This is a genomic window from Gordonibacter sp. An230 (assembly GCF_002159915.1).
In the GTDB taxonomy this organism is placed as follows: domain Bacteria; phylum Actinomycetota; class Coriobacteriia; order Coriobacteriales; family Eggerthellaceae; genus Rubneribacter.
In genome coordinates this window covers 57,672-115,342 of sequence record NZ_NFJP01000012.1, presented here as the reverse complement: position 1 = coordinate 115,342, position 57,671 = coordinate 57,672, and the positions used below count along the sequence as shown (strand labels likewise).

Genomic DNA, 57,671 nt, shown 5'->3' with positions numbered 1-57,671 from the left:
TTCGGCCCCCATCTCGAAGGGCAGCACGCCTTCGGAACGGACATGGGCCGCACATCGCGAGCCCCCTCCCGTCGCAGCCACGCCCCTACCGTCCGAACAGCGATGACGCACATCGCAAGCCCGCCCCCCTCAAACCTTCCAAAAGCGATACGCAGCTCCGGAAAGCCTCGCACGGCACCGCGACGGATGCTCACCCATAGAACTTTGCATCGGGAGCAGGCGGCTCGAGGGCGCGCTTGAACGCAGTCGCAGCAGCACGCGAGAGCACGCGCTTCACCAGCGCTTCGTCAAAACCTTCGCCCACAAGCGCCTCCACGCCCAAACCTCGTTCGACGTGCGCATGCAGAAGCGCATCGAGCGTGGCGTAATCGACGCCGAGGCTCCTCTCGTCCTCTTGGCCGGGAGCAAGCTCTGCACTCGGAGGTTTCGCGAACACGCGCTCGGGTATGGGCGGCACCGCGTTCAAAGACCCGGAAGGCAACGCGCACGATACGACGCCCCCCGCCTCTCCAAGGGCATCGCCTTCCCGTCCTCCCGAAGCGGCTTCAAGCGCAGCGGCCCGCGTTTCCCTTTCAGATCCGCGGGGCACGTCCGCATCCGAAGGGCGCCTCGAGACGTACTCTCGCATTCCTTCCTCGCCGTTGCGCCAGCGAGCCACCGCGTACACGTCGGTCTTGTACAGCCCGCCGATGGGGGCGAACGCTCCGGCCGTATCGCCGTACAGCGTGCTATAGCCCGTGTACGCTTCGCTCTTGTTGCCGGTGTTCACGAGCATCCAGCCGTGCGCATTCGAAAGCGCCATGAGGCACACCATACGGCAGCGCGCCTGGGTGTTCTCGGCAGCAAGCCCCGCGAGCGCGCCTCCGCATGCAAAAGCAAGCGTCCGCGCGAACGCCTCGTACGGCTCAACGATGGAGACAGTGCTCACGTCGATGCGCAGATTGCGCGCGAGCGCCTCGGCATCCTCCACAGAATGGGCGCTGGAGTAAGGCCCCGGCAGCAACACGCCGTGCACGTGATCGGCCCCGAGCGCATCGACGCACATAACGGCCACCACGCTCGAGTCCATGCCGCCCGACAACCCGACGACCGCATCGGAGAATCCCGCATCCGCCATGAACGAGCGCAATCCCTCCACACACGCCCGGTACTGGTCTTTCGCTTCCATAGCTTCCTCCCACAGATCGTCCATGCCACACGCGAGGCGTCGCGGCGCCCTGCGGCAAGCAAGAACGGCCGCCGATCCTCGCCTCCCTTGCCCCGCGATCGGCCGGCGAATCGAAACCGCCTTGCTGCAAAACGGTCGCCGTCCTCGCAGACCGACCGATCGCAGCCGCCCAAACGTGCGAGCGAAACCATCAGCCCGACGCATCGCAAGCCACGGCACGCCGCGCGCGATCAGCGTCGAGCGCATCCGCGCACGTCACCGCCGCGATGCCGAAGCCCACGCGGCCCGACAGCCCGATGCCCGCGTCGGAAAACCCAGAGCTTTCGCGAAGCCCCGCGGCGCCTCGACGCAGGAGCGGCACCGCGCGCCCGCGCCCTTGCGCCAGCCTTCCGACCGCGCCTGTCGTTGCAGCCGGTATGGGCGCCGATCGCTTCAGCCCGGTTGCAGGCGCTCCTTCGTTACTGGATCTCCCGGATGCGGTCGGCCAGCCATTCGGCCCAGGCCTCCACGCCCTCGCCCTTCGTGGCGGCGATGGGGAAGATGGGGGCCTGCGGATTCAGCTGGCGCACAGCGTCCTCGAACGCCTCGCGGTCGAAGTTGAACACGGGCAGGGTGTCCACCTTGTTCAGCACCACGGCCTCGGCCACCTGGAACACGCCGGGGTACTTGAGGGGCTTGTCATCGCCCTCGGGCACGGACAGGATCATGACCTTGGCGTTCTCTCCTAGGTCGAAATCCGTGGGGCACACGAGGTTGCCCACGTTCTCCACGATGATGAGGTCCAGGCGCGCGAGGTCCAGCACGTCCACGGCGCGCTTGAGCATGGCGCTCTCCAGGTGGCATGCGCCGCCCGTGTTGATCTGCACGGCGGGGATGCCCTGGGCCTTGATGCGCTCGGCGTCCACGTTGCTGGCGATGTCGCCCTCGATGACGGCGATGTTGAACTCGTCGCGCAGCGCGTCGATGGTGGCCAGAATGGTGGACGTCTTGCCCGAGCCGGGGCTGGCCAAGAGGTCGAGCACGAACACCTTGTTCTCGGCGAACCGCGCGCGCAGCTCGGAGGCTATCGCGTCGTTCTTCTGAAGGATGGGTTGCTTCAGATCTATCTTCATCGCTGCTCCTTTACGTTTCTCAGCGTTGCTTGGACCGTTTGCCCGCAGCAGGCGCGAAGTCGCGCGAGCGTCCGAGCGTCTTCAGGCATTGGAGGCATCCGCTTCATCGGGAATGTCCACCTCGATGCTGTCGATGTGAAGCTCCCGACCCGCGATAAGCTCGGTGGCGAAGCTGCCGCAGCGCGGGCACAGCATATGGAAGCGGTCGTGCTCGTACTCCTCGCCGCACTCAAGGCACCGGCTTCTCGGCTTGATCATGGCAATCTCAAGCTCGGCTTCCGCGCACAGCGCGTACTCCCGCTGCTCGACCAGCGCCTCGAACGCGAACACGAGCGCGTCCTCGATAGCCTCGGTCATCTCGCCCACCGCCAGGCTCACCTTGAGCACGCGCGTCGCGCCTGCCCGCTCGGCCGAAGCGGTCACCGCGTCCATCACGCCGGTCATGATTCCCAGCTCGTGCATGGCGCTCCTTCTTCGTGATCGTGCTTGCATGTCCGCGTTCATGGTAGCCCAAGCGCGGCCCCCGTGCGCACGGCGTTGCGCGAACGGCACGCGAACGCCGCGATATGCGCGCCCAACATGCGCGCGGCGGCCCGTCGCACCGCGACGGGCCGCCTCTCGTTTGAAACGGGGTCGATGGCGAGCGAGGCAAGACGCAAAGCGATTCGCTCTGCCTCTTCGCCTCTCCCGCTTACTGCCCCTCGGCCTCCTCGGCGTCGAGCTTCTCGTTTTGCTGCTTGATGCGCTTGGCCAAGATGACGCGCGACAGCAGCAAGCTGACCTCGTACATGGCCACCATCGCGGCAAACAGCAGCAGCATGGTCACCGGCGAGGCATCCGGCGTCACCATGGCCGAGATGACCATGAGCACCACATAGACGGTGCGCCACGCGCTGCGCAGCTTCCGGTACGGGATGATCTCCCACACCACCAGGAAGAACACGATGATAGGCAGCTCGAAGGCGAACCCGAACCCGATCTCGAACTTGATGATGGTGTCGATGTACGCGCTGGCCTGCGCCACCACGACAGCGAAACCTTCGGCCTGGCCCGTCAGAAACTGGAACGCCGGATCGAGGATGACGAAGTAGCAAAACACCGCACCGAATATGAACAGCGCCACCGCAGCCGCGAAGGTGGGGACGAACCATTTGCGCTCGCTCGGCTTGAGGGCGGGCAGGAAGAACGCGAGGATCTGCCACAGGATGACGGGCGAGCACACCACCGCCGATACCCACAGCGCCACCTTGAAGCGTATGGCGAACGCCTCGAAGGGGCTGAGCACCGTGAGCGACTCCATACCCCCTTGCGGCAGGTAGGGCTCGATGGGTATCGTCAGAATGTGGATGATGGTGGGCGTGGCCCAGTAGAACACCATGACGGAAACGAACAAGCAGACGACGATGCGCACAAGACGCATGCGCAGCTCGCCGAGGTGGTCGAACAGGGGCATACGTGCCGGTCCGATGGGCATGGCTTACTTCTCCCCCTTCTCGGTCGTGGATGCCGCTTCAGCCTTGGCGGCCGCTTCGGCGGCCTTCTTGCGATTGGCGGCACGTGTTGCGGCAGCTTTCTTCGCCGCCGCCGAACGCGCGGCAGCCTTCTCCGCATCGGTTTTGGCGGCGGGTTTGCGCGCCGTCGACTTGGCGGTCGCAGATTTTGCGGCCGACGAAGAGGACGCCGCGGACTTGGCGGCAGCGGATCTGGGCGCCGCAGATTTGGAGGCCGTCCTGGTGGCCGAGCCCGTCGCCCGAGCGGCAGTCGAGGCCTTCGCAGCCGCAGGCCTCGACGCTGCGGGCTTCGCGGCCGCAGACCCGGAAGCGGAGGACGCGCCAGCGGCAGGCTTCGCGGCCGCGGACCGGGAGGAGCTCGCGGCTTTTCCTTGGGCGGCCGTCTGCGCTTTGGCAGATGCGGCAGGCTCTACAGGCGTCGAGGGCGAACCGCCGGACTTGGCGGCGGACGCAGAGGAATCCTCCGATCGAGACGTCGCCGACCCGGAGGCGACGGGCTTGGCGGCTGACTCGGACTTCGCCGCCGATGTCGTCACCTTGGGCTTCGTGCCGTACAGCTCGTCAGGCGAGGGCTTCGGCTTGGCAGCGGGTTTTGCCGCATCCTTGCCCGCGTCAGCTTCTTTCGAGGGCTTCGCAGCCGACCCATCGGACTTGACGGGCGTCTTCGCCGCCGCAGCCCCGGCGACCGCGCCCGTCGTCGCGGACGCTGCGGTTTCGGCTTTCTTGGCCTCGGCCGCCTTCTTCGCGGCACGCTCCTTGTCGTATCTCGCTTTGCGCTCGGAGAAGCTCTCGGTCTTTCCCTGCTTCTTCTCCCCCTCGGCAACCTTCGAAAGGGCTTCGAGCGGGTTCTTGAACGGCTCGTCGGAGCTCGGGTCGTAGACTTCCGTCTTGATGACCTTGTTCATCTCCTCTTGGGCGCTTCTGAACTTACTGATGGCCTTCCCCAGCGTCTTCGCCATGGCCGGCAGCTTGTCGGGCCCGAAGATGAGGAACCCGAACAGCAGGATGAGGAAAAGCTCGAATCCACCGATTCCAAACAAAGCAAACCCCTTTGCGCGGTTTCTCTACTCTCTGCCGCGTCCCATGCGCGGCAACGATTCATAGTAACACAAACCTGTCCGGCCTAGCTGCGTGAGAATCCTCTACAGAAAAAGCATGGCGAGAAGGCAACCGCACCCTCAATGCACGCAGGACCCCGCTCTTTCCGCGAGACGCACGAGCGTCTTCCCGGCTCGACGTTCGGCTTTCCGACGGCGCAAGCCCCTTCTCACGAGCATGAGCACGCAACTTCGCAGACACGCGCAAACAGCGGCCCTCCTGGGCTCTTCCTCGCATACCTATACGAACATCGCCCATGGAAGGCGCGAGCGCCTCCGCCGCGGCAACAGCCCCTTATCGCGAGCACGCGCGAAAGCGAACGCTGAAGACTGCGAACGCCCGCGATCTGGGCGTCATGGCCCCTTATCGCGCGCACGCGCGAAAGCGCACACGGTAATATCGTGCAACCTGCACACGGGCTTCGGCTCCTTATCGCGCACGCGAAAGCGCACCTCCCCCGACCCTCACTCCGGGCAAAGCGAACGGCTCCTTATCGCGCGCGAAAGCGCACATGACGGCGGGGTCGAACTCCTCGCGCACGCGGCCCGCTCCTTATCGCAAGCACGCGCGAAAGCGCGCCAGTCCGCGGGACGATGATGTTTCACGTGAAACATCGCTCTTTATAGCGCGTCGCACGCACGTGCGAAAGTGCACGAAGACGTGCAACACGCAGCGGCACAACCTCGATCGCGCATCGCGCGAAAGCGAATAGATGCCGCAAGAGGGCACGTGCAAGCCCCGGCCAATCGCGCGTCGCACGCACGCGCGAAAGCGCACGATTCTGCGCAACTACCTCACCGAGGCCGAGGGGCATCGCGCGTCGCGCGCACGCGCGAAAGCGCACTTGCCAGCGCTCGCGGCCCCGGCCCCTCCGCGTCGCTCCTTATCGCGCGCACGCGTGAAAACGCACGAATCATCGGCGGCACCCCTGTAGCGTGCTTGTGCGTGGCTCCTTGCCATGCGCGAAAGCACACCGTTTCGCCTATGCGCACATCGCGAAGCATCCGCTGCTCCTTATCATGCGCACGCGAGAAAGCGCATCGACGCGTTCCTGCTCGACACGCAGCGCTGCCTGGCCCCTTATCGCGCGTGCGCGCGAAAACGCATCCACTGCTGCCTCCCGTAGGAGTCTGGACCGTAGTACCTTATCGCGCAGGCGCACGCGAACGGTCTGCTGGTCACCCCCTATCGCGCGTGCGCGCGAAAGCGCATCACGCCCTACGACAAGACGGGAGTCAACCTGCTACCCCTTATCGCGCGCACGCGCGAAAGCGTATGGCCCGCGAATGTGCCGGTGGGGCACCCGGAACCGACCCCTCGCCGCGCACGCGCGAAAGCGCACGAGCATCGGTGCCGTCTCAAGCGGGTTGGGCGGCAGCTGGGCGCCCGGACCCGATCACGCGGCTCTACGCCGCTCCCCCGCCCAAAAAAGCAAGACCCACCGTAGGAATGCCGAGCGCCAGCACAAGGATGATGCAGACGACGACCGTGAACACCCTTTTGGTCCGCTCGGCCGCCTCCCGCCGTTCTTTCTCGCGTCGCTCGCGCTCCTGCGCAGCCTTGATGCGCTCGCTTCTCTGATTCGCCGTCAGCTTCTGTTTCGCACTCATCGTCTACATCCTCAACTTGCCGCGGATCTCGATAACACGGGCGATGTTCTTCGCAACCTCCACGCCCACGTTCCACTTGCTCTTCTCGTACAGGACGATGCCGTCCACCATGGTCATGAGCACGTCGGCTCCGCTGCACGTGTTCACCACCGCCGACACGGGGTCGGTGGTGGGCGTTTGGTGCGAACCTGATAGGTCCACAGCCACGATGTCGGCGCGTTTCCCGATGTCCAACGATCCTATCTTGTCGTCCAGTTTGAGCGCGCGGGCGCCGCCGATGGTGGCCATCTCCAACATGGTGGCCGAATCGAGGAAGTCGCCCACGTTCACCGCGCGCTGCACGAGCATGCCGATGCGCATCTCCATGAGCATGTCGGTGGAGTCGGTGGCGGCCGGCGAGTCGGTTCCGAGGCCCAAGCGCAATCCGGCGCGCAGGAATTCGTTGAGCGGAGCCACGCCCATGCCGAGCTGCGCGTTGCAACGCGGACACGAGGCCACCGCCACGTCGTACTCCTTGAGCTTCTGCACATCCTTGTCGTCCACATGCACGCAATGGATGGCCAGCACGTTGTCGGACTCGAACGCACCCCAGTTCAGCGCATAGCGCACGGGCGTCGTGCCGGTGGGCAGCCACGGCGGGATCTCCACGTAGCCGCGCTTCTGGTCCATGGTGTGAACGGAGAACGGCGAGGAGCCATATTTGATGAAGTTGTACTCCTCGCGATTGCCCGCCATGTGCATGGCGACGGGCACGCCCTCGCGTCGCGCGAACTCGGACACCTTCGAGAACACGGATGGGTGGCACACGTACATGGCCGCCGGCGCGATGCCGATGGTGATGCGGTCGCCGTCCACCTCCTCACGCCAGTGCATGATGTCGTTCTCGGCCACGCGCATGGCGTAGCCAACGCGGCGCTTGTCCATGGCGCCCACCTCGCGGTAGATGACGCTGCGCATGCCGAGCTTCTGCGTGGCGGTGCAGGCAGCACCGGTGGTGGTGATGTCGGCGACCGTGGTGATACCGCTCGAAAGCGCCTCGAGGCCGCCGAGGATGGCCGAATCGTACCAATCGCTCACGTCCATCTTCGCGCTCTTCTCGAGCATCGATGCGATCCATGTGGTGTAGGGCACGTCGTGCACGATTCCGCGCATGACGGAGTTCTCAAGATGGGTGTGCAGGTCGACGAGCCCCGGCATGAGAGCTGCCTGACCGTAATCGACGACATCCTCTTCGGGATAGCGCAGCTTGAGCATGTCGGACGTGCCGATATCGCGGATCACACCGTCGCGGACGAGCACGGCCCCGTCCTTGAACGGCTTCGATGTGATGGGAAGCATGTATTGCGCGCACAGTAGCATGGCCGTCCCGCCTTTTCTCCCGGACCTCGTGCATTTCGTATGGGCCGTATCATAGCATTCCCCGCCGCCTCTCCTCCAAAGACACAGAGGGGAATCGGTGGGGGCGGCGGGCGTGGGGCGCGGGACGCGAGGAATTCGGCCGGGACAACGCGGAAACGAGCGCTATGCTTCTGGCCTATGCAAGCACTTGACATGACATACATCTAGTATGCCTCACGACGCAACGCCCCGTCGCACCTTCACGCACCCGGCATGTTCTGTTGGATGGGTGCGAAGCGACCTACTTTCCAGACATCTGTCGCATCGGCTCTCTTTTGTAGCGCTCCACCAATTCGAGAAGACCGTCTTTCTTATTCACACCGACTTTTTCATAAATATGCCCGATGTGCGATTTGGCCGTCCCGTCAGAGATGACGAGTCGTTCGCAGATGATGCGCCTGGTATGACCCTGCGCCAAAAGAGAGAGGACTTCGCGTTCGCGATGCGTAAGCTGGAAGTCTTCTGCGATGCGATCGTAAATGTACGCCAACGTCTCTTCGGAGTCGGAAACCACCTCGTGCACGATCTTTTCGAAATCCCTTATGCTCAGCATCCTTTGAAGGCTGATCGAGAAGTAGGAGAGCGCGATAAGGGCAAGACCGTATTGGACGTAATCGGCAAGCGCTGCATTGTCCGCGAATATCGAATCGTAAAACAGCTGACCGAACGCTACGCCGATCAGCCAAAACAATATGACTACCGTCTTCTCGGCAAAGCTCAGAAAAGCCGCACCCACTCCAAGCCGCTCCTTCATCTCGGACAACTGCACGGAAGACATGACAATCCAAGAAAGCCAAACAACCTGACCAAGCAGCGCGAAAAGACTCTGCTTCGACATGAGGCACGGTGCCGCGATCACGCCAGCGATCACGAAAATCAAGACGGGAAGATAGCCCGTCAGCTTACCGGTCTTCCACTGAACAAGGAGGGCGATCAGAACGACGACCGCCAGCACGAGAGCAACTACCTGCGAAAAGTCCTCGTCGAAACTCTCAGTACGAACGCGTATATCCCCGATGGCGCTCAAAATACCCACTATCAGGCCGAACACGATGCGCGAGCCCACAAAAGAGACAGCCACCCTCTTCCTGTCTCCGGAAACCGCGCCAGAAACAAGCCGATCTTCTTCTTCATGCTTGAACAGGCCAAGCTGCAGAAACGCCGAGATAGGCAAAAGGACTTGATCCAACAATCTCTCTATTGGTTGAAAGCATACGGAGCAGAGAAGAAACACGAATGCTGCAACGAGCATCGTCAAAGTTACCGATATGAAGGCGTTGTATTTGTTCAAACGAGCAAACACGTATCCCCACGAAAGCATGAGAAGCGCGAAGCATGCGCTTCGGAGTATCCTGAGCACAGGGGAAACCCAGGTAGAGAACTCCGAATCGACGAATGCCGACGCCAACGAAACCAACAGCATGGTAACGCTTGCAAAAAACGCGGCCGAAACGAGAACGCGGCAAAACCGCATGGTTCCGAATCGGGTCGTGAGCAATGTTAGGCTGAGGCAGATGAGCAATATGAACGCAAGGTTGTCCATGCGCGCATTGCCAAGAAGGGAAGAGCCGGCAGCATCCACGCTTGCCGAACCGGTATGGTAGAAAACCTGAAGAAGAATGCTCGCCCAATACACCCCGGCGCCGATCGACGTTGCCGCTAGCTGTCGACTCCCCTGCACACGACTGTCTTTCATGCATCCCCCTCTCCCCAGAAAATCATAGCATACGAGACACATCACCCCCGCTGCACGGGCCATAGGACAATTTGTCCTATTTTTCCTCCACGCTCGTTTTTTCGGAAACTATCCCTTTTTGTCCGTTACCTGTTCCGACCGCGTCAAAGACAATCGGCCCATCCCTGCAAGGGAAGCGAATCGAACCGAACAAGGAGGAGGATCGCTATGGGCAATCAGATCAACGGGGTATCGAGAAGGCAATTCCTCATGGGAGCAGGGTTGGCAGCGGGAGCAGTCGGACTCACGGGTCTTGCCGGATGCGCGCCTTCGTCTTCAAAAAGCGAGACGACGACAAGCGACGCTGCCGACTGGGACACCTCGTACGACGTTGTGGTCGTGGGATTCGGTGATGCAGGTGCCGCAGCAGCTATCACTGCCGCGGACAACGGCGCCCGGGTGCTGCTCATCGACAAGGCTCCTGAGCACGAAGAAGGCGGCAACTCCCGCTACTGTGAGCAAGTCATGCTGACATGGGAGAACGAGGAAGACGGCTACCAGTTCCTCAAGGCCATGGCCGACGGCCATCGCGACGCCACCGAGGAGATTCTACGTTACATGGCCAAGGGCGGCAAGGAAAACAAGGCGTGGCTCGAATCTCTCGGAGCAACGGTTTCGACACCTGCGAAAACGTTCGACACGAAAGAGGAGGCAATCGAGATGTTCGGACCTGTGGTCTTCGCCGATGCTTCCTCCACGAACTGGCTCGCTCAGGACGACAGCGGCAAATGGGAATACAACGAATACGCCATCTGGCCCAACGGAGAGCGCAACAACCAACGCATCTGCCACTCCATGCAGGTCAATGCACCTGACAACAACGAAAAGAAGCTTTGGAAACTACTGCGAAAGCAGGTGGAGAACCGTCTCGACAGTATTACGGTATGGTTCAACGCCCCCGCGACGAAGCTCGTGCGCGACTCGGCCACGGGTGTCGTGACCGGTCTTGTCGTCAAGCACAATGGCAAGAACGTTAGCGTGCTTGCGCGTAACGGTATCGTGTTGTCATGCGGCAGCTACGAAGCGAACCTCAACATGCTGGAAACCTACGCGCACCGAGTTGGCTCCTATCCGGTCGGATCCATTCACAACACCGGAGACGGCATCACCATGACAACGGAGATCGGCGCGCAGCTGTGGCACATGTCGGCGCTTTCGGGACCCTATATCGAATCGAAGGTACCCAACATCGACCGGGTCTACTGGGGCTGCACTTCTTCCATCCGCTGGGGCTCCAACGGAAACAACATCTACGTCGACATCTTCGGCAAGCGCTTCATGGCTGAAAGCGGATACCAGCACCATGGACATTTGGCCATTGGAAACACGCCGCAGAACATCCAGCTGCCAAAGGATATGTGGGCTGTGATGGACGCGACCGGCGTCGTTCGATCGACCGATTACGGCATCACCGACGAATCGGTCTACCTCTCAGCCGACACCATTTCAGAGCTAGCCGAGAAAATAGGCGTCGACGCAGCAGCGCTCGAGCAAACCGTCTCCGATTACAATTCGTACTGCGACGCCGGACATGACATGGAATTCAATCGCGCACCGGAAACGCTTGCGCCCATCGAAACGCCGCCGTTTTACGCAGCGAAAGTGTTCGGTGGATTCGTGAACGCGCAGGGCGGAGCGAAGCGCGACGTCAATTGCCAAATTCTCGATGCGCGCGACAACCCAATCCCTCATCTGTATGGAGCGGGCGAATTCGGCTCGTTCTGGGCGGGCGCTTACATCGCCGGAGGCAATATCGCTGAATGCCTTTATAGCGGCAGGACGGCTGGCGCGAATGCCGCAGCCTCCAAGGATGACGGTCCCGAGATCTCAGTAGAAACGGCCGACATCCCTAGCGACATGGTAGCAGTGGACGATCCCACCGCAAACGTCACATGCGGCGAAAACGAATACGCAGGCGCAGCTGAAGGCATTCACGAGTACGTCGTGGTCAAAGTGAAAGTCGAAAGCGGCAAAATGACCAATATCGAAGTGGTCGAACAGCATGAAACGAGCACGGTCACCCGCGATCTCTGGGACACAATGCCACAGGCGATGATCGAAGCGAATTCGACCGATGTCGATACGGTTACCGGCGCAACCACGGCCAGCAACGCCCTGAAGAACGCCGTCCAGCAGGCGCTCGACAAGGCAAACGGCAAGTAAGGCCACACCTCGGGCGGAGACAAACCCTCCCTCCCCACCTCCGACTAATCGACGGTCGCCCGGGCAATGAATGCGCCCGGGCGACCTGCATTATGCCGCAAGGGCATCTATCATAGCATCCCCCCCCCCCGCTCTCCTCCAAAGTCACAGAGGCGAATCGGTGGGAACGCGGGCGAGCTGGCGCGGGGCGCGGGGCGCGGGGCGACGGGGCGCGGGGCTCGAACCTGTGAAAAAACGGGACGCGGGGAATTCGGCCGGGACAACGCGGAAACGAGCGCTATACTTCGGCCTATGCAAACACTCGACATGACATACATCCACGCGCCCGCGACCTACGACTTCCGCGAGCGCTCCATCATGTACGGGCCCGTGTCCGACATGGTGCCCTCCACGCCCATCTTCGAGATGTACCCGTTGGGGCTCACGACGCTCTGCGAGTACCTGGAGCGCCACGGGCTGCGCTCGCGCATCTACAACCTGGCGTCGATGATGCTGCACAAGAAGAACTTCGACGTGGAGAAGAACCTGGCGCGCCTGGACTCGCACATGTTCGGCATCGATCTGCACTGGATGCCGCACTGCCACGGCTCCATCGAGGTGGCGAAGATATTGAAGCGCCTGCACCCGGACGTGCCGGTGTCGTTCGGCGGGCTGTCGTCGTCGATCTTCCACGAGGACCTGATCAAGTACGACTGCATCGACTACGTGTTCCGCGGCGACTCCACCGAGGAGCCCATGCGCATGCTCATCGAGCGCGTGGCGCGGGCAGCCAAGACGCACACACCGGTGGGCGACCTGTCGGACATCCCGAACCTCACGTGGAAGGACGCCTCGGGGGCCATCCGCATCAACCCGCTGTCGTGGGTGCCCGACGACATGGACGCCATCTCGCTTGACTACGCCTACCCCATGAAGGGCGTGCTGCGCCATCACGACATGACCAGCTACCTGCCCATGAAGGGGTGGCTCTCGTACCCCGTGACGGCCAGCCTCACGTGCCGCGGCTGCGCGCGCAACTGCGCCACCTGCGGCGGCAGCGCCTACGCGTTCAAGAACCACTTCGGCCGCCGGCGCGTGGCCTGGCGCGACCCGAAGCTGCTCATCCGCGACATTGAGAACGTGCAGAACCACGTGTGGGGCCCCATCTTCGTGCTGAACGACTTCCTGCAGGCGGGCGAGGCGTACACGCACGAGTTCATCACCGGGCTCAAGGGCAAGGTGCACAACCCCATCGGCTTCGAGTTCTTCGGCCCGCCGCCGGGCGGCGACGAGTTCTACCAGCTGCTCGACGACAACCTGGGCAACTGGTCGGTGGAGATCTCGGCCGAGAGCCACGACGACGACGTGCGCAAGGCGTTCGGCAAGGGTCACTACACCATGGCCGAGCTGGAGGACACCATCGTCGACGCGCTGTCGCACCCCAACTGCGAGCGGTTCGACCTGTACTTCATGACGGGCATCCCCAAGCAGACCGCCGCCAGCGTGCGCGAGACCGGGGCCTACGTGCAGCATTTGTACGAGCGTGTGAATTACGACCCGCGGCTCGTGGTGCTGACCTCACCCATGGCGCCGTTTCTGGACGTGGGATCCATCGCGTTCGACAACCCGGAGAAGTACGGCTATCGCTTGCGCGCCCGCACGTTCGAGGAGCATCGCGAGCGCATGATCCTGCCCTCGTGGAAGCACATCATGAACTACGAGAGCACCTCCATGAGCGTGGACGAGATGGTGGACGCCACCTACGACGCGGCGCTCGACCTGAACCGCATCAAGGGCGAGCACGGCATCCTGGACGCCGGGATGGCCGCCGCCACCGACAAGCGCATCCGCGAGGCGCGCGAGCAGATGAACCGCCTGGACGACGTGCTGTACAACGGCACCGGCCGCATCGACGCGCGCCTGGGGGCCTTGAAGGCCGAGTTCGAGCGCCTGTCCGAGAACACGGTGGCCGAGAAGTCGGAGCTGAACTGGGCCTTCGACGTGAAACCAACGCACGCGTTGCACTTGGCGAAGCTCTGGCTCACGAACGAGCCGGCAAACGCGCTGGCGAAGCTGACCGGCAAATGGCGACCCGCAAAGAGCGACTTCGACTACCCGGACCAGACCACCGGCGAGCTCTCCCCCGCCTGGAACGCCGACGGCACGCCCAACTGCACATTCAAGGGCCTGGCCGTGGACGGCATGGGCGATGGCCGCGCGCTCGCCGACGAGGGCGGCGCGCAGGTAGCCGCGTTCGGCAGCGTGGTGGCGCCCGGGTTCTCCGAAGCGAACACGAACGACGCCTTCGACGCCGCGAACGCAAGCCTGGAGGCCGGGCGCGCCGGCACGGGCGTGGAGGCCGGGCGCTACGCCGCCATCCGCGCCGAGGCCGCGCGCACCGTGGAGCGCGACCCGCTGCTCGAGCAGATGATGGCCGAGGAACGCGAGCGCGAGGAGGCGCTGGCCCGCGGCGAGGTGGCCCGCACCGTGCCGCGCGACGCCGGCGGCCTGCAGGGAGCCGGCGGCGCGAAGGGCGCCCGCGAGGCCCGCAAGCTGGGAGAGCTGCGCGACCGCAAGGAAAAGTAGGAGAGCGCGGCTGCCTTCCCCCGGCGACCGCGCTTTTTTATATAACCGATAGCATCATGGACAAAACGGGGTGATTTGGGGGGGCCTCCACGTTCGCCCGATTCGTCACAGACTGTTGCGACCTGCGGTTTTATGCTTTCACGCAAGCAGCGCACTCCCGCAACCCGCGTCCCCCTTGCCATAGCCTTCGATTTTGTCCAGCCAGCTAGATTACCTCCCATCAATGCGCGCGCCTTTTCATCCTCGTCATTGACAAATAGGAAAAAAAGGAAAGAATAGGAAAAAAAGGAAAGCAATGAAGGAGCATTATGAGAGACAGCGTGTTCTCCCCAGCGTTCGGCAACCGGCCGAGCCGCCTTGTCGGCCGAGATGCCGTCGTGGCCGAAATGCTTGCGGGGCTCGAGGAGCCTCCGGGAAGCCGCAGCAGGGCGACCCTCCTCCTGGGCCAAAGAGGATCGGGCAAGACGGTGCTCCTTTGGGAGGTGGCGGACCGCGCACGTGAGCTCGGCTTCGTCGTAGCGAATCCGACCATCGCCACCGAGGGCATGCTCGAGCGCGTCATCGAGAAAATCCAGGATGACGGCGAGCGTTACGTGAAGGAGAAGACAGCACATCTCACCGGCGGAAGCGTCGGGGCACTGGGATTCTCGGCCGGCCTGCAATTCGATCGGAACGTCCGCACATCGAAGAGTTTCCCTTACCAGCTCTCGCATCTTTGCGAAGCCCTCGCACAACGGAACAGGGGCGTTCTCATCCTCGTGGACGAGATCCAAGGAAACGATCCGCAGGTGCGCCAGCTTGTCGCTGCCTATCAGGAGCTCGTCGGGGCGCGCGCGAACGTCGCGTTGATCATGGCGGGGCTGCCGGCTGCTGTCTCGGCGACGTTGAACGATCGTGTTCTCACCTTCCTTAACCGTGCAGGCAAGCTTTCGCTTGAGCCTCTTGCCCCAGTGGAGATCGACGCGTTCTTCGTCAAGGCTTTCAAGCAGCTGGGCTTGCACGTATCGCCCGATCACAGGCGCAGAGCAGTGGCGGCGACGTGCGGTTCTCCCTACCTGCTTCAACTTGTTGGGCACAACCTGGTGCTGTACGCTGCAGACGACGGAACCGTAGACGACGAATCCCTCGAGAACGCCTTGGCAAGCGCACAGGCCAGCTTCGAAAACGACGTGTGCGGCACAACGCTCGCCGCGCTTTCCGACAAGGACGCGTGCTTCCTGGTCGCCATGTCCCAAGACGAGAATGAAAGTCGCCTCGCAGACATCGCCGAGCGCATGGGCGTCACGCGCGACTACGCGCAAAAGTACCGCAAGCGCCTGATGAGCGCCGGCATCATAGAAGCCCCGCGGCGGGGATACGTGCGGTTCGCGGTGCCGTACCTGGCGAACCATCTGCGGAGAACCTGCGAGATAGCATCCGACTTCTAGGGCGTCGCGCTATACTGGGGCTTCGCCAATCGACCGACCACGTTTACCTGATGGAGCGCCACCTGTGAGCATCGACACCGCCACCGGCAAGGAAGCGCCCGCCGACCTCTCGTCCGCGCGCGTGAAGGAGATATTCTCGACCATCGCGAAGAAGTACGAGCGGTTCAACGCCGTGTCGAGCTTCGGCGCGTACAAGGCGTGGCTCGCCGGCATGATGCGCCAGGCCCCCATCGGCCCGGACGACGACGTGCTGGACATCGCGGGCGGCACGGGCGATGTGGCGTTCACCGTGGCGCGCGCGAAGCGGCCGGCCCACATCCAGTGCACCGACCTCGTGAACGAGATGCTCGACGTGGCGCGCATGCACTATGCCGACGGCAAGGCGAACGGCGTGCCGGTTGACTTCGAGGTGGTGGACGCGCAGGACATCCCCTACGCCGACGAGTCGTACGATGCGATCACCATGGCCTACGGCATCCGCAACATGCCCGAGCGCGACCGGGCGCTCGCCGAGATGCTCCGCGTGCTGAAGCCGGGCGGCTCGCTCGTGTGCCTGGAGTTCAGCACGCCGCCGAACCGCGTGTGGCGTGCGCTCTACCATTTCTACCTCAAGCACCTCATACCGTTCTGGGGTGGGCTCATCACGGGCGACCGCGAGGGTTTCGTGTACCTGGCGCGTTCGATCAAGGCGTTCCCCGACCAGCAGGGCTTGGCGGCCATGATGGAGAAGGCCGGGTTCGAGGATGTGACCTGGAAGAACCACACTGGCGGCATCGCTGCGGTGCACGTGGCGAGGAAACCGGAGTAACCGAGCGCGGCCAGTTGGCGAAGGAGCTGCAGCCGCGCGGGCAGCTGGTCGATACGCCCCTCTCCGCGCTCGAAAGTCGCCCTCTCGCCTTGCCTGGCGACGAACGTCGCCTACTCGAGCTTCGACCTTCCATCGCCTCCCGCAAAGCCAGCAACTCGCAGCCAAGCGCTTTCGGATCGTCGGCGCGCATTGCCGCTCGCCAAAGACAGCTCGCCCCTTCGCCCAACACGCCGCCCGCCACGAAATCTGCTCCGCAGCCATGCCCTCTCGCCTGAAGCGAAGCATCGCCCTCCCGTTGATGCCCTGCCATCCTTTGGCGAAGCCCAAAGCGCATCGATCTTCCAAGCCTTTGACCGGCATCGTTCGTGCGAAACGCGCTTCGAGCGACGATGGGCCGGGCGTCGAACCAGAGACCTGGTCCATGAACGAGCGTTCTTGAGCGAGTATCCCTTGGCCAACCATGGCACGATGCCCCTGCGCGTCGAATCCCCTTCCTCGTAGATACGTTCCCAGACGCGCTATGGCTTCGCTGGAACGAGCCGGCGGGAGCGCCGCGCATCCTGCGCGCTCCGAAGAGGCAAGGGGAGGGCGCTCCCCGTCGGCCGGACGCAGCGCTTGCAAGCTCCTCGAAACCAGAAGACGATCGAACGCGCCCGCGACAGGCGCGCCTTGCATGCCAGAAGGATGCGCGACGCGCATCGCGTACGGACGCGCCCTCGCCACCGCCATCGAAGGAGGCGAGATCATGGCACGGGCTCCGTCCCGATCCGTTCCCAGCCATCCCTCGACACGCCGATCAGCGAGCACCGCGCCCACGGCGCACGAGATGAGCCCGAAGAGAAGGCCGCACGCACCTGGGATGGAGCCTCCGCGCAAACCCGGGAGGGGCGGGATCGGCCCAAGCACGAGCAACCTTGGGGAGACGGCCATGCTCCCGGCAGAACATGCGCCCGGCCTTAACGAGGGCGCTCGGCATCGAGAGAACCATGCACGCCCCTCGCGATGGCTGTTCGGCATTCGGCGAGTTCGGCGACGCGTTGCAACAACCCCTTTCCACGGCACGTGGCTTCCCGAAGCTTATCAGCGCATGGGGGCGGAGCGGCGTCGGCTCGCCTTCGAACGCCGCTCCGCCCCCAATACAGCACCGCCCACGTTCGACGGGAGGCGGGACGTCGCACGGCATCCGCTTCTCGCGGTCGGCGAACGCTGCACAGCAGCTGACCGATTAGGTCAAAGACCCGTCGGCTCCTCCGAGCGGAGACACCGACGGGTCGGGATCATCCGACGATCTCGGCGACGGACTTGACATCCTCGATGCGGAGCAAACGCTGCGTCGCCCCTTTGGCGCCGAAAGGAGCCGGGCATTCGATGAGCACCCACACGTCGTCCGAATCGATGACGACGCCGCGCCCTTGCGAGGCGGGAGAACCCGCTTCGACGAAGACGCGCCCCGGCTCCCAAAGGGTGAACGAGCATGCCCGCAGGCGCAGTTCGCGCAGCTGGGAGGCAACGAGCTCGGCATTCTTCTTGCGCTCGCGAACGTAGTGATCGAGGAAGCTTTCCTCTGAAGCCCCCTTCCCCTTGGGCAGTCTGCTCAGCACGAACCCAAGCTGCACGATGATGACGATCAGCAGAAGCTCCATCACGCCTCCGCCCCCTTTGGAGTCGGCGCCGCCGCATCGTCATCGATCGGCCAGACGAGCACGCTGTCGACGAGGTTCACGTCGATGAGGCTGATCGCCGCCTCCTTCTTCGACCAGGGGTTGCCGGTGCCCAGATCGTGTCCGACCCGCATCCAGTCGTCGGTGACCCCCAACACGCGCGCCTTGTCGGGCAGGGAGGAGGACTTCATGATGTCCACCATGTCGGAGCGGCGGTAGCATATGCGGCAGCGTCGCCCTTCTAGCAGTTTAAGCACATGCAAGTCGCGCGGCTCCGCGTCGACAACGGAATCGGCAGTCATCACTGCCACGGCATCGGCCACCAGATCGTCCAAGCTCACGCCGTACAGCCGCGCAAGCTCGCCCGCCTTGTCGAGCGCCGGAGCGCCCTGACCGCATTCCCAATTGGACACCGTCTGCCGGGTTACGCCGAGCACCGACGCCACCTGCTGCTGGCTCATCCCCTGCTTCTTCCGCAGCTTCACCAACTTATCCCCCACCATGCGCTTCCTCCTGATCGCTTTTCCACCCTGGAGCGCTCGCGTCATCGAACAATTGCTTTTCTTCGACATTCGGGATAGACGGTGCCACCCCCTTCCCATTTTCGCCGATCAGAAGCTCGCGCTCAAGCTAATATCCCTGTCATTTCGTCAAATCCGCTTGGCGCGCCGGTCGGGGACGACGCGCAGCGAGCGCGATGCAACTCGCTGGAGCGGGCGCCGGCCACGCTCGGCACAGCGCAAGCATCGCTTTACCACAAGGGATCGCGACGAGAACAAAGGGCTTGCCGGGTTTGAGAGATCATACGAGAACAGCGTCCGTGCTGCAGCCTCATGCAAAGCACCCGTGATCGAAGACGCCGAGTCGCTCATCCTCCGCCTCGAAAGCGGACCTTCGACGACGCACCGCCGCCAGATTCAACACGCCATGGACGCGGCGCCGGGCATCGAAGACGCTTCGGATCGAACCGCCCTCACTCCACGCGCATCATGCGATAGCCCACGCCCACATGGGTTTGAATGTAGGCGGGCTTGGCGGGATCGGGCTCGATCTTCTTGCGCAGCGTGGCCATGAACACGCGCAGCGACGAGCGGTCGGAAGCGAGCGCGCTGCCCCACACCTCCTTGAGCAGATAGTTGTGCGTGAGCACCTTGCCGGTGTTGCGCGCGAGCAGGCACAGAAGCTTGTACTCCGACGGCGTGAGGTGCACCTCTTCGCCATCGCGCGTCACGCAGGCGGCTGAGTAGTCGATGCGCAGCGCTCCGTTCTCGTAGACGACCTCCTCGGGACCCCCTGCGAGCGCGCGCTCGCGGTCGAGGCGACGCAACGCCACGCGCACGCGCGCGAGCAGCTCCTCCACGGAGAACGGCTTCACCAGATAGTCGTCGGCCCCGGCATCGAGGGCCGCCACCTTGTCGGCGTCCTCGAGACGCGCGGACAGCACGATCACCGGAAGCGACGACCACTCCCGCAGCGTGCGAATAACGTCCACGCCGTTGCCGTCGGGCAGCCCCAAGTCGAGGATAGCCAGGTCGGGCGCTTGCGACGACAGCTCCAACAGCGCTTGCGAAGCCGTTTTCGCCTCGTGCACCGCGTACCCGTGCACGTTGAGCGTCGTTGTGACCAGGCGACGCACGGCAGCATCGTCCTCGACCACAAGTATCCGGTATCCATCAGCCACGCGCTTCCTCCGTCCTCCCTTCGTCTTGCCGACGCGCTTCGCTCACCAGCGCATTCGCGTCCACCGCCGGCAACGTGAAGGAGAACACGCACCCATGCGGAAGAGCGTTACGCACCTCAAGCTTTCCACCATGCACCTCCACGATGGAGCGGCACAGAGACAACCCCAAGCCCATGCCGCGCTTGAAGTCGCCGCTTTTCCCGCTCGGCTTGCCGGTGGAACCATTGTAGAACAGATCGAAGATGTGCTCGCGATCCTCATCGGAAATGCCGGGCCCTTCGTCGGCAACCGAGATGCGCACGCGCGCGCCGCCCTCGACCAGACGCTCCTCGCGCGCCGACACCGTGATGCGGCCTTCGGACGGCGTGTAGGACACGGCATTGTTCACCAAGTTGATGATCACCTGCACGATCAGGCGCGCGTCCATGACCGCCATCAACAGATCGTCCCCGATGTTCACGTCGATGCGGCGAGCCTCCGCCCTCCTGTCGACATGAAGAAGTGCCTCATGAACGACTTCACCCACCAACTCGGGCTGTTGGGCGATCTGCATGGTGCCGTTGTCTATGCGCGTGATGGACAGCAGGTTCTCCACCAACGTCACGAGCCAGCGCGCGTCGTCGTGGATGTCGCGGTACATGCCCTCCTTCTGCTCTTTCGTGAGGGCGCCGTCGTCATGCAAAAGGATGTCCGCGTCGCCTGAAATGCTCGTGAGCGGCGTGCGCAGGTCGTGCGAGATGGTGCGCAGCAAATTCGAGCGCAGCGTCTCCTTCTCGACGCGCATCTCCATGCTGCGCCGCTCGTTGGCGAAGGCGATCTGCTCGGCGGCCTGTCCGCATTCGTCCAGGATCATGAGCAGCAGGTTCTTCTCGAACGCGCCGAAATCGTCGTCGTTGCCGTCTATGGCGATGCCCGCCACCCCGAACACGGCGTCCTTCGAGCGGATGGGCAAATACAGGCAGCGGGCGTTGACGAGCGTGTCGGTGGTCGCGCCGGCGCGCTCGCTGTTCGAAGCCACCCACGCCGCCACGCCGGCCTCCTCGGGGGAGGTCAGCTTGTCCGACGACGAATCTCCGCCCGACGTGCCCGGGGCGTCGTGAACCTCGGGAGGGAGCAGATGCCCTTCGTCGTCGAGGCGGTACATGACCACCGGACGGTTCAGCAGCTTGATCACCTGCTCGGCGGTGGACCGAAAGCAGCTGGGAAGGTCGTTCGCCGCCTGCAGGCGGCGGCTAGACTCGAGCAGCACCTCCATGCGGTACGCCCGGCGCGCGGTGCTTTCCGCCTGGCGCTTCATGCGCACGGCAAATGTCGACGTCACCAACGTGCCCATGAGCAGAAACGCGAAGATGACCGGATAGTTCAGCCCGTAAGCGTTGAAGGTGAACCGCGGCACTGCGAAGAAGAAGTTGTACGCAAGCGTGCTGCCCAGCGCCACGACGACTGCATAGAGGAACCCGTCAGCCTTCGTGGCGATGAGCAGCGCCACGATGAGGTACAGCATGAGCGTGATCGAATCCGACAGACCGATGTCGCGAATGGCGAGGCCCACCGCCGACGAGAACGCCACCGACGCGAGCGCCTTCCACACGTCCCCCATGGTGGGGTGGAACCCCGTGGCCTCACGCAACCGGCCGTACTGCGCAGGCAGGTCCTTGATGGGCACAGCATCGATCACCGCGCCGTGCGCAAGCTTCATGAGGCGGCTCACCAGCCCCTCGCGACCCAGCGCGACCGTGCGCAAGCCCATGGCGTTTCCCACCACGATATGCGTGATGCCGGCCAATTCGGCGTACTGGGCGATCTGCTGGGCGATGTCGTCGCCGAAGAGCGTGACCACGTGCGCGCCCAGCTCCTCAGCCAAATCGACGTTGGCGCGCAGCCGTCCGCGCTGCTCGTTGTCCAAACGCTTGGATCGCGAGGAGTCCACCACAACCGCCGTGAGCGCCCCGTGGTACGACTCGGCCATGTTCGCCGCAGTGCGGATGGCCTTCACGATGCCGGGGTCGTGCGTCACGTACACGAGCACGTCCTCGCCCGCGCCGACGCGCTTGCCCGCTTCCGCGTGCTCTGCTTTGCGCGTGAGCCGGTCGGCCATGCGGCGAAGCGCGATCTCGCGCAGGGCGGCCAGGTTCTTCTGCGTGAAGAAGTTGCCGAGCGCCGTACGAGCGCGGTCGGGGACGTAGATCTTGCCGGACTCCAAACGTTCGATGAGATCGTCCGGCTCGATGTCCACCAGCTCCACGGACGCAGCCTCGTCGAACACGCGGTCGGGAATGCGCTCGCCCACGCTAACGTGCGTGATGGAGGCTATTTTGTCATTGAGGCCTTCGAGGTGCTGCACGTTCACGGTGGTGAACACGTTGATGCCCGCGCGCAGAAGCTCCTCAACGTCCTGATAGCGCTTCTTGTGGCGGCTGCCGGGCGCGTTCGTATGGGCGAACTCGTCCACGAGCACGATCTGCGGACGGCGCTCGAGCACCGCGTCGAGATCGAATTCCCGCAGCTTGATGCCGCGATGCTTCACCTCGAGAGGCGGAATCTGCTCCAAACCGTCGAGCAGGGCCATGGTGTCGGCGCGCGTGTGCGGTTCGATGTAGCCCACCACCACGTCGAAGCCCTTGTCCCGAACGGCATGGGCCTCTTCCAGCATGGCGTAGGTTTTGCCGACACCCGCAGCATAGCCGAAGAATATTTTGAGTTTTCCGCGCGTGTCGCCCTCGGCCGCCTCGGCCTCGACAATTTGCTTGAGGATCGCATCGGGATCGCGGCGCATCTCGAAATCGCCGTAACTCGTCTCGCTCATCGTTGCCTTCCCATCGCGAACAGGCCAAAGGGCGGCGCTTTCGGCGCCGCCCCGTTCTGCCGCATTTCATCATACCATGTCGTCGAAAGCACGCGAGCGCCCGGAGCGTTCGCGCATAGTTTCGTTTGCGAGCACAGCCCGCATCGCGCTCGCAGTCGGCGTTTCCGCGCATGCGGCGAACCGCCCGCATGCGCCCTGTCCGACGCAAAACGCAATCGCGCGCTACTCGACCGGCAAGATGCCGTCCAGCATAAGGTTCACCTTGAGCACGTTCACGCGCGCGTCGCCCAAGATACCGAGCTGCGGCTGCTCGGTGCACTTCTCGATGATGGCGCGGATCTCGTCCTCGCTCTTGCCCGTGTTCTTCGCAAGGCGCTCAACCTGGTATTCGGCCGCCGCCGGCGAGATGTGCGGGTCGAAGCCGCTGCCGGAGTTCGTCACGAGGTCGCTCGGGATGGGCTCGCTGCCCTTCTCGGGATGCGCTGCATGGATCTCGTCGATGCGCGCCTGCACGGCCTCGGCGAAATCGTCGCCGGCCGGGCTCAGGTTCGAGGCGCCGTACCACAGCACGTCCTCGCCCTCGTTGTTGGTGAACGTGCCCGTGCTCGGGCTCATCACGCGCCCCCACATATGGTCTTCGTCGGTGAACTGCTGGCCCACGAGCTCGCTGCCGTACTTGACGCCGTCAACCTCGATGATGGACCCGTTGGCCTGGTAGGGAAACGCCAGCTGGGCGACGCCCGTGCACACGGCGGTGTAGACGACGCCGGTGATGACCGTCATCACGAGGAAGAGCAGAAGCCCGCTTCCCCACGTCTTCGCCTGTTTCATGTCATGAATCCTTTCCTGCGTCCGCTGCCGCCGCATGACCGCGGCGGCAGCGGAACCACGTTGTTCCCTATGCGACGCCCATCAGAGTGATCAGCATGTCGAGCAGCTTGATGGCGATGAACGGCAGCACGATGCCACCCAGGCCGTACACCAGCAGGTTGCGGGTGAGCAAGCTCTGCGAGGTGGCCTCGCGGTACTTCACGCCCTTCAGAGCCAGCGGGATGAGCGCCACGATGATGAGCGCGTTGTAGATCACCGCCGACATGATGGCCGTGGTCGGGCTCGTGAGGTGCATGATGTTGAGCGCCTCGAGCTCGGGGTACAGCGGGACGAACAGCGCCGGGATGATGGCGAAATACTTCGCCACGTCGTTGGCGATGGAGAACGTCGTCAGGCTGCCGCGCGTCATGAGCAGCTGCTTGCCGATGCGCACGATGTCGAGCAGCTTCGTGGGGCTGGAGTCGAGGTCGACCATGTTGCCGGCCTCCTTCGCCGCCTGGGTGCCGCTGTTCATGGCCACGGCCACGTCGGCCTGCGCAAGCGCCGGAGCGTCGTTCGTGCCGTCGCCCGTCATGGCCACCATGTGGCCCTCGGCCTGGTACTGGCGGATGGCCGCGAGCTTCGTCTCGGGCGTGGCTTCGGCGATGAAGTCGTCCACACCGGCCTCGGCGGCGATGGCGGCGGCCGTCATGGGATTGTCGCCCGTGATCATGACGGTCTTGATGCCCATGGTGCGCAGGTCGGCGAAGTTCTCCTTGATGCCCTGCTTCACGATGTCCTTCAGGTACACGACGCCCAAGATGCGATGGTCGCGCGCCACGAGCAGCGGGGTGCCGCCCGCGCGGGATACGTCCTCCACGATCTTGGCGCACTCGTCGCTGTAGGAGCCGCCGTGCGCCTCGACATAGCTTTTGACGGCATCGGCCGCACCCTTGCGTATCTCGTGGCCGTCGAAGTCCACGCCGCTCATGCGCGTCTGCGCCGTGAACGGAATGGTCACCATGCCGGAGCCCTCCAGCACGCGAGCGCGGATATCGAAGCGCTCCTTCGCCAGCACCACGATGCTGCGGCCCTCGGGCGTCTCGTCGGTGAGGCTGGCCAGCTGAGCGGCGTCGGCCACCTCGCGCTCGGTGGCGCCGTCGACCGGAAGGAACTCGGCCGCCTGGCGGTTGCCCAGCGTGATGGTGCCCGTCTTGTCGAGCAAAAGCACGTCCACATCGCCCGCAGCCTCCACGGCACGGCCGCTCATGGCTAGCACGTTCGCCTGATTGAGGCGGCTCATGCCGGCAATGCCGATGGCCGAGAGCAAAGCGCCGATGGTGGTGGGCGCCAAGCACACGAACAGGGCCACAAGCGAGGTGATGGTGGTGGGGTTCGACATGTCGGCCTGACCAGCGCCGAACGCGCTGTAGGTGAACAGCGACACCGACACCACGAGGAACACGATGGTCAGCGCGATGAGCAGGATCTCGAGCGCGATCTCGTTCGGGGTCTTCTTGCGCGCGGCAGACTCGACCATGGCGATCATCTGGTCGAGGAAGCTGTGGCCAGCATCGGCCGTCACGCGCACGACCAGCCAGTCGGACAGCACCGTAGTGCCGCCGGTGACGGCCGAGCGATCGCCTCCCGCCTCGCGGATGACCGGGGCGGACTCGCCGGTGATGGCGCTCTCGTCCACCGAAGCGGCCCCCATGACGATCTCGCCGTCGGCGGGAATCTGCTCGCCCGTCGCCACGAAGAACAGGTCCTTCTTCTTAAGGACGGCCGAGTTCACCTCCTCGGACTGGACGCGGAAGAACTCGGCCGGGTCGTCGGCGTGCGCGCCCTTGGCCACAAGCCCTTCGTTGAGCTTGTGGGCCATCACGTCGCGCTTGGCGGCGCGCAGCGAGTCGGCCTGCGCCTTGCCGCGACCCTCGGCGATGGCTTCCGCGAAATTCGCGAACAGCACCGTGAGCCACAGCACCAACGAGACGGCGATGATGAATCCGGGATGCGCGTCAGCGATGCCGAACAGCGACAGCACGAACAAAACGAGCGTCAGGATGGCCGAAATGTAGACCATGAGCATGACGGGATTCTTGGCCTGCTCGCGAGGCTTCAGCTTCGCGAACGCATCGAACACCGCGCGCTTGGCGAGCGAGCTCATTGCCATGTCTTTCATAGGAGTAGTCGTCATCTTTCTCTCACCTGCCTCCCTACAGCGCCATCATCAGATGCTCGGCGACCGGACCCAGCGCAAGCGCGGGGAACATCGAAAGCGCACCGACGAGCAGCACCATCAGAACAAGCAGGAACACGAACTGGGCATTGCACGTGGACAGCGTGCCGGCGCTCACCGCCACCTTCGGACGGGTGCACAGGCTGCCGGCCAGAATGCACACGGCCACGATGGGGACGAAGCGGTTCGCCAGCATCTCGAGGCCCAGCACCACGTTGATGAGCGGCGTGTTGGCGTTGAAACCGGCGAAAGCCGATCCATTGTTGCCGCCGGCCGACGTGGCCGCGTACAGCACCTCGGAGAAGCCATGGGCGCCCGGGTTGTTCAGGCTGTCCACCGTGGCCGGGTCGAGGCACATGACCGCGCTGCCGGCCAATACAAGGATCGGCGTGGTGATGCACAAGATAACCGCCATGCGCATCTCCTTCGGACCGATCTTCTTGCCCAGCCACTCGGGCGTGCGGCCCACCATGAGCCCGGCAATGAACACCGTGAGGATCACGAAGCCCAGCATGCTGTACAGACCGCATCCCACGCCGCCGAAGATCACCTCGCCGAGCGCCATGAGGATGATGGGAACCATGCCGCCCAAAGGCGTGTAGCTGTCGTGCATGGAGTTCACCGCGCCGTTCGAGGCGGACGTGGTGAAGGTCGCCCACAGGGCCGAGTCGGTCACGCCGAAGCGCGTCTCCTTGCCCTCCATGTTGCCGCCGGACTGACCATCGGTGCCCATGTACACCTGACCGTCGGCTGCCAGCTGAGGCGTGCCCATCTGCTCGCACACGCCCACGACGACGAGCGACGCCAAGAACACGACGAACATTGCCGCGAACACGGCCCGCCCTTGACGGCGGTCCATGACGAAGCGCCCGAAGCTGAACACACACGCCACCGGAATGAGCAGGAGCGATATGCACTGGATGAGGTTGGTGAGCGGCGTGGGGTTCTCGAGCGCGCTGGCCGAGTTCACGCCGTTGTAGCCGCCGCCGTTCGTGCCGAGCTGCTTGATGGCAACCTGGCTCGCCTGCGGACCCATGGGCACCGTCGCCTCGTCCACCGTCTCCACGGCGGAGGGATCGTCGGCGTCCACGATGTTGCCCTCTTCATCAACGCCTACCGGCTCCAGCAGCTGCACCGTCTCGTAGTCGCTCAGATTCTGCGGCGAGCCCTGCCACACGTCGACCATCGTCACCACGAGCGAAAGCGGGATGAGGATGAACAGCGTGGCGCGCGTCACGTCCACGAAGAAATTCCCAAGGCCCAGATGACCTTCGCTCACCAGACCGCGGAACAGCGCGAACAGCACAGCCAAACCAACGGCCGGCGTGACGAAGTTCTGCACGGTGAGGCCTATCGCCTGCGAGAAGTAGCTCAGAGAGCTCTCGCCGCTGTAGGATTGCCAATTCGTGTTGGTGACGAAGCTTGCAGCCGTGTTGAACGCGAGATGCCAGCTTTGGCCGGGAAGGCCTTCCGGGTTGAACGGCAGGAAACCCTGCAGCATGAGGATGGCGAACAGGCCGACGAACGAGAAGATGGAGAACACGAGCGTGCTCGCCAAGTACTTCTTCCAGCCCATATCCTCGTTCTTGTCGATGCGGATGCACTTGTACACCACGTTCTCGACCGGGACGAGCACGCGGGAGAGCAGGGTCTTATCACCTGCCATGACCTTGTTGATATACGCAGACAGCGGAATGGCCAACGCCACGAGCAGCGCCACGTACACGCCATATTCAATCAGCTCGTCCATCATCGCTCGTCACCCCCCTTGAGCAGCACGTAGAACAGATAGAACGTGACGATCACGCTCAATCCGCCGACGAAGCCGGTTACGAATTCCATCGGTTTCCTTCCTCTGTCTCAATACTCCATGCATCCCGCGTAAGCGCTCCCCAAGGGGAATGCCCGGCGCCCACGCGGAATCTCGAGCGGCGATCCGGCCTGGCCAGACCGGTTGTTCAACCCCCTGCGCATTCGCGAGAGCGCAGAGAGGTGCCACCGCAGGTTATTAGGATAGGAAGAAGGACGTGAGCGCAGCGTTAAGGAACCTCTAACGACATTAAGATGGGATAAAGACGAGCAACGAGAAACGAACTCGGAGCGGAAAGGACAAACCCCCGTGCCGAAGATGGAAAAGTTTGCGATGCGCATGCCGAACCGAGCCGGACGCGACGCCGAGAAGCGATGCCGCGAAAACAAGAGGGCCCCTGCGCACAGGGACCCTCTTAGCTAGCTGAAGGCCGAACACCAACCCGGCCCATCAAGCCCCCGCCATCCGCCTCATCCCGATTCGGCTTAGGCGGACGGCGGAAAGCACAACGCTATCGACGAGAGCGAATCGCCAGGCTTGCGGACACGACAACCACCAAGGCTCCGACTGCCACGACAAGGGGCATCACGAGGCCAACAGCGTCGCCGAGAGGCGCAAGCGAGTCGGGCTTGGCAGCCTCGCCCTCTGAATCTACCCCGGGCTCGGGGGGCACCGTGGGCTGGGCGGAGGCCCGGACGACCACGGGGCCGTCGACCCCGCGGACCTCGAGGGCGCCGGAGGCCGGGTCGAACGAGGCGGTCGCCCCGCCGGCGGCGGGGGCGGCGCCCGGCCACGCGAGCACCTCGGCGCCGCCCACCGAGACGGACAGCGACCCCAGCTCGCGGCCGGCGTCGGCGGTCACGACCAGGGACAGCGAGCCCCCCACGGCGACCGCGTCCGGCATCGGCGAGACGGTCGCGCCGTCGAGCTCGTAGGTCACGGGGACGACCAGGGGCTCGGGGGGCACCGTGGGCTGGGCGGAGGCCCGGACGACCACGGGGCCGTCGACCCCGCGGACCTCGAGGGCGCCGGAGGCCGGGTCGAACGAGGCGGTCGCCCCGCCGGCGGCGGGGGCGGCGCCCGGCCACGCGAGCACCTCGGCGCCGCCCACCGAGACGGACAGCGACCCCAGCTCGCGGCCGGCGTCGGCGGTCACGACCAGGGACAGCGAGCCCCCCACGGCGACCGCGTCCGGCATCGGCGAGACGGTCGCGCCGTCGAGCTCGTAGGTCACGGGGACGACCAGGGGCTCGGGGGGCACCGTGGGCTGGGCGGAGGCTTCAATCACTACGTTCCCCAATACCTCGGTGATCTCCACGCGCCCCGTTCCGGCGTTCCAGGCGGTCTCAGTCACATCGACACCGCCCATATTAACCCGGACCGAATCGATGGTGCATTCGGGCGAGGGGATCAAAGCGCAGGACAGGGAATCGCCGTCAGGCACGGACGTGGGCATGGGATCGGCCTGGACCTTGTCCAACCGCCACTCCACGTTGTGAACGATATCTCTATTCCAGACGGCGTACAGCGTCACCTCCTGGCCGTCGCTCACGATGATGCCCTCAGCGGACGCGCCGTCGGCATACGCGACCGGCCCGTCAGGGGTGAGCGACCATCCGGCGAACTCCCGGTCTTCGTACGTGAACTCCACTGCAGGAAGCGTTTCCTTGGAATAATGCTCCACATCCGTCATCGAAGACATCTCGCCGACACCGCCGTTCGCATCGAACGAGATGGTTCCCTTCCACGGTGTCCAAGCACCGGAGAGAGTCACCGAAACCTGCGAGCCATCCTGCTCCAATGCTTCGCGGAACTGCATCGTGTCGATCTTGCCGCTATTAAGGTTGATCATGTAGGTTCTGCTGGCGTCCTTGAACACCCACACACCGGGCGTGTCGGCGCTCTCCGCACCTTCGATCTTCCGATTGTCAATCGTAAGCGACGGAGTCCATCCGCTGAAGCTGTGATAGTCGCGTTCGAGCCCTTCCGCCCATGCAACGATCTGATGCTCGCTGCCAAGGGGAACGTCCTCGCCCTGGGGGATCTGCCCCGCGAGCTCTGGCGGCACGAGGTTGGATGCAAGCTCGTACCCCACATGAACCTTCGGAGCCGTCGCGGAATCAATGCTCCATAATCCCGTGATGTCCACATTGTTGTCGGGCATGGTGAAGGAGCCGTCTTCAACAACGACACCCTGGTCGGGATTCACCTGCCAACCTCCCCATTGGTAATAGGGGTACTGCGACGAAGGTTCGGAGGGCAAAGTCACCGCCTCGCCTGCCGCATGCGCCTCGGCCTCGGGCAGCGAGACATCGGACGGCGCGAACGGCAGGAAGCGATAGCGCACCAGATGGTCCTCGCCAGGCTCGCTTGCGCCGTCCCAGAAGCACAGCGTATCCGACACGGCATGGCGTACGGCCCCCTCGTCCAAAAGGGCGTTGATGAACCACAGGTCGCTCCCCTCGCTGCTGCTCACAGAAGGCTCGCCCAGCTCGATCAGGAAGCTCACCTCTATCTGCGTGCCAGCGGCCATGTTTCCGAACGAGGCAGTCAGACAGGTGCTCCCCCCGCGCTCCTCGAACGCAGGCTCCTTCAAAACGATTCCCCCCATGGCTTCGCCCGTGGGTTCCGTCACGTACTCGAAGTTGCCCAGCTCGATCTCGCCATCGGGAACGGCATTGATGCTCTCCGGCAGGGGAACGAGCAGATCGAGACGCCCGGAACCAGCCCCGCTGTCGCCCAAGTAGCGGGTGGTGGCGCGAAGCTTGACCTGGGTTCCCTTCGGAGTTGATTGCTCATAATACCTGATCCCCGGCGAAGAGCTCTCCTGCGGCTCGGCCAGCACGGAAGCCGTCTCGCTCGAAACCGGCAAAGGCGTACCGTATTCCCAACCTTCGAGCGCTTCATCGCCCTCGTCGACATCCGAAGACGCAGATGCCTGGGCGATCTCGGATGCAACGTTAGAGCCCGTCTCGGCCGGCTCATCGACGGCCGCCTGCGCGGGAGCGTCGGTCGCTGCGACCGTCTCGCCCTCGACGGACTCGGCAACCACGCCGGACTCGGCCTGAACCGAAGCCAAAGCATCGCCGAACGCCTGTAGCAACGCCGCGCCGGTCGAATCGTCTGACACGACGAGGTTCGTGGCCGAAGTGATGCGACCGGCCTGCACCGCACCCTCGAACATGGACTTCGTGATGAGGCTCTCATCCGAGACCGTCCACCCCGTCAGATCGATCGAAGTTATCGGAGCAGCGCCGGTGCTGCTTGGCGTGAACATATCCTCGAAACTCTGGACCGAGCTTAAGTCGGCATCCGTTATGCTCACCTCGGTAAGGGCGGCGTTTTTGGAGAACAGGGATTCGAAGCTTGTCACGCCTTCAAGCCCCGTCCAACCCGAGAACGTCTTGAGCTTTGGCCAATGGGAAAGCAGCGACGGCAAGTTTAGAGGGCTGCCCATAAGGTTCCAGTCGTTCGCCTGCACGACGCACTCGGCAACGGCGTAGTTGATAGGGGCCTCGTTCGTCTTCAGCGAGCCGCTCGGCCTGTTCACCGTCCAGCCGTTAAGCACGGCCTGGCAATCGGGGGCCGGGTCACCGCTCTCGAGCTTCCAGTAAAAGCCCAGATCGAAAAGATAGGACTCCTCGTTCAAGCGACCATACGACATGTCCACGAACTCGAGGGTGTTGCCCATGGTGACAACCTCGTCACTGACTTCGAACCCCTCGCCCAACTTGTTGAAGAACCCCTGTGGGAACTTGATCACCTTAGGATTGACGGCTTGTCTGATCTCGTCGCTCGACGAGAATTTCAAACGGCCCCAATCGATGAAGTTGCTGGCCTCCGTCAGCGATTCCATCTTCCACGTGGACAGGTCGATCGACTCCAAAGAGCGGCAGAACGTGAACACGTCCTCCGCCTCGCGCAGCTCGGGGACGTTCCATCCCTCGATGGTGAGCTCCTGAAGCCCCATGGGCTCCTCTGGCGGCTGAGGATAGCCGGTGGCGCTCATCTCATGTCCATCGAACATCTGGGAAATCGTCGTGACCTTCTCGGGGTTCCATGACGAGATGTCGAGCTCGGTCAACGAACGGCACTCGCGAAACGCGCTGCGCAGAGTCCTCACCTCGGGCAATCGCCAATACTGAACGCCGTTGATGGAGGAGAGGTTCCAGCATTGGCCGAAAATCCAATTCATGTTCGTGACGTTGGTCAGATTGTCTTCGACGCTGGCCGGATCGCCTTCCTCACTGCCGTGGTTCCAGTTCACATCCACCGATTCCAGATTATGGCAGTACGAGAACATGTTGCTAGCGTTTTGGCAGTTCCTCATATCGAAGGAACTAACGTCCAAGCTGGTCAGGCTGCTGCACTGACGGAACAGGTTGCCCATGTCGGTCACGTTTCCGGTGTCCAAGCCCTCCAAGCCCTTGATCTCCGTCAGGCTCGTGCAGAACGTGAACATCATGTTCATATTCTCAACCTGCGAGCTGTCGACGTTGCCGGCGAAATCGATCGTCTGAAGGTTTTTCTGCCAACCCGATTGGGGGGTTACGGTTATGTTTCCGCCCTCGCCGCTCACCATCAAGTCGGAGAACAGACCAAGGCAGTTGGCCGGCAGGGCCACGCCCCCGGGCGCGGTCACCACCATGTCGAAGTAGCCCGGCTCGTCAGCCTTCTCCTTGAGATAGGCGATCACGGGCGCGGCGCCTTCTGCGAGGGCGCCGTCGGCAGGAGCGTCCCCGTCCGGAGCGGCGCCGATGATCCTGGCGTACGCTGCGCCAACCGCCGGGTCGAGATCAACGCGCAAAGGATCGTTCGGATCGTCGGGCCGAACGACATAACCCAGAGACTCGTTGTCGAACGTGATGGACCTGACCTTGTCGCCAACCGTCTGATCGTTCACTTCCACGTCGCTGAAATCAAACACACCGTTTAAGCCAGGATCTTCCATCATCTGGCTGCTCTCGTCCTGCAAGTAGACAAGCTCCCAGTCCAACTCAACGTCAACCATGCCCCATACCGGGCTCAGCTCGACATGCCCTTCGGGCATGGGCATCTCCTCGCCAGGGCTGTAGCGCTTTCCTGGGTTTTCCGAGTTCTCCGTCTCTATCCAACCGGAAATGGGCTCTCCAGAATTGTTGACAATGCCCGCACCGTCATCCAGGGTGACGGACTCGCCCGGAAGCGCCCACTGCGTTTCGGGGACCTCGCCGGACACGCCCTCTCCCAGATTGTAGCTTACGCCGTAACGCTGCCTGTCCAACGTGACCTCGGGAAAAGACATTGTGCCTGTCCTGGTTTGCTCGTCGAACGAACCTGCGTAAACCCCCTGATCAAAAGTTATAACCTGCTGCCCGAACACCTGCTGACGCTCGAACACGGATTCGTTCAAATCGACGGTCAGAACTATCTCGAGCCCCGTCTCGCGACGCACTCCGTGCTGGTAATAGGTGTAAGGCACGTGGATTCCGAGCCCATCTTCGTGGATCTCGATACGACGAATCTTGTTGTTCGAGCCCTCGATGGCTTCTTCACCCACGTTGTCGTACCGGTAGCTCTGGTAGACTTGCGCATCGGTTATGCGCTCGACGAGCGTTTGGCTGTCGCTCAAATCCAGGTCGAACGCCGTTCCCTGACCCCACTCGTCGAACACGCCCCAGTCAAAGACATTGTCGATGTGGACTTCGGTTCCGACACCCACGCCCTCCGGATCGTTCCAATTGTCATCTCTGTTGGAAACGTAGGCCGCAGGCACGGGTTCCGTCTCGCCGCGGGGCACGTATGAGGTCGCGTAATTCGCGCAGAGTTCGTTCGGGTCGCCCAGGCTGTCAAGCCGCTGCACGGTGACCAGCGCCCCGTTCTTTTCATCCAGGGCCGCCTTGAGCTCGATGAGCTTCTGTTCGATCTGATCTGCGGGCTTGTTAAGGGTTGAGCCGAACGCCCACATGACTATGAGGGAGTACTCGTCCCGGTCGCCCGATGCGGGCGCGGGAGCAGGCGCCGCCTTGACCTTGTCGATGACCGTCTGCAGGGCGGCAAGCTCGTCGGGCGACTCCTCCTCTCCGGAACGAGAGAAGCTGTCGAGGAAACCGTTGACTTCGTCCGCATCGCCCATCTCTCCGGAGTCCTGCACGTCCTCGCCGTACTCGACGATATGGAGCTTGCTTTGCAGCCCGTTGCCAAACAGCATGTCGGAGCCGTTTCCTCTGATCACGCTCTCGACAGAATTCCACAGCTTGCCCACCGTGCCATCCACGGTAACGATGAACTCCACCGGATGGGGCTGCGCGGGCATGCGCTTGAGTGTGATCTGCGCTTGCTTGCGATCCACTCCCGAATACTGGACGCTGGCCTCCCATTGGTCCTGCCACGTCTGGTCGGTGGAGTCATCGACAGCTTGCGGAGGAGGGGGATCGGCCGCATACGCCGGGACGGCCGCGAACGAGCCCGTCATAGCCAACACGAGCGCCATGAAGGCCCTCGCCACCTTCTGCACCGCTTTTCGCGGCGCTTCGAAATGACCTCTCATACGCTCCTCCGTTCTCGCGCTGGGCACGTGGATGACGCGCCCTTTACCCTTCTCTCTCCCGCAACGCGTCCTTTCATCGAGCGCCCCGCCATTCATTGAGCGATTCGCATATGTAGGTAAAATTCTGATGTTTGTGGCAATGAGCATCGCACATACCCCCCCCCCGTCTCAACTTTTCGGTAAGCGGTTTGTTTTATTTGTAAATGGATGATAATTATGAACATACACGCTGAGAGCGAACGTTTTGGGCATGTCAACCTCCCCCAACGGGAAAGCTGGCGGTCGGAAGCGGCGTACCGTAAGGGACTGGCACGGCGGACGGGATACAGCGACGCAGCAGTGGAGGCAGGGGCAGCGGAGCTGGCGGCCGGAGCTCGTCGGGGAGGGGCGGCGGGGCTGGCGGCCGGAGCTCGTCGGGGAGGAGCGGCGCGCGCAGAGGCGGCCGCCTCCATGGCGGCCCAATGGGAGCGGGGGGCGGGGATCGCGAACTCCAGGGGCTGCGGGCGAGGGAGCACGGGCGAAAAAGAGGGGCTGACGACGACGGGCGGGATGCGGCGGCCCGGCGGAGGACGCGCGGCGGAGGCGACAGGGCTGGCGGCGGCGGGCGCGCGTCAGGCAGGGGCGGCGGGGCTGGCGGCCGGAGCGCCGGCAGGACGGCGGCTGATGGGTGGCGGCGACGGAAGGCGCACCCCAACGATGGGAGGCGATCGACAACCGAAGGAGGCGACGGAACGATGCGCACTGACGAGGGCGGGTCGATTCCGGATGCCTCGGAAAACCGTCCGATCAGGCGCAAACAGGTGCACGGCCTAAGGAGCATGGGGAAAGGAGCATCGAAGCGATCCCGCACTCAAAAGCCCGCCGAGCACAGCATGACGACCGCGCGCACGCCTTCGCAGCGCTTGCCGTCTGAGGGCGCCTCGCCTAGTAAGCTTCGTCCAAGCTGGAATGCGCCTGGGCGTCGGCGCCGAGGTCGAAAAAGCGTCCTTGGCGATAGCGGTCGAGGGCCACGAGCGCGATCATGCCCGCATTGTCGCCACATGCGCTCAAAGGGGGAAGCACGAGGCGAACGCCCATGCGGTCGCACAGCCGCTCATAGGCCGCACGGAGCACGGGGTTCGCGGCCACGCCGCCGCCCAGGCAGAATGTGGGGGCACCCGTCTGACGCAGCGCCATCTCGGCTTTCTTCACCTGCACGTCCACGACAGCTTGTTGAAAGCTCGCGCAGATATCGGGTACGTTGAGGGCACGCCCGGCCGCCCGCTCGCCGTTGATATGGGTGATAACAGCGGTCTTGAGACCCGAAAGCGAGAAGCGCAGGTCGCCCGAATGCATCATCGCGCGCGGAAACGCGATGGCGTCCGGGTTGCCGCGAGCCGCTTCGCGCGAGATGGCGGGGCCGCCGGGATACCCCAGGCCGAGCGCCTTCGCCACCTTGTCGAACGCCTCGCCCACCGCGTCGTCGATGGTGGTGCCGAGCGTTTCGTAGTCGCCCCACCCCCGCATGTGCACGAGCATGGTGTTGCCGCCCGACACGAGCGACACCACCGCCGGCGGTGCGAAGTCCGGCGCGCCGATCTTGTTCGCGTACAGATGGCCCTCGAGATGGTTGACGCCGATGAACGGCAAGCCCTGCGCCCACGCCGCTCCTTTCGCGAACGCCACGCCCACCACGAGCGCGCCCACAAGGCCCGGCGCGTAGGTGACGGCCACGGCATCGAGATCGGCCCATGTCAGACGCTTCCGTCCCAAGTGGGCGGCAGCTGTGTCGAGACATTCGTCGCACACACCGCAGATGGCCTCGATGTGCTTGCGGCTGGCTATCTCGGGCACCACGCCACCGAAGCGCGCATGGAAGTCGATTTGCGAGGCCACGACGTCGGCCACGAGGTCGCCGGCGCCGTCAACGATGGCCGCGGCCGTCTCGTCGCAGGACGACTCGATGGCAAGGATGAGCGGGCGGGGCGCCTCGAGAGGCGAATCCGCGCCAAACGAAGGCGACCCGAGCGCTCCTTGGCACCGTTTTTCTCGCGAAGTGGCACAGATCGCATCTTGTGCATAGATTTCACCCGACGATTCCAGCGTGGAAAAACCGCGATCTGGGGTTTCGCTCTGCGAAGACATCGAAGACGGTCCGGAATCCATGCACAAAGCGCGATCTGTGCCGCTTTGGGCCGATTCGCGCGGCGGCGCGCAAACCGCCGCCGCAGATCCCAGTCGCCCCTGTTCGCGAGAGGCTGCGTCCACCACAAGCTCCATTCCTGCCACATCGCGCGCGGCAAGTGGCAGCGGGCCTTCGAGAATGAGCGCGTCCTCGCCATCGGAGTAATAGCGCGGCCGCGTGCCGAGCGAGCGGAATCCGAGCGTCTCGTAAAACGCCCGAGCGCCTTCGTTGCCCGCGCGCACCTCGAGCGAGCACGTGCCGGCGCCCAAATCGCGCGCATCGGCCGCCACCCGTGCCAACAACTCTCGCGCAATGCCGCGTCGCCGCCATGCGGGACGCACGCCCACCTTGAGAATCTGCACGCCGCCGTCAACAACCCAGCCACCTGCATAGCCAACGAGCTGTAGCCCACGCCCGTCCACCTCGTTGCCCACACTGTTGGCATGGTCACCTTCCCGCACTTGCGCAGCGTCCGCCGCGGAACCGTCGACCTGCGCGCTTTGGGCATCCGCGAGGCTGCCGCCCCGCACGCTCACGGCGCTCGAGAGACCGTCCGCCTGCATGATCGCGGCGCCCACGAAGCCGCTGCCCTGCGTAATCGATCCGCCCAAGCGGTCCTCTTCACCGCCGTTCGCAACGCCGACGGGGCTTTCCGCAACCTCCGAGGTCGACGATGCCACGGAGGTGGCGCGCACCTCGGTGCGCATCGGGCAGCTTGGCGAATCGCCCGATTCCGCGTTATGCGCTAGCGCAGGTGCGCCCTGCTCGCCAGAGCAGAAAAACGGCGTTTCGCAATCACGCGACGACCGAGCGCCGCAGGAATTTGCAGCGTCGGTCGGGTTCGGCCGCCAGCAGGCCGTCGGGGGGGCATAGGCCGCCCACCATATGCGGTCGACACGCGGCAGTTCGTCGGCCACGAGCGCCTCGTTCCACGCGTCCGACCCCATGACCTGCTCCTCAAGCGCAGCCACGACATGAGCATGCGCGGCATCGAGCGGCTTGTAGGTGATGCCGTCGGCAGCAGGACGCGCGTTCAAAACGGCAGCATCGTGCATGGTGGCGCGTTGATCGCGCCGCACGCCCACGTCCTGCACGCCCGTCGTCAGATTCTTGGGATCGTTCTTCGCCAAGCGGATGCGCTCGTTCTCCTCGGCGTCCGAAAGCCGCGTGTACACCGGCAGTGCGAATGCCGGATTGTGACGTCGCGCATCGAAGGGATCGGCCTTTCCCGCCTGCCACGCCGCTTCGAGGGTCCGCAAAAGACCACGACCTGTGGGCGTCCACAGCTTCTCGCTCAGCGCTTCGCCGCATGGGGCGAACAGCTCGCCGTACTTGCGCAGCGCATCGCCTGTCACCAGCCTGCCCGCGGCATCTGCGCGCAGCTCGTCGGCTGCGGCCTCGGCCTTCACCACGCGGTCGGCCTCAAGACGCTCCACGCCCCCTTCGCCAAGCAGATAGCGAACCGGATACACCTCCTTGCGCATGGCATCGGCCGCCACCAGCAGTCGGCCGCGCACGCCCGCGCACCATGCGTTCCACGCCACCGCATCGAGCGACGACACGCCCACCAAGCCCACGCCCAACGCCGAAGCGATGCCCTTCGCCGTGGCCATGGCGATGCGCACGCCCGTGAACGAACCGGGACCGCGCCCCACGCACACGCACGCGATGTCCGAACGCCCAATGCCCGAATCGGCCAGAACGGCGTCGATGCGCGGCACCAGCTGGGTGTTCGATGCCCGGCGCGCCTCGACCTCCACGGATGCCACGATCTCGACCGAGCGCCCTTCGGGACGCAGCGCGCCCACGCCGATGGCGATCACCTCGTTGGCGGTGTCGAACGCAAGCACATACCGCGCCTGCTCGGGTGCATCCCCGAATCGCGAATCATCCCCGATCACGCAAGCCCTCCCGCGTACTTAACCAGACGCGACTTCGAGTCTTTCGCCCATACGGTGAGCAAGCGGCGCGCTCTGTCGCCAAGGGCATGAGCCCGCACGATGCGGTTTCCCTCGGCATCCACCGTGATGCGCACCTCCAGATAGCCATATGGCAAAGCATCGGGGAAGCGCTCCCCCCACTCGACGAACGATGCGCCGTCCGCGTCGAGCATGTCGTAGAATCCGACGTCCTCCAACTCGTCGGCATCGTCAAGCCGATACAGATCGAAGTGGTATAGCGGCAGCGACCCTTCGGAATAACTCAGCAGGATGTTGAAAGTAGGGCTGGTCACCGGGCCCCGTACGCCAAGAGCCGCCGCAACGCCCTGAACGAACTGGGTCTTTCCCGCACCCAGGTCGCCGGACAGCACGATGACGTCGCCCGCGCGCAGATAGGTGGCGAGCGTGCCTGCGAGCTGCTTCGTCGCCTCAGGGGAGGTGGTCTTGCGCAGATATGTCAGCCCGTTTGCCATGATCCGTATGATACGCCATGCGAACGGACGCCGGGCGCTCTTCCCGAATATCCCCGCATTACTCGCACGCCGCGCGGAAACCTTTTGTCGGGCGGGCCCATCGCTTCGACCGCTTTCGGCATCCGCCCTCGACCGCGCCGCGCGCTCCCGCATGGGCACGGGCCAACTCCACGGTGGCCATGAACACGGTGTCGGCCCGCATGTTCTCCGCGCCCAGCATGGGCACAGGCTAGCGCAAGCATCATCGCCATCTCCGGCTGCACTCCCGCCCTCCGCGCACCCATGCGGGGGGCGGGCATCAGCGGCGCGCTTGGCTTTGCGACCGTCCCTGCCCCGCCCTCCGCGCACCCATGCGGAGACGGGCGCGGAATCCGACGAGGACGCGCTCCGTTGCCTCGCGCTCGCTCCGCGCACCCATGCGGGGGCGGGCAAGAGTTGGTGACGAAGCGGGGGCGGAGCAACCGCCTCCCATGCCCCGCTCACCCATGCGGGCGCAGGCAAGAGCTGAAGGGGAAGAGCCTCGTCGCAACCGTCCCGCCCTCCAAGCACCCATGCAGGGGGCGCCGCATTGGGACGGCCCTCCTTCGGTATGCGAGCCGTTTTGCCCTCGCGCTCCCGTGCGGGCATGGGCCCGCATCGCCCGCAATAGGGAACAGGACGCGCGATGCCCCTTCGCGCTCCCGTGCGGGCGCGAACCCTTCATCGCGGACGCGGGCGCCGGCCCTTCGGCAGAAAAGCGATCACGAAACGTCGCCGCACGGACCTCGCGTCAAGAGCAAGGCCGCAACCACCTCGTGCGGCGCCGCCAGCGCCCGCACGCGCCCGCACGAATTCCGCACGCGCGCCTGGCCACGCACCGGATGGGGTCGAGCACGGCGACCTGCACGGACGCAGATCCCACGCGCCTGGCTGTGTCGATCCCGAATTGGCCCCGCGCCTGCACACCCGCACGAGCCCGCGAGCATCGCCGACTTCCCGGCGAGCGAGGTGCGGGCGCCGGCTTCCGCACGTCCGCACGAGCCCGCGAACGTCGCCTAGTGGCCGCCAATACGTTTCGAGTCCGCGCTCGCACCATTCTGGAGCAGTGACGGGATAGCCCCGCACGGCCCGCGCTCGCACAGGCCCACGCTCCGTTCAGCTTGGCGAAGGGAAGCGTCCAACGCCGCATGCGTCCGCAGGAGCCCGCCCCGGCGGTTGCTAAGCGGGCTCCTGCGGACGCCCCTTCGCCACTTCGCCTCCGTCATGGTATCATCGCTGCGAAAACCCGCTGACGACCCGATAGGAGCACCATGTACGAGCAGCGCGTCGAAACTGTCATGCGCAACCTTGAGCAGCGCGGCCTCTCCCGCCTGCTCGTGTGCGACCCGCGATCCATCCAGTACCTCACCGGCGCCTACGTCGAGCCGGGCGAGCGCTTCCTCGGCCTCGTCCTTGCGCCCGACGCCGCGCCCGTGCTCGTGCTGAACGCGCTGTTCTCCGTGCCCGCGAATGCGGCGTGCGAGGTGCGAACGTTCGCCGATACCGACGATCCACTCGCCCTCGTGGCCGAGCTCGTCTGCGCGCGCGAGCCGCTCGGCTGCGACAAGAACCTGCCCGCACGCTTCCTGCTGCCGCTTATGGAACGCGATGCGGCGGCGCGGTTCGTGCTGGCCTCCGACGCGGTGGACGACGCGCGAGCCCGCAAGGACGACCACGAGCGCGCGGCCATGCGCGCGGCCAGCACGACGAACGACGCCGCCATGGGGCGCTTCCGCGAGCTCGTGCGCGAAGGCGTCACCGAAGCCGAAGTGGCCGGCCAGCTGGAGGGCATCTACCGCGAGCTGGGCGCTCAGGGCCATTCGTTCGCGCCCATCGTGAGCTTCGGTGCGAACGCGGCCGACCCGCACCACGAACCCGACGGCACGCGCCTCGCTCCCGGCGACGTGGTGCTGTTCGATGTAGGCTGCCGCAAAGGCGAGTACTGCGCCGACATGACGCGCACGTTCGTGTTCGGCGAGCCCACGCCCAAGCAGCGCGAAGTGCACGACATCGTGCGGCGCGCGAACGAAGCGGCGCGGGCCCTCGTGCGCCCCGGAGTGCGCTTCTGCGACATCGACAGAGCGGCACGCCAGGTCATCGAGGACGCAGGCTACGGGCCGTACTTCACCCATCGACTGGGACACCAGATCGGGCTTGACGTGCACGAGCCTGGCGACGTGTCCGCCACGCACGACGCGCCGGTGGAGCCGGGCATGTGCTTCTCCATCGAGCCGGGCATCTATCTGCCAGGCGAATTCGGTGTGCGCATCGAGGACCTCGTGCTTGTCACCGAGGAGGGCTGCGAGGTGCTCAACAGCTACCCACGCGAGATCGACACCATCGGATAGCGTCCGCTCGAAGGGAGGAGCTTGCGAGCCGCAATCGGAAGGGCGCGCAAAAAGAGCGATTTCCATAAGGGAGGATCTGCAAGAAAAAGAAGCGTTGCGACCATGCGCCCTCTGCAAGCCTTTTCCGCAGTTCGAGCGTTCGTCGGCTCTCTCGTGGCGATGCCGTCCGCCGTCGCTGGCAGCGTCGCGAGAAGAAATTCGCCTCGCCCGCGAATCTGGCCCTGCGCGTGCGCCGGATCACGAGAGCGCCTGCGGCGTCGTGGGATGGAGCTCGCCCCACCCGCCGGCCTTCTCGCCCTTTGCGGTAGCGAGAGCGCTTCTCGCTCTCAGTCTTCGGAGGCGCGCCATACTTTCTCAGCGCGCCACGAAACGCTCGCAGTGGCTTGAGGGCGCCTTTCGCTCTCAAGCCCTTCGGCAGGCCGCCCGGGCGCATCGCAACAACGGCCTCCGACACCGCGCTGGCCCGTCCTCCCACTAACCAAGCCTCCCAATGCCACTTGACGCGCATCTCCGAAGTGCGGCAGCTCGTCCCCCTTCCGCTTCAACCGGTCGTTGAACCAGGCTTTTTTCGATCATTCGGCCATCTACGTTGCACCCTCCCCCTTCGGCCCGACCCGCCTGCCCTTCGCACCCGCTTCACCCCTTGCTTCTCCTTCGCACCGCACTTCGTCCCCTGCCTCGCCCCGCGCTTCGCCACGCAACTCAGCCTGCGATCCCATCTGACCTTGCCCGGCATGAACATCGCGGCACCGAGGCTTGCGTTTCTGGCGGAAATCGCCGGAAACCGCGGCAAAAACGCGACAAGCCCCTTCACCTACCGCACGTTCCGCGCGTTTTGCCCGGTCGTTATGCCTCCCTTTCGGAAGGCTCTGAAAATCGTCGCGGTTTTCCGTCAAAACCCGCTAAAAATACCGTCGCAGAGAGCCGTAGGACCTACCCCGGGAAAGCCGAGAGCCGAAGGACCGCCAAAGCCTGGAAAGCCGAAATCGGCAACCGAAGGACTTCCGCCCCGGAAGGATCGGAAACCAGAAGCCGCCGATCCTCTCGAGGAGAGATCGGCTGCCGCAAAGACCCCCCATCCCGGATAGAACCGAAGACCGCGAACCGCCTTGACAAAAGGAGGGGAATCTAGGACCGCCCAAATTGGAAGAACCCAAAACCGAGTAGCCCTCTTCAAACCCAAAGGCAACCCGTCCTGGGCTTTGAACTCCGAAAGCGACTTGTCCAGAACCGATCAGTCCGGCCCTCCCACCCGCTCGACCAAGAAGGCGTTCGGCGCCTCCGGTTTCGACATGTCGATCAGTCCAGCCTTCTCATCCGCTCGGACAACCTCGTCCTCGCTCTCGCCCACGCCGCAGCCCGCCGTCCAGCGGCCTCACAGCCTACCGCCCTCCCGCTCGCGCGGCGAGCACGGCCTCGGCGGCCGTCACGGTGTGGGCCATCGTCACGCTGGTGGTCACCGTGCCCAGGCCGCGAGGCACGGGCGTGAGGGCGTCTACGATGGGTTCCGCCTGGTCGAAGTCCACGTCGCCGCAGAGGTTCCCCTCGGCGTCGAAGTTGATGCCCACATCGAGCACCGTCTGCCCGGGCCGGAAGAACTCCGCGCCGAACATGCGCGCGCGGCCGGTGGCGCAGATCACGACGTCGGCCTCGCGCACGAGGTCGGCCAGGTTCCCGGTCCTGCTGTGGCAGAGCGTCACCGTGGCGTTGCGGCGCAGCAGCATCATGGACACGGGCTTGCCTACCACCAGGCTGCGGCCCGCCACCGCCACGCGCTTGCCCTCGAGCGGCACCTCGTAATGATCCAGCAGCTGGAGGCACGCGGCGGCCGTCGAGGGCGGGAAGCCGGTGCCGCCATCGGTGAACACCGAGGCCAGCGAGGCGAGCGTGATGCCGTCTACGTCCTTCCGGGGGGCCAGCAGCTCGCAGGCCCGCGCCTCGTCGATATGCGCGGGCAGCGGACGGAACAGCAGGCAGCCGTGGATGGAATCGTCGGCGTTCACCTCGGCGAGCGCGGCTTCGAGGGCTTCCTGCGGGGCGTCCTCGGGCAGGACGAACGGGCGCACGGCTATGCCGAGCGATTCGGCGCGCTTCTTGGCGGTGCGCTCGTAGGACAAGTCGTCGGGGCGCTCGCCCATGCGAACGATGGCGAGCGTGGGAGCGATGCCCGCGCGTCCGAGCGCCTCGATGCGCGGCGCGAGCTCCTGCGCCAGGCGGTCGACGACGGGCTTTCCGGTGAGGAGGATGGCCATGGGGGTGATTCGCTCCTTCGGGGGTTTACGAAACGGACGTTTTCACGAAGTCGAACAGCTCGTCGCAGCGCTCGCGCGTGCGAGCGGCCAGCGACTCGGCCTCGCCGCGGTAGCGCGCGGCCCGGGCCGCATCGTCCATCGAGGCGGCGTTGATGAAGATGTTGAGGCTCGCGCCGTCGGAAGCCGCGCGCGCGAAGGCCGCGGCCACGCCGGCGTCCGAGCGCGCCATCTTGGAGCCGTGATGGGCCAGGTAGTCGGCCTCGTCCACGACGTCGGCCACGGCGCGCATGATGGCGAGCGGCACGTCGCACGCCTCCACGAGGGCGGCCTGAAGCGCGGAGTTCTTGGCGGCCTGCTCCTCGGGCGTGGCCTTGGGCAGGCGGTACGCGGCGGCCAGCGGCTCGAAGGCGCGCGCGTCGCCGTCCACGAGCTCCACCAGGCGCGCGCGGAGCGCCTCGAGGCGCTCGAGCGAGGCGCGCACCTCGTCCTCCACGTCGGCGTAGGTCTTCTTCCCCACGGTGAGGTTGCCCACCATGGAGGCGAGGGCCGCCGCGAGCGCGCCCGCGTAGGCCGAGGCCCCGCCGCCGCCCGGCGCAGGCGCCGCGCTGGCCAGCTCGTCGATGAAGGTGGTGTCGTACATGGCGCCTCCCTTTTGCGCAAGCGTCAAGTTTGATCGGGATAGCCGGCTCGGCGCATATGCGCCGCCCGCGCCGGCACCCCGTATGATACGCCACCGTCCGCGCCTTCCCCCAGCGCGCCCCGAAACCTGCACGAACCCTCGACGTGCGGCCACGGACAAACTGCCAAGAACAACCCGGCATCCCTTTACGAACTCTTCACGTAGCCAAAGTTAGCTGTCGGGCCGTCTGGTGTCGCTGCGGAAGCCTTCGGCAAAGCTTTTTGCGGCTTCCTTTTTTCAGATTGCAAACTGCTGGTTGTAATTATTGCAAAGTGTAGGTTATTATCGTTGCTAAGTGTAGGTTGAACTCTTTGCAAGGAGCGGGTTATGGCAACATATCTACCGCGCGTCGTCGATAGCGAGCTGGTCGAGAGGCTCTCCTACGCAGGAGCCGTCGTCATCCGCGGGCCAAAATGGTGCGGAAAAACAGCTACGGCATTGCAGCGTGCTAAGAGCGTCGCTTTCATGCAAGACCCCGACGAGCGGGCCAACAACATGGCCATGGCCGAGGCGAAGCCTTCCTTGCTGCTGCGCGGGGAGAAGCCCCGGCTCATCGACGAATGGCAGGAAGCACCCCAACTCTGGGACGCCGTACGCTTCGCCGTGGACCGCAGCGACGAGCCCGGGCGGTTCATGCTCACGGGCTCGGCAACGCCAACGGCCCAACCCCAGCATACGGGCACGGGTCGGTTCTCCTTCCTCGATATGCGCACCATGTCGCTCTTCGAGTCGGGCGAATCCACGGGAGAAGTGAGCTTGGGCGAGTTGTTCGGGCAAGGCGACCATATCCCGAATGGCGAGACTCACGTGGAAGGCCACTCGGAACAGGACGTCGAGAACCTTTCCTACTTGATTTGCCGCGGTGGTTGGCCTCGCGCGATCACCATCGCTAACAAAAACGCCGCACTTAAGATGTCACGCGACTACCTGTCGGCTATCGCAGAGGAGGATATATCGCGGGTAGACGGCGTGAGCCGCAATTCCCAATACGCACGCCTCATCATGCAAGCCTATGCTCGCTGCTCGGCAACCCAAGCAGACATGGGCACGGTGCGCGGCAATCTAAAGACGCGCGGCAGCGGGCTGTCGAGGGAAACCGTCGACTCCTACGTCGGAGCGCTCCGACGTCTCTACGTGATCGAGGATGTCTCGGCATGGACGCCTTCGCTGCATGCGAGATCGCGCATTACCACCACGCCCGTTCGCTTCTTCACCGATCCGTCCATTGCAGCTGCAGCCCTTGGAGCGAGCCCCGAGCTTCTGTTGCGCGACATGTCAACCTACGGTCTGCTTTTCGAGAACCTCTGCGTACGCGACCTACGAGTGTATGCCGAACCCCTCGGCGGAAAGGTCCTGCACTACCGCGATAACACGGGGCTCGAAGCCGATTGCGTCATCGCGCTGGACGACGGCCGTTACGCCCTGCTGGAAGTGAAGATGAGCGCGCGCCTCGTTGACGAAGGCGCGGCAAACCTCAGGAAGCTCGCCGGCAAGATCGACGCAAGCATCATGGGCGCGCCGTCGTTCTGCGCCGTCATCACGCCCGGAGGGTACGCCTACCGACGCGAAGACGGCGTTTTGGTGGTGCCTATCACCTGCCTGCGCCCCTAGCCAATCGGCAGATAGAACCTCGAAGTTGCTTCGCGGGCGCAATGCCGTCCTGACAAAACGGCCCCGGCGACGCATGCCGCCGGGGCCCCGATCACGCGTTCGTCAGTCTTAGAACAACCCGCTGATCTTGCCGCTCTCGTCGACGTCGATCTTGAACGCCGCGGGGGTTTTGCCCAGGCCGGGCATCGTCATGATGGAGCCGGTGAGCGCCACCACGAAACCGGCGCCGGCGGACACCTTCACCTGGCGCACCGTGACGGTGAAGCCGCGCGGGGCGCCGAGCTTGGCCGCATCGTCGCTGAAGGAGTACTGTGTCTTGGCCATGCACACGGGCATGCCGCCGAAGCCGAGCGCCTCCAGCTGCGCGAGCTCCTTCTTCGCGGCGGGCTCGAACGTCACGCCGTCGGCATGGTAGATGCGCTTGGCGATTGCCTCGATCTTCTCGGCCAGCGTCAGGTCGTCGTCGTAGGAGAACTCGAACGTCTCGGCGCTGCGGCCCTCGGCGTCGCCCTCGGCGCACAGGCGCACCACCTCGGTCGCCAACGCTTGGCCGCCCTCGCCGCCCTTCGCCCACACCTCGGACAGCGCCACGTTCACACCAAGCTCGCGGCACTTGGCCTCCACGAGGTCGAGCTCGGCCTTCGTGTCCGTCGGGAACGCGTTGATGGCCACCACGCACGGCAGGTGGTACACCTGCGTGATGTTCTCCACGTGCTGCAGGAGGTTCGGCAGGCCGGCTTCCAGCGCCTCGAGGTTCTCCTCGTTGAGACGGCCAACGCCCGCGCCGCCGTGGTTCTTGAGCGCGCGCACCGTGGCCACCACAACCACCGCGTCGGGCTTGAGGCCCGCGAGGCGGCACTTGATGTCGAGGAACTTCTCCGCGCCCAAATCGGCGCCGAAGCCGGCCTCCGTCACGCAGTAATCGCCCAGCGCCATGGCCATGCGCGTGGCCATGATGGAGTTGCAGCCGTGCGCGATGTTGGCGAAGGGGCCGCCGTGCACGAACGCGGGCGTGCCCTCGAGCGTCTGCACGAGGTTCGGCTTGAGCGCGTCCTTGAGCAGGGCGGTCATCGCGCCCTCGGCATGCAGGTCGTGCGCCGTGACCGGCTGGTCATCGTAGGTGTAGCCCACCACGATGCGACCCAAACGGTCCTTGAGGTCGGTGATGGAGGTGGCCAGGCAGAAGATGGCCATGACCTCGGAGGCCACCGTGATGTCGAAGCCGTCCTCGCGCGGCACGCCATGGGCCTTGCCGCCCAGGCCGTCCACGATGTTGCGCAGCTGGCGGTCGTTCATGTCCACCACGCGCTTCCACGTGATCTTGCGCACGTCGATGCCCAGTTCGTTGCCGTTGTGGATGTGCGCGTCCAGGAGCGCCGCCAGCAGGTTGTTGGCGGCCCCGATGGCATGGAAGTCGCCCGTGAAGTGCAAGTTGATATCCTCCATGGGGATGACCTGGGCGTACCCGCCGCCGGCCGCGCCGCCCTTGATGCCGAACACGGGGCCGAGCGACGGCTCGCGCAGCGCCACGACCACGTTCTTGCCCTGCTTCGCCAGCGCATCGGCCAGGCCCACCGTCGTGGTGGTCTTGCCCTCGCCGGCCGGCGTGGGGTTGATGGCCGTGACCAGGACGAGCTTGCCGGGCGTGTGCTCGACGTCCTTGAGAAGGTTGTAGTTGACCTTCGCCTTGTTCGTGCCGTACATCTCCAAGTACGTTTCCGGCACGCCCGCCTTCTCGGCGATCTCGCTGATGTGCCGCGGCTTCGTCGCCTGGGCAATTTCGATGTCGCTCAACACGTTGGCCCCCTTTGCATCGACTAGTTTGCTCGCAACATTCTACTCGTCGAAACCACCGATGCCGCAGGGCAATCTCCCAGGAGCGCAAGAAACCCAGCAACCGGGGACGCATACACAGCGCCTCTCGAAGGCCGCACGTCAAAGGCGTCCGCGGCGTCCGTCGGAGGCCGCATGCACGAGAGGCCCTCAACGCGCAGTCGGAACGTGCGTTGTCGCCCGAAACGGTCGGTTTTCGCGCCTGAAACGACCGTTTCGGGCGACAACGCTATTGGATGGCGGTGCGGCAGGGCGACTGGGCGGCGGCGCTACCGGGCAGCGGTGCGGCAGGGCGACTGGGCGGCGGCGCGCAGCGCATCGCCGAAGAGCTAGGCGCGCTGCGCAGCCTCGTGCGCTTCGTAGACGAGGCGCAGACCCTCGAGCGTCAGCTCGGGATTCGTGATGGTGATGGTACGCGACTGAGCCGCCACGCGCGCGGCCAGCCCGCCCGTGGCAACGACCTTCGCCCGATACCCCAACTGGTCGAAGATGCGCCGCACGAGACCGTCCACGCGATCGGCTTCGCCGTACACGATGCCGGCCTGGATGGCCTGCTCGGTGTTGCCGCCAATGGCGGTAAGGGGATCGACCAACTCGATGGCGCCGAGCCGCGTGGCGCGCGAGAACAGCGCCTGCGCCGACGTCTCCACACCGGGAGCGATGACTCCTCCGACGAACCGTCCTTCGGCGTCGATGACCTCGATGTTCGTCGCCGTACCGAAATCGACCACCACTACGGGCGCACCGTAGAGCGCCTTGGCGGCCACGGCATCGGCCACACGGTCGGCGCCGATCTCGCGAGGGTTCGCGTAATCGGTCGAAAACAGCCCCTTCGCCGTCTCGGCTGAGCAGACAAGCGCTTCATGCCCGGTCACGCGCTCCACCGCAGCGCACCACGCCTGCGTGAGCTGGGGTACGACCGACGCGAGCGCCGCGCCTTCGAGATGTTGCGTCGCGATGTCCTCAGACAGCAAAAGCGGCGCGAGCTTCACGCGCAGCTCATCGGACGTGTGCTGTTTGTTCGTGGCTACGCGCCATTGATGAAGCAGGCGTTTTCCCTGGTAAACACCCACTACCGTCTGCGTGTTCCCCACATCGATAGCAAGTAACATGTTCTTGACAGTCTCCTTAGCGGGCGACGCGAATGCGTATAGTTGCACTCGTCATTATAACAACCCGCCCACGCGCAGCTGTCAGGCGAGTCCCGCGGATTCCATCCGATAGAAAGGCCACACATGAACGACACTCCCCACCGCATACTCGTCGTCGACGACGAGCCGTCCATCACCGAATTCGTCAGCTACGCGCTCAAAAAGGAAGGGTTCTTCACCGACGTGGTCGACAACGGCGAAGACGCGCTGGCTTTGGCGGCGAAGAACAGCTACGACCTGTTCGTCCTCGACATCATGCTACCCGGCATGGACGGCTACGAACTGTGTCGTCGCCTGCGCTCGAAGACCACCGTGCCCGTGCTGTTCCTTTCCGCACGCGACACCGAGCTCGACAAGGTGGTGGGCCTCGAGATCGGGGGCGACGACTACCTGGCGAAGCCCTTCGGCGTTCGCGAGCTCATCGCCCGCGTGCGCGCCCTTCTGCGCCGCGGCTCCGGAGGCGACTTCCCCGGAGCGAGCCATGCCGTCACTGCAAGCGGCATCACGCTCGACGAGGATGCCCACACCGCCGCCGGCGACCACGGCGAAATCGACCTCACGCCACGCGAGTTCGAGCTGCTTGCCAGCCTTATGAAGAACGCGGGCAAAGTGGTCTCGCGCGAGGATCTGCTGCGCGACGCCTGGGGTTGGGAATACTTGACGGAAACCAAGACCGTCGACACCCACATCAAACGTCTGCGTGATAAGATTGAATCCGCCGGATATGATCCCGGCCTGGTGGAAACGGTTCGCGGCTACGGATACAGGTTCAAACAATAAAACGACTGCAAACATACTTCTCACTGCTGGCAACGCTGCTCTCGCTCCTCGCCGGCGCGGTACTGCTCCTGATCTGCTTACTCGCCTTCGACCTCACGTCGAAGGCGTTTTTGCTACTCGCGCCCATCGGAGTGGCGGTGTTCGCGTTTAGCTTGATCATCGGACATTTCATCTCGGAGCCCCTGCGTCTTTTGGCGAAGAGGACCGCCGCCTACCGCGCGGGCGCCGACGTTCCGTTCGAGCCGGACGGGCGCCTCTTCGAGGCCGACGAGCTGACCGCAGACTTCAAAGGGCTTGTTCAGACCATGAAAGCACAGCAGCACGACCTCGCGCTGAAGGAACGCCGCCAAGCGGCCTTCATCAGCGATGTGGCCCACGAGCTGCGCACGCCGCTCACCGCCATACGCGGCAATGCGGAAATGCTGGAGGATCCCGACCTGCCGCCCGAGCTGCACGAGAAGTTCTGCGGCATCATCATCAACGAAAGCGAACGTTTGAGCCGCCTCACGCACGATCTGCTGACCCTGCAACGCATCGAAGACGACGCGGCGCCCATGGAGCTCGCGCGCGTGAACCTGCGCGAGCTGTCGGCCGGCGTGCTCGACGCGCTCGAGCCTATCCTGCGTGATCGACAAGCGCACACCGAGATCGTAGGCGAGGCGCCCGACGTGCTGGGCAACCTCGACCGGCTCAAACAGGCCGTAACGAACCTCGTGGAGAATGCGAGCCGATTCATAGCGCCGGGCGGGCACATCGTGATCGAACTGTTCGGACTCAAAGGCAGTTCCATCTTGGCCGTAAAGGACGACGGCTGCGGATTCGGCGACGTCGACCCGAAGCTTCTGTTCGACCGCTTCTACCGCACCGACGCCTCGCGCAGCCGCGGCACCGGCGGCACGGGCTTGGGGCTCGCCATCGTAAAATCGGTGGTGGAAGCCCATGACGGCACAGTTGAGGCTCTCAACCTGCCCAGTGGCGGCGCGTGCTTCATCATCGCGCTGCCCTCCATCCCGGCCGACACCGCGCCGCGCGCATAGATCGTCACCACGCTTCTTCGCGCTGGTCGGCATAGACCAATCGGCTAACGAGCGGAGGGGGCGCACCCTCCCTCGCCACGAAACATCACGAAGGCAAGAGCCGCGACCACAATCACGCTCGTCCCGACAGCGCACACCGCCCGAAGGTGGATCATCGGCATGCCCACAAGCATGCCGATGATGTACGGCACAAGCCACGCCAGCCACACAAAAGTGCTGAATGCGTGGAACCGCCTCATGCTGCGCTCGTTACGGCGAACGAGCGTGACAGTGGCCCAGCCCGCATGCACGAGCATGAGCACGATAGCGAGCAATCCGGTGATGCCATGGATGCCAAAACCGCCAGCCTCCGACTGCTGGGCGATGCCCGTCATGATCATCGTACCGGTGGTGTCGCACGCAAGACCGCCCCAAAACAGAAGCACGTGACGCACGGACAGCGTGCCCGAACGGCGCTCTCCAAACACGCCGACGGTGTACAGCACGAGCGCGCACGTGATGGCGACGCTTGCGATAACCAACTCAGCACTCATGATTCCCTCTTTTCCACAATATGAACTATGTTCATTAATGAACATAGTTCATATTAGAATGATAGTTGCCAGGAAGCAACGACGCATGCAGATCGGCCATCGCTTCTCCATGAAAGAGCCGTCCACGCCCCTGCGTCACCCTGCGCATCGCAACAGCACGCCACCGGCGCGCCAGCATTTATATCATTGGACCGGAATACGCCCTGATCGGAACTGATGATCCTATCCGAATCGCAAGCGCTTCGAAAGTCGACGCGAAAACCTATTCGGTCTTCGAAGAACTACCGCGTCGCGAACCGCCCTCGTCGGAAACGCCATCCGGAACATATTCGATCAAATCTCCCGGCTGGCAATGAAGCTCTTTGCAAAGCGCTTCGAGCGTCGAGAAGCGGACGGCCTTTATCTTGCCCGTTTTGATTCTCGACAGGTTCGCCGGCGCGATGTCTATCTTTTTCGCAAGCCGACCAAGCGGCATTTTCCTGTCGGCCATAACTCTGTCAAGTCGAAGAATAAGGGACATGAAAACGGCCTTTACAACGTCTCGTCGGCAAAACACCGCAGCAGCGTCCCATACTCGCACGCAAGCGAGAGGCGACGGCGCATAGCGGCACTGGCAAGGGCAGCCTTGCCGGCATTCTCACAGCCATTACCAAGCACCGCTTCTTTCGTCATGCCGAACATCCAGCCAAAAGCATCCGCGACGGAGATAGGGCCCATGGAGGTCGCAGGGTTGAAAAGCGCGATGAGCATCGAAGCGTGTGCGACAAACCGTATCCTTCTAACGCATTGGGAACGAAAGGGAGTTTCATTTTACTACACCGATAGAGAACTTGAAGGCCATCCACGGCGTCGATAGGGCCAAATGCAGGATTTGGAGCCTGAACGTACATACAAGGCTCGTTCGAGGGAACGAACCGGCCTAGAACGAGGAACCCCGATCGAGCCGCATGGGCGCAAAGAGTCCCGCCGCATCCGACAGCGACAGCCGCATGCCCATAGTTTTGCAGCACGCCGTCCGGACGCGCCTCGGAAACGGGGACCACCCGACGCCGCCTTTCCCCAACTCGTTTTGACGCATCGCGCAGATCCTCCGTCCACCCGCATCGCTCATTCACCAGGCTCGGGAACGGTTGAAAGAATCCGGCCCCATCGCATCCTGCCCGCATGGCCTCAACGCGGGAGAGCGCGCAGCCGACAACCGAGCCATGCGAAGAAGCATCGAAGCCGTTGGACCGCCATCGAGCAAGATGCCCGACCGCTCCTCGAACGAATCGCCCGGAGCACTTCTAGAACATCTTCGCTCGGCAACCATCCGAGCTTCTGCCCGAGCAGATCGACCTGCTGCAACCGCCGCCTGCTCATGCTCCAGCAATTCACATACTTCGGCATCGGGCATTGCCAGCAACGCGTCGGATTGCGCCGCTTTGAGGGCAGTCCGCTTTTGACCGCCCCGACGGCACCAACCCGATCAGCCGTCTCGAGCTTTCGACGGGCACCGTCCTCTTGAAGCTTCTCGGCAGCCTCGCGCAAAGCCTCTTTTTCGGCGGCAAACTTGGCATCTCCGTCGTTGACCATGCCCGACGATTCCCGCTCATGGGCGAGCTCAGCACATGAAGAAGGCCTCCTTGAAGAATCGGCAAAGGCGGAAGGGACCCGCACCGAATGCCGCGAACGCACCGCCTCGACCGCTCTTTGGGATCGGCCATGGCTCTGTCACCTTCATCCGCTATCGCCCGTCGACCCCCATGGCTTGGCGCCCAGCATCTCGCTCGCAAAGCGTTCCACGGCATCTCTGGCCAACCGCCTCCAAATCGACCGCAGCTCCACTGGTCGATTGCACGCGGCATCGGTTTCCGCCCGCTTCTCGGCAGCAGCTTCCGCTTGCGCCGCCACAGCATCACAAGCGGAAGCGGCATCGCCCCATTTCCGCACATGGAGGTTCGCCCGAGCGCACCTTCCACGGGATCCCTCTTTGCCCCTGGGGCGGAGAGGGTTCCATGTACCAGGCAGTATGGGGGCATCGGCGTATGTCGCACGGCGGCAGAATAATCGCGGGAAGGAGAAAGCGGCCAGGAAGGCTCTTCTGCTTCGCGTTCCAATGGATGCAGCGCAGAAGGCGTTTCCGAATTCCCCGGCTTCTCCGTGCGCAAGCATCGCCATCGTCGCCCGCAAGCACCAGGCGTTGCGGGCGGAGAGCGCGTCCGTTGCGACGCACGGTGGATGCGGCAGCTCGGGCAGCCAGCCAGAAAGCATAATCGACAAATGGAGCACGGCGGTCGAAACGCTTGAGCGAACGCCTCGACCGGAATCTTTGCTGCTATACTGAGCGCCGACTGCGAAGGAGGTCGGTGCCCGTGAAAACAGCAGACGAGTTGCGCAAAGCCTTGCGAGGGCTGGATAGGCGGGGGTATCCAGCGTACAAATCTTTGGCAGGCGCCTACCGGTTTGCTGACTTCTGCCTGTTCATCGACCATGTGCAAGGGGATCCTTTCGCGGCGCCGTCCAGCTTGCGCGTGGAGGTGCCCTACGCGACGGCAGGCTTTCCCGAGAAGTTCCGCGCGAACCGCGCCTCACGCACGGCGCTGGCGGACTTCCTCACGCGGCAGCTGGGGGCGCAGTTCGAGCAGTATAGCTTCAAGGCCAAGGGATCGGGAAAGAGCGGGCTTGTATCCATCACACGCTGCGGGCAGGAGGTGTTGGAGCGCAGCGCATGCGAGATTTCGGGCGGCGCGGAGGGCACGGAAGGCGGGTGGGCCGAGCGTGGCGCACGGGGCGCGGAAGGCGGGCGCGATGCAGCCGACAGCCATGCGGAAAACGACCTGGACGACGCGACCGCCGAGCGCGGGGCGGAGAGCGAGTGGGCCGAGTGTGGCGCGGAGGGCACGGAAGGTGGTGCGAGCGACGCGGCCGCCGAGCGCGGGGCGCGGGGAGCAGGCGGCGTCATCACCGCGCGCTTCCATGTGGGGTTCCCCGCGTTCGGGCGCACCATCAACGCAGGCGAGCTGGAGCGCATCCTCTTCGATTTCCTGCCCGCATGCGTGAAGCGCGCCCTGTTCCATACCAGCTTGGACGCGCGGCAGGTGGAAGCCGCCGTGCATCTGGCCGAGGACCAGGAGGCGCTGCGGGCGCAGCTGCGCGAGGAGGGGCTGGTGGCCTTCGTGGCGAACGGGGCAATCCTGCCGCGGAGAAGCGGCGTGTCCGACAAGCCGCTGGCGGATGCGGTGCCCTTCGCCTCGCCCGCAGAGCTGGAACGCTCCTTCGATCTGCCGCATGCAGGCCGCATCACGGGCATGGCGGTGCCGCGCGGCATCACGCTTGTCGTGGGCGGCGGCTATCACGGGAAGTCCACCTTGCTCGAAGCGCTGCAAAACGGCGTGTACAACCACATCGCGGGCGATGGGCGCGAGTTCGCGCTGGCCGACGACACGGCGGTGAAGCTGCGCGCCGAGGACGGCCGCGCCATCCGCAACGTGGACATATCGCTTTTCATCAACGACCTGCCCAACGGCAAGGACACCACGGCCTTCTCCACGGGGAACGCGAGCGGCAGCACCTCGCAGGCCGCGAACGTTGTGGAGAGCATGGAGGCGGGCTGTCGTCTGCTCCTCATAGACGAGGACACCTCCGCCACGAACTTCATGGTGCGCGACGAGTTCATGCAGCAGGTCATCAGTCGCGAGAAGGAGCCCATCACGCCGTTCCTAGAGCGGGCGCGCAGCCTGTACGAGCAGTCGGGCGTGTCCACCATTTTGGTGGCGGGCAGCTCTGGCGCGTTCTTCCACATCGCCGACCGAGTGATTCAGATGGACTGCTATCGGCCGGTGGACATCACGCAACGGGTGAAGGAACTATGCGCGCAGCACGAGGCGCCCGCGACGAGCGCCCCCACGTTCAGGATGCCGCGAGGCGGGCGCACGATGCCGACGTTCGCAGCGGCAGGCGCGAACGATGCACGCGAAGGCAGCGCGCAAGGCCGCGACGACGAACGCGACAGCGGAAAGGCTCGCGGACGCGGTGGCCGCGGCGGCGCACGCGGACGCGAGCGGCTGAAGGTGCACTCACAGGGGCGCGGCGCGTTCTCGCTGGGTAAGGAGAACGTGGATGTGCGCTTCGTGGAGCAGATCGCCGACTCCGAGCAAACAGTCGCGCTGGCCTATATGCTGCGTTACGGCCTGGAGCGCTTCACAGGCGGCACATGCCCGCTGGCAGAGGCCGCCGATCGCCTCTTCGCCGTGCTGGAGCGCGAGGGATGGGCGCCGTTTTGCGGGTCGTTCGTGCCCTGCGGTCTGGCGAAGCCGCGCAGGCAAGAGGTGTTCGCCGCTCTGAACCGCCTGCGCGGCGACGCGGGAGGATCGAAGCGATAGCCAATTTTCGAAGGTCGAGCGGCCGAGAGCCTTCGCATCGCCGAATCTTCACAGGCGGAGCGCGCGCGTTCCCCTACAATGGAACGTGTCCTGTTCGACCGACGAGCTTCCGCATGCGGGAGGTGCGCATGGGCAACAAACCCGTCATCAGCAAGCAGCAGATCCTCGACGCCGCCTTCGCGCTTGCCAGCGAATCCGGCTTGGCGGGACTCAGCATCCGCGACGTCGCACGCGCCTGCAACGTGGCCGTGGGCACGGTATACAACTCCTACCCCACCAAAAACGACCTCGTCAACGACGTGGTGGGCCGGTTCTGGAACGAGGCGCTGGCCGACCGCATGCCGCACGCCGTGGCCGGCGACGACTTCGTCTGCTTCTGCCAGGAACTCGCCCGACAGCTATCCGAGGCACTCGCGAAGTTCCGCGACGACTGGCTTGTTGAAATCGCGGCGCTCGACGCGCAGGGCCTGGCAACCGCGCGCAAACGCGAAGAAGCGTGCTTCGCGCATATCCGCCGCGGCCTCGAGATGGCGCTCGAGCGCGACCCTCGGGTGTTGCGCGACCGCCTGCGCGGCGCACTGGCCCCCGAGCCGCTGTGCGCGTTCGTATGGGACAGCATGCTGCTGTCCATCAAGCACGGCGACCCAAGCTGTCGAACCCTGTTCGCCCTGATCCGCAGCACGGCGTACGAAATCTGAAGCGCCGGCGGGGCCCCGGCGCTTCGAAGCCCCGCCTGCATCATGCGCGTTTCGAGCACCTACAGCGACGCAAGCACAGGAAGCGCTTTCTCGAGGTCGGCCACAAGGCCGAGGTCGCACTGCTTCATGATCGGGGCGCTCTTGTCCTTGTTAACCGCCACCACGAATTGAGACTCGGCCATGCCAACGGTATGCTGCACCTGTCCCGACACCCCCAAGCCCACGTACACGTCTGGCCTCACCACAGCTCCAGAGACCCCCAGGTAGCGGCTGCGAGCCATCCAACCCTCGCCTTCCGCAATGGGACGCGTGCATGCCATCTCCCCGCCAACGCGCGACGCGAACCGGCGCGCCGCGTCCACGTTTCGCTCGTTCTGGATGCCGCGGCCAACGCACACCACGACCTTCGCAGCGCCAAGGTCCACCGTCTCCTCCTGCCGCTTGCAGCGCTCGACCACCTTGATCGGCCCCGGCTCCACGGAAACCTCCGCGCGTTCCACCGCCCCGGGAGCAGGCGCCTCATCGATCTCGAAGACCCCCGATCCCACCAGCACGATCGCCATCCCCCGCGATCGCTCGACACGCTCCGCCGCGCCGCCGTAAACCAAACGGGCCGTTTCAACGCCGTCGTCATCGAGCGCCATGCGCGAAGCATCGGAAACCACCGGCGCCCCCAGCCGCACGGCGAGGCGCCCGGCAACGCACTGCGTGCGCTTCGAGGCGCACGCCAAGACGAGCGCCGGTCGCTCAGCTTCGATGACCTGCTGAAACGCGAGGGCACAATCCTCGTATAGCGCACCCTCGGGGATCTCGCCCACATAGACCACGCGCGCACCCCATGCGGCGATGCGCTTCGCCTCGGCTTCGCCGCCCGCCCAAAGGGCGATCGGATCGCCGCCCAAGGCGCGAGCGCCGCTGCACAGCCCTTCGTAAGCCTCCGCGGTATCGGCGAACACCGCGATCGTCTTGTCGCTCATGGATTCCTCCTTACAGCCGCTCGCGCACGCGCGCCGCGAACGCCCTGATCGTCTCGTCGTCATCGCCTTCGAACACTTCGCACGCCCGCTCGCGCCGCTCGGGCGCGCACGTGCTCACCACGTCGATGGCCTCATCGACCCCATCGAATCCCACGTCGGCAAGCGACAGCACATGCGAGGGCTTCTTCCCTGCGGTCAAAATGTCCTTCATGGAAGGAATGCGCGGCTCGTTGATGCCGGCGGCCACCGACAGCACGGCCGGCAGAGGCACATCCAAACGCTCCACCACGGCGCCGACTGCGCGCTCGACATGCGCAACTCCGTCGTCGACCTCGATGGCGCTCACGGCATTGATGGCGGGCACCCCCAGCAGCTCCCCCAGCTGCACGCCAACCTGCTGGGCATAACGGTCGGCGGACCCTTCTCCGCACAGCACGAGATCGAACTCGCCCAAGTGCCTGACGGCGGCCGCGAGCACTCGCGCCGTCGTCGTGGACCCCGCCTCGGGAAGCGACGCGTCCCTCACGGCAACGTTTTCATGCGGACCGCGCGCGAGAACGGCCTTCTTCAGCTTCGCGTCCTCCACGGCGTCCCCGCCAACGGTAAGACACACCAGCGATGCACCATGGGCTTCCGCCAGCTGCGCGCCTGCCTCCACAGCGTTCAGATCGTAGTCGCCGAT

Annotated in this window: 37 protein-coding genes (1 of these 37 only partly in view); 10 read left to right on the top strand and 27 right to left on the bottom strand. The window is 64.5% G+C overall.

Annotated features, from left to right (window positions below; translation table 11 throughout):
- Positions 1-190: 190 nt before the first annotated feature.
- The 9 genes from nadE to B5F40_RS08180 all read right to left on the bottom strand — a co-directional run bounded on the left by nadE (position 191) and on the right by B5F40_RS08180 (position 9,593).
- Positions 191-1,168: an NAD(+) synthase gene (gene nadE, locus B5F40_RS16650; protein ID WP_087193855.1), complete on the bottom strand. Its 978-nt coding sequence runs from the start codon at positions 1,166-1,168 to the stop codon at positions 191-193.
- 190 nt (positions 1,169-1,358) lie between these two features.
- Positions 1,359-1,529, bottom strand: a complete 171-nt coding sequence (locus tag B5F40_RS16235; RefSeq protein WP_162610932.1) for a hypothetical protein — start codon at positions 1,527-1,529, stop codon at positions 1,359-1,361.
- A gap of 97 nt (positions 1,530-1,626) precedes the next feature.
- Positions 1,627-2,280, bottom strand: coding sequence for a hydrogenase nickel incorporation protein HypB (gene hypB / locus B5F40_RS08215; protein ID WP_087193854.1), 654 nt, complete (start codon positions 2,278-2,280; stop codon positions 1,627-1,629).
- Between the two features lie 81 nt (positions 2,281-2,361).
- A complete protein-coding gene (locus B5F40_RS08210; RefSeq protein ID WP_087193853.1) occupies positions 2,362-2,742 on the bottom strand; it encodes a hydrogenase maturation nickel metallochaperone HypA/HybF in 381 nt (126 codons plus the stop codon).
- 229 nt (positions 2,743-2,971) lie between these two features.
- On the bottom strand, positions 2,972-3,754 hold the full coding sequence (tatC, locus tag B5F40_RS08205; protein WP_087193852.1) for a twin-arginine translocase subunit TatC: 783 nt from the start codon (positions 3,752-3,754) through the stop codon (positions 2,972-2,974).
- A 3-nt stretch (positions 3,755-3,757) separates the two neighbouring features.
- Entirely contained in the window at positions 3,758-4,831 is a 1,074-nt protein-coding gene (locus B5F40_RS08200) for a Sec-independent protein translocase subunit TatA/TatB (protein ID WP_140396455.1), read from the bottom strand.
- Between the two features lie 1,464 nt (positions 4,832-6,295).
- Positions 6,296-6,499: a CASC3 protein CASC3 gene (locus B5F40_RS08190; RefSeq protein ID WP_087193850.1), complete on the bottom strand. Its 204-nt coding sequence runs from the start codon at positions 6,497-6,499 to the stop codon at positions 6,296-6,298.
- A 3-nt stretch (positions 6,500-6,502) separates the two neighbouring features.
- Complete coding sequence (locus B5F40_RS08185; RefSeq protein ID WP_087193849.1) at positions 6,503-7,858, bottom strand: amidohydrolase family protein; 1,356 nt, start codon at positions 7,856-7,858, stop codon at positions 6,503-6,505.
- Positions 7,859-8,138: 280 nt separating this feature from the next.
- Positions 8,139-9,593 (bottom strand): helix-turn-helix transcriptional regulator, encoded by a 1,455-nt coding sequence (locus tag B5F40_RS08180; protein WP_162610931.1) that lies wholly within the window; start codon positions 9,591-9,593, stop codon positions 8,139-8,141.
- 207 nt (positions 9,594-9,800) lie between these two features.
- On the opposite strand from B5F40_RS08180, the gene B5F40_RS08175 reads away from it, so the two are divergent.
- The 4 genes from B5F40_RS08175 (at position 9,801) to B5F40_RS08160 (ending at position 16,595) form a co-directional block, all read left to right on the top strand.
- The gene (locus B5F40_RS08175) at positions 9,801-11,795 is read left to right on the top strand and encodes an FAD-binding protein (RefSeq protein WP_087193847.1); all 1,995 of its coding nucleotides are present in this window, start codon (positions 9,801-9,803) and stop codon (positions 11,793-11,795) included.
- A gap of 306 nt (positions 11,796-12,101) precedes the next feature.
- Positions 12,102-14,360, top strand: coding sequence for a TIGR04190 family B12-binding domain/radical SAM domain protein (locus tag B5F40_RS08170; RefSeq protein ID WP_162610930.1), 2,259 nt, complete (start codon positions 12,102-12,104; stop codon positions 14,358-14,360).
- 308 nt (positions 14,361-14,668) lie between these two features.
- A complete protein-coding gene (locus tag B5F40_RS08165) occupies positions 14,669-15,787 on the top strand; it encodes a BREX system ATP-binding domain-containing protein (RefSeq protein WP_087193845.1) in 1,119 nt (372 codons plus the stop codon).
- 64 nt (positions 15,788-15,851) lie between these two features.
- Positions 15,852-16,595, top strand: a complete 744-nt coding sequence (locus B5F40_RS08160; RefSeq protein WP_087193844.1) for a class I SAM-dependent methyltransferase — start codon at positions 15,852-15,854, stop codon at positions 16,593-16,595.
- A gap of 1,277 nt (positions 16,596-17,872) precedes the next feature.
- Here B5F40_RS08160 and B5F40_RS08155 read toward each other — a convergent pair.
- The 10 genes from B5F40_RS08155 to tsaE all read right to left on the bottom strand — a co-directional run bounded on the left by B5F40_RS08155 (position 17,873) and on the right by tsaE (position 38,708).
- A complete protein-coding gene (locus B5F40_RS08155; protein WP_239442960.1) occupies positions 17,873-18,238 on the bottom strand; it encodes a hypothetical protein in 366 nt (121 codons plus the stop codon).
- A complete protein-coding gene (locus tag B5F40_RS08150) occupies positions 18,238-18,759 on the bottom strand; it encodes a helix-turn-helix transcriptional regulator (RefSeq protein WP_087193842.1) in 522 nt (173 codons plus the stop codon). Before B5F40_RS08150 ends, B5F40_RS08155 begins: the two co-directional genes overlap by 1 nt.
- A gap of 470 nt (positions 18,760-19,229) precedes the next feature.
- Entirely contained in the window at positions 19,230-19,937 is a 708-nt protein-coding gene (locus B5F40_RS08145; protein ID WP_087193841.1) for a response regulator, read from the bottom strand.
- The gene (locus B5F40_RS08140; RefSeq protein WP_087193840.1) at positions 19,930-22,743 is read right to left on the bottom strand and encodes a sensor histidine kinase; all 2,814 of its coding nucleotides are present in this window, start codon (positions 22,741-22,743) and stop codon (positions 19,930-19,932) included. The genes B5F40_RS08145 and B5F40_RS08140 overlap by 8 nt, the downstream gene beginning before the upstream one ends.
- A gap of 222 nt (positions 22,744-22,965) precedes the next feature.
- Entirely contained in the window at positions 22,966-23,574 is a 609-nt protein-coding gene (gene kdpC / locus B5F40_RS08135; RefSeq protein WP_087193839.1) for a potassium-transporting ATPase subunit KdpC, read from the bottom strand.
- A gap of 67 nt (positions 23,575-23,641) precedes the next feature.
- Complete coding sequence (kdpB, locus tag B5F40_RS08130; protein ID WP_239442959.1) at positions 23,642-25,735, bottom strand: potassium-transporting ATPase subunit KdpB; 2,094 nt, start codon at positions 25,733-25,735, stop codon at positions 23,642-23,644.
- A 34-nt stretch (positions 25,736-25,769) separates the two neighbouring features.
- The gene (kdpA, locus tag B5F40_RS08125) at positions 25,770-27,545 is read right to left on the bottom strand and encodes a potassium-transporting ATPase subunit KdpA (protein WP_087193837.1); all 1,776 of its coding nucleotides are present in this window, start codon (positions 27,543-27,545) and stop codon (positions 25,770-25,772) included.
- A 568-nt stretch (positions 27,546-28,113) separates the two neighbouring features.
- Positions 28,114-34,131 (bottom strand): BspA family leucine-rich repeat surface protein, encoded by a 6,018-nt coding sequence (locus tag B5F40_RS08120; RefSeq protein WP_162610929.1) that lies wholly within the window; start codon positions 34,129-34,131, stop codon positions 28,114-28,116.
- 924 nt (positions 34,132-35,055) lie between these two features.
- Positions 35,056-38,196: a tRNA (adenosine(37)-N6)-threonylcarbamoyltransferase complex transferase subunit TsaD gene (tsaD, locus tag B5F40_RS16645; RefSeq protein ID WP_239442958.1), complete on the bottom strand. Its 3,141-nt coding sequence runs from the start codon at positions 38,194-38,196 to the stop codon at positions 35,056-35,058.
- Positions 38,193-38,708: a tRNA (adenosine(37)-N6)-threonylcarbamoyltransferase complex ATPase subunit type 1 TsaE gene (gene tsaE / locus B5F40_RS08105; protein ID WP_239442957.1), complete on the bottom strand. Its 516-nt coding sequence runs from the start codon at positions 38,706-38,708 to the stop codon at positions 38,193-38,195. Before tsaE ends, tsaD begins: the two co-directional genes overlap by 4 nt.
- 1,289 nt (positions 38,709-39,997) lie before the next feature.
- Here tsaE and B5F40_RS08100 point away from each other — a divergent pair.
- Positions 39,998-41,074 (top strand): M24 family metallopeptidase, encoded by a 1,077-nt coding sequence (locus tag B5F40_RS08100; protein WP_087193835.1) that lies wholly within the window; start codon positions 39,998-40,000, stop codon positions 41,072-41,074.
- 1,382 nt (positions 41,075-42,456) lie between these two features.
- On the opposite strand, the gene B5F40_RS08095 is transcribed toward B5F40_RS08100, so the two are convergent.
- Entirely contained in the window at positions 42,457-43,326 is an 870-nt protein-coding gene (locus tag B5F40_RS08095) for a bifunctional 5,10-methylenetetrahydrofolate dehydrogenase/5,10-methenyltetrahydrofolate cyclohydrolase (protein ID WP_087193834.1), read from the bottom strand.
- Positions 43,327-43,351: 25 nt separating this feature from the next.
- A complete protein-coding gene (locus B5F40_RS08090; RefSeq protein ID WP_087193833.1) occupies positions 43,352-43,966 on the bottom strand; it encodes a cyclodeaminase/cyclohydrolase family protein in 615 nt (204 codons plus the stop codon).
- A 366-nt stretch (positions 43,967-44,332) separates the two neighbouring features.
- Between B5F40_RS08090 and B5F40_RS08085 the strand changes: the two genes are divergently transcribed.
- Positions 44,333-45,616, top strand: coding sequence for an ATP-binding protein (locus B5F40_RS08085; protein WP_087193832.1), 1,284 nt, complete (start codon positions 44,333-44,335; stop codon positions 45,614-45,616).
- 108 nt (positions 45,617-45,724) lie between these two features.
- Here B5F40_RS08085 and B5F40_RS08080 read toward each other — a convergent pair whose 3' ends face one another.
- On the bottom strand, positions 45,725-47,413 hold the full coding sequence (locus tag B5F40_RS08080; RefSeq protein ID WP_087193831.1) for a formate--tetrahydrofolate ligase: 1,689 nt from the start codon (positions 47,411-47,413) through the stop codon (positions 45,725-45,727).
- A 365-nt stretch (positions 47,414-47,778) separates the two neighbouring features.
- Positions 47,779-48,561, bottom strand: coding sequence for a type III pantothenate kinase (locus B5F40_RS08075; RefSeq protein WP_087193830.1), 783 nt, complete (start codon positions 48,559-48,561; stop codon positions 47,779-47,781).
- A gap of 123 nt (positions 48,562-48,684) precedes the next feature.
- Here B5F40_RS08075 and B5F40_RS08070 point away from each other — a divergent pair, with 123 nt between their 5' ends.
- Together B5F40_RS08070 and B5F40_RS08065 are read left to right on the top strand one after the other, a co-directional pair.
- On the top strand, positions 48,685-49,380 hold the full coding sequence (locus B5F40_RS08070; protein ID WP_087193829.1) for a response regulator transcription factor: 696 nt from the start codon (positions 48,685-48,687) through the stop codon (positions 49,378-49,380).
- 110 nt (positions 49,381-49,490) lie between these two features.
- Positions 49,491-50,417, top strand: coding sequence for a sensor histidine kinase (locus B5F40_RS08065; RefSeq protein WP_087193828.1), 927 nt, complete (start codon positions 49,491-49,493; stop codon positions 50,415-50,417).
- Between the two features lie 44 nt (positions 50,418-50,461).
- On the opposite strand, the gene B5F40_RS08060 is transcribed toward B5F40_RS08065, so the two are convergent.
- Together B5F40_RS08060 and B5F40_RS08055 are read right to left on the bottom strand one after the other, a co-directional pair.
- Positions 50,462-50,950 (bottom strand): HsmA family protein, encoded by a 489-nt coding sequence (locus tag B5F40_RS08060; RefSeq protein ID WP_087193827.1) that lies wholly within the window; start codon positions 50,948-50,950, stop codon positions 50,462-50,464.
- Between the two features lie 262 nt (positions 50,951-51,212).
- Positions 51,213-51,470: a helix-turn-helix domain-containing protein gene (locus B5F40_RS08055; RefSeq protein ID WP_087193826.1), complete on the bottom strand. Its 258-nt coding sequence runs from the start codon at positions 51,468-51,470 to the stop codon at positions 51,213-51,215.
- Between the two features lie 1,834 nt (positions 51,471-53,304).
- Here B5F40_RS08055 and B5F40_RS08040 point away from each other — a divergent pair.
- A complete protein-coding gene (locus B5F40_RS08040) occupies positions 53,305-55,314 on the top strand; it encodes an ABC-ATPase domain-containing protein (RefSeq protein ID WP_162610928.1) in 2,010 nt (669 codons plus the stop codon).
- Positions 55,315-55,442: 128 nt separating this feature from the next.
- Positions 55,443-56,012 (top strand): TetR/AcrR family transcriptional regulator, encoded by a 570-nt coding sequence (locus B5F40_RS08035; protein ID WP_087193860.1) that lies wholly within the window; start codon positions 55,443-55,445, stop codon positions 56,010-56,012.
- A gap of 59 nt (positions 56,013-56,071) precedes the next feature.
- On the opposite strand, the gene B5F40_RS08030 is transcribed toward B5F40_RS08035, so the two are convergent.
- Both B5F40_RS08030 and fixA read right to left on the bottom strand, forming a co-directional pair.
- Complete coding sequence (locus B5F40_RS08030; protein WP_087193823.1) at positions 56,072-56,989, bottom strand: electron transfer flavoprotein subunit alpha/FixB family protein; 918 nt, start codon at positions 56,987-56,989, stop codon at positions 56,072-56,074.
- Between the two features lie 10 nt (positions 56,990-56,999).
- A protein-coding gene (gene fixA / locus B5F40_RS08025) for a putative electron transfer flavoprotein FixA (protein WP_087193822.1) crosses the window boundary here: on the bottom strand, positions 57,000-57,671 show its 3' portion. The gene runs 96 nt beyond the window's last position; 672 of the gene's 768 nt are visible here — the last part of the coding sequence; its start codon lies beyond the right edge, outside the window; it ends in the stop codon at positions 57,000-57,002.

Excerpts from the sequence above, each read along its gene's own strand:
- B5F40_RS08055 (WP_087193826.1), bottom strand. The coding sequence starts at position 51,470 with ATGTCCCTTATTCTTCGACTTGACAGAGTTATGGCCGACAGGAAAATG.
- hypB (WP_087193854.1), bottom strand. The coding sequence starts at position 2,280 with ATGAAGATAGATCTGAAGCAACCCATCCTTCAGAAGAACGACGCGATA.
- B5F40_RS08185 (WP_087193849.1), bottom strand. The coding sequence starts at position 7,858 with ATGCTACTGTGCGCGCAATACATGCTTCCCATCACATCGAAGCCGTTC.
- B5F40_RS08090 (WP_087193833.1), bottom strand. The coding sequence starts at position 43,966 with ATGTACGACACCACCTTCATCGACGAGCTGGCCAGCGCGGCGCCTGCG.
- kdpB (WP_239442959.1), bottom strand. The coding sequence starts at position 25,735 with ATGAAAGACATGGCAATGAGCTCGCTCGCCAAGCGCGCGGTGTTCGAT.
- B5F40_RS08120 (WP_162610929.1), bottom strand. The coding sequence starts at position 34,131 with ATGAGAGGTCATTTCGAAGCGCCGCGAAAAGCGGTGCAGAAGGTGGCG.
- tatC (WP_087193852.1), bottom strand. The coding sequence starts at position 3,754 with ATGCCCATCGGACCGGCACGTATGCCCCTGTTCGACCACCTCGGCGAG.
- kdpC (WP_087193839.1), bottom strand. The coding sequence starts at position 23,574 with ATGAAACAGGCGAAGACGTGGGGAAGCGGGCTTCTGCTCTTCCTCGTG.
- B5F40_RS08095 (WP_087193834.1), bottom strand. The coding sequence starts at position 43,326 with ATGGCCATCCTCCTCACCGGAAAGCCCGTCGTCGACCGCCTGGCGCAG.
- B5F40_RS08170 (WP_162610930.1), top strand. The coding sequence starts at position 12,102 with ATGACATACATCCACGCGCCCGCGACCTACGACTTCCGCGAGCGCTCC.
- B5F40_RS08155 (WP_239442960.1), bottom strand. The coding sequence starts at position 18,238 with ATGGAGCTTCTGCTGATCGTCATCATCGTGCAGCTTGGGTTCGTGCTG.
- B5F40_RS08190 (WP_087193850.1), bottom strand. The coding sequence starts at position 6,499 with ATGAGTGCGAAACAGAAGCTGACGGCGAATCAGAGAAGCGAGCGCATC.
- nadE (WP_087193855.1), bottom strand. The coding sequence starts at position 1,168 with ATGGAAGCGAAAGACCAGTACCGGGCGTGTGTGGAGGGATTGCGCTCG.
- B5F40_RS08060 (WP_087193827.1), bottom strand. The coding sequence starts at position 50,950 with ATGAGTGCTGAGTTGGTTATCGCAAGCGTCGCCATCACGTGCGCGCTC.
- B5F40_RS08030 (WP_087193823.1), bottom strand. The coding sequence starts at position 56,989 with ATGAGCGACAAGACGATCGCGGTGTTCGCCGATACCGCGGAGGCTTAC.
- B5F40_RS08140 (WP_087193840.1), bottom strand. The coding sequence starts at position 22,743 with ATGAGCGAGACGAGTTACGGCGATTTCGAGATGCGCCGCGATCCCGAT.
- tsaE (WP_239442957.1), bottom strand. The coding sequence starts at position 38,708 with ATGGCAAACGGGCTGACATATCTGCGCAAGACCACCTCCCCTGAGGCG.
- B5F40_RS08165 (WP_087193845.1), top strand. The coding sequence starts at position 14,669 with ATGAGAGACAGCGTGTTCTCCCCAGCGTTCGGCAACCGGCCGAGCCGC.
- B5F40_RS08175 (WP_087193847.1), top strand. The coding sequence starts at position 9,801 with ATGGGCAATCAGATCAACGGGGTATCGAGAAGGCAATTCCTCATGGGA.
- B5F40_RS08035 (WP_087193860.1), top strand. The coding sequence starts at position 55,443 with ATGGGCAACAAACCCGTCATCAGCAAGCAGCAGATCCTCGACGCCGCC.
- B5F40_RS08070 (WP_087193829.1), top strand. The coding sequence starts at position 48,685 with ATGAACGACACTCCCCACCGCATACTCGTCGTCGACGACGAGCCGTCC.
- kdpA (WP_087193837.1), bottom strand. The coding sequence starts at position 27,545 with ATGATGGACGAGCTGATTGAATATGGCGTGTACGTGGCGCTGCTCGTG.
- B5F40_RS08210 (WP_087193853.1), bottom strand. The coding sequence starts at position 2,742 with ATGCACGAGCTGGGAATCATGACCGGCGTGATGGACGCGGTGACCGCT.
- B5F40_RS08150 (WP_087193842.1), bottom strand. The coding sequence starts at position 18,759 with ATGGTGGGGGATAAGTTGGTGAAGCTGCGGAAGAAGCAGGGGATGAGC.
- B5F40_RS08180 (WP_162610931.1), bottom strand. The coding sequence starts at position 9,593 with ATGAAAGACAGTCGTGTGCAGGGGAGTCGACAGCTAGCGGCAACGTCG.
- B5F40_RS08085 (WP_087193832.1), top strand. The coding sequence starts at position 44,333 with ATGGCAACATATCTACCGCGCGTCGTCGATAGCGAGCTGGTCGAGAGG.
- B5F40_RS08100 (WP_087193835.1), top strand. The coding sequence starts at position 39,998 with ATGTACGAGCAGCGCGTCGAAACTGTCATGCGCAACCTTGAGCAGCGC.
- B5F40_RS08075 (WP_087193830.1), bottom strand. The coding sequence starts at position 48,561 with ATGTTACTTGCTATCGATGTGGGGAACACGCAGACGGTAGTGGGTGTT.